This is a genomic window from Pseudoxanthomonas wuyuanensis, assembly GCF_900215535.1.
GTDB lineage: Bacteria > Pseudomonadota > Gammaproteobacteria > Xanthomonadales > Xanthomonadaceae > Pseudoxanthomonas_A > Pseudoxanthomonas_A wuyuanensis.
In genome coordinates, this window is the sequence record NZ_OCND01000003.1 from 242,751 (window position 1) to 300,421 (window position 57,671).

Here is a 57,671-nt window from a genome sequence, read left to right on the forward strand (position 1 = left end):
GTTGACCGGCACGCTGCCGTAGCCCAGCCACGACCAGGCGTTGGGATCGCTGAGGTCGAACGGGAAGGTCATGCTGGGCAGGTTCCAGTTGTTGCGCAGATCCAGCGCAAACCCGTCCAGGTTGGAGTTGTCGAAGCTGACCAGCGAGAACACCGGACGCTCATAGTCGGACGACGAGTGGCCGACGACCGCATCCAGGCGCACGTCATCGTTGAACTTGTGCTCCAGATTCAGGCTGAACTGCTTGAATTCGGTGGACTCTTCGATCGAGGTCGATTCGGTACGGAAGTCGACATTGTCGAACACGCCATAGACCAACCGGTTCTGATCGTCGACCTGGGCCTCGCGCACGACGATCTGCGTCTTGCCGCCCAAATTGGCGGCGCGGTGCAGGTTGGCGCCCAGCGAATCCTCGCGCTGATTCTTCTCCAGCTTGGAGTACATGCCATCGAAGCTCAGCAGGGTGTCATCGGACACCTTGAACTGCAGTGCGGTAGTCACGCCCAACCGTTCGATCTCATGGTAGGTGCGGATATAGCGCGGATAGCGCGGGATCCAGGCGTTGGTGGCGGTCTCGTAGGCGGCGATATTTTCCGGCGTGGCTTCCGGGCGCGGTAGCCCGGTGCCGCAATTGTTGGCGTCGATGCCGTAGCTGCCCCAGCCGTTGTTGCGGTCTTGGTTGGCCTGGCTTCCGGTGCCAGCCGGCGTCTCGTTCGACAGCGGACTGCGCGGCGTCTGCGGGTTGTAGCCGGCCGGGCTGCAGAAGCCGTAGGTGCCGTTGTTGTTGGCGTTGCTCTGGTTGGAATTGCGGTGGTTGCCGTGTTCCCAGCGTACCGGGTTGTAGCCTTCCTCGAAGATGTTGCGTTTGCTGTAGGACACCGACATCAACGCACCGAAACGGCCGTCGGCCCAGCTGTTGCTGATCAGGCCGGAGACGCGCGGGTCGTTCTTTTCGGAAAGTTCGTTGTAGCCGTACTGGCCGCTCAGCGAGGCCTGGAAACCGTCGAAGTCGAACGGCCGCGAGCCGCGCAGATCGACGGTCGAACCCAGCGAACCCTCGTCCATCTGCGCCGACTGGGTCTTGTTGACCTTGACCCGGCTGAACAGCTCGGAGGCGAAGGTGTTGAAATCGAAACCGCGGCTGCGGTTGACGCCTGCGCTGCCGGAACCGGCAGTGGACAGCGCTTCCAGCCCGTTGATGCGCACGCGGGTGAAGTCCGAACCCAGGCCGCGGATCGAGATGCGCTGGCCTTCGCCGCCCTCGCGGTCGATCGAGACGCCGGCGATGCGTTGCATCGACTCGGCCAGATTCAAGTCCGGGAACTTGCCGATGTCCTCGGCAAAGATGGCGTCAACCTGTTCCACGCTGTAGCGCTTCTCGTCCAGCGACTGCTGCAGGCTTTCGCGGTAGCTGCCCTTGACCTGCACGCGGTCCAGATTGGTGGCCGCCTGTTCGTCGGCGGCAGCCTGCTGCGCGTGTGCCTGCACGCCTATTTGCAGCGCGAATGAAATCGACAAGGCCAGCAAGGTAACCGGTGTCTTTTTTCTGTTGACGCGTGTGTGCATGCTCTCCCCTCCTCAAGGGCAATTGAACGTTGGAGCTCTCTCTCTGCTTATGGAAGCCAAGTGCAGGCGGCGATGCGGAAAAGTCAGGTGCCGCGGCATGGCGATGCGGGTCGCGCATCAGTGGATGAGCGCTGCAACCGGTTCGAAACGGTGCAGCGCAGACAGGTAGCGGATCCGGCGGACGCATCCGCCGGATCCCCTGTCGCTTAGAACTTGTAGCGGAATCCCAACATGTACTGGCGGCCGGTATGGGTATAGGCGATTGATCGGTCCCCGGCGGTATCCATCCACAGGTCGGTCCACTCGTCGGTCAGGTTCAGACCTTCAAGGGAAATCGTCCACCGGTCGGTGAGCTTGTACGAGACCGAGGCGTCGACCGTGGTGAACTCGGACGTTGCCTCAACATCGCTGCCCTCGCGGCCCGGGATCGTATTGACGAATTCGTCACGGTAGGCGGCAGACACGCGTGCCGAGAACTTCTTGTCGTCGTAATAGAGTGTCGCGTTCCAGGCGTTCTCGGACAGGCCCACCATTGGTCCCTTGACTGTTGGCACGCCGGCCGAATTCAGGTACTGGATGTCTGAGTCGACGTAGGTGTAGTTCAGCTGCACGCCGAAGTTCTGCCAGAAGCCAGGCAGGAAAGTGAACGGCTGCTGATAGCTGATCTCATACCCGCGCAGTTCGCCGCCCGGGGTGTTGAGTGGCTGGTTGAAGGTGAAGATGTCTTCCGGCGTGGCGATGGTACCGATCAGCAACTCGTTCGGCAGTCCCGAGGTGTTGTACGGACGGCTTTCCCGCGAATTCTGGATGAAGCTGTCGATGTCCTTGTAGAACAGACCCAATGACAGCAATGCTTCGTTGGTGAAGTACCATTCCAGGTTCAGGTCCAATGTTTTGGCGCGGAATGGTTCGAGCTTCGGATTGCCGGTGGTCACTGTGAACGCGCCACCGGAAGCGCTGACAGTGGCTCCGGGATTCAGGAAGCCTAGGTTGGGCCGGGTCATCACCTTAGCGGCAGCCAGGCGCACCACGAAGTCGGGAGTGATTTCCGCGGCCAGGTTCATCGAAGGCAGCGTATCGCTGTAGTTGTGCGTCACGCGGGTGGGGACCGGCACGCCCGCCAGGAACGACCAGCCATCGCTGGTCAGATCGGTGTCCACGCGTCTCACTCCGACATTACCGCGCAACGGCACATTGCCGATGTCGAAGTTGAAGTCGCCTTGCACGTAATAGCCCAGGCTGCGTTCGTTGATGGTGCGGTTGTTGGCCGCCAGCGTGGACAGATTGTCGAACACCTGATAGATGCCTTCACCGTTGTGGATGCCAAGGGCTTCCTGGAACGCCGCCACATCCGGTACCAGCCACTGGTTCACGCCACCGGCGCCGATCCCGTAAGTGCCGAACTGGCGCAACAGTCCTGCCAGCGTGGCGCTGTCCATTGCCGGAACATTGGTTTCGCTCGGGCGTCGCCACTCCTTCGACTGGAACGTGTAATCCTTGTAATGCGCACCGCCTCTGAGGGTGAAGTACGAGGACGCGATCCAATTGAAGTCGACCTGCGACGCGTCGTACTCGTTGCGTGTCCACTGCGGGCGCAAGCGGATCTCGGCCAGAGTCCAGCCATTGGGATCCAACGGATCCATGTTGCCGTAGTTGAACACCGGGAGGCGGCTGTTGCGGCGGTAATCCCACGAATATCCGTCGACATCGAACTTGTCCATGATGACGGTGGTCTGGATCGGGTTATCGTAGGTTGATTGCACGTTGCCAACCACCGCACTCATCGAGAACGCGTCGGTGAAGCGGTGCTTCAGTTCCCAACTCCACTGCTTGAAGTCAGTGGTCTGTTCGTCGTAGCGCCCTTCCGAACGGATGTCGACATTGTCGAATACGCCATAGACCAGGTTGCCGTTGGCGTCGATCTCGCCATCCATGACCAAGGTGTTCTGCTTGCCGGAGGCATTGGTTCGGCTGAAGGAGACCGCGTTGATGTTGTCCTGGTAGCGGTTGGCATCGAAACGGGCATACAGCGCGTCGAATGACAGCTCGGTATTGGGATTCGGCTTGAACTGCACCGATGCGGTCACGCCCAGGCGTTCCTGCTCGTGCCGATAGACGTTGTAGCGCGGGATACGTGGGTGGAACACATCGGGGCTCAGCGCATCAGTGTACGGCGATGCCGGGTTGAAGAAATTGGTGGTGGCGTTCTGCGCAGTCCACCAGCGCACCGAGTCCGAGCCTTCCTCGACGACCTTGCGGTCGGTGTAGGCCACGGACAGCAGCGCACCGAGCTTGTTGTCGGCGAAGGTATTGCTGACGAGGAAAGTCGCGCGCGGATTGGCTTCCTCCAACAGATCGTTGTAGCTGGCTTGGCCGCCAGCGGCGAGCGTGAAGCCGTCGTAGTCGAATGGACGTGCCGTGCGTAGATCGACAGTTGCACCCAGAGAGCCTTCTTCAACGTCGGCCGACGATGTCTTCCGGACCACCAACTGGCTGAACAGTTCGGAGGCGAAGGTATTGAAGTCGAAGCCACGACCGCGGTTGACGCCGCCAGCGGTATCGGTACCGCCACCGGTGGCCAGCGCTTCAATGCCGTTGATGCGAACGCGGGTGAACTGCGGACCCAGGCCGCGCACGGAAATGTTGCGGCCTTCGCCACCGTCACGGGTGATCGACACGCCCGGGATGCGCTGCAGCGACTCGGCCAAGTTCAGATCAGGAAAATCAGCGATATCCTCGGCGACGATCGCATCCACTACACCCGCTTCGCCACGTTTGATGTCGAGGGCTTTTTCCAGACTGGCTCGATAGCCTGTCACGCTGATAGTGTCCAGGGTCTCTACCGGTTCCTGCCCAGAAGCGGCGGTTGCCTCTTGAGCAGACGCGATGGCACCCGCTTGCAGCGCGAGGCCAATCGCAACGGCAAGCAAGGTAACCGGTGTCTTTCGGCGGATGTCTTGAACTGGCATGTCTTCCCCTCCTCAAGGGACCATGGTCGCTCTATGGCGACTGATTTGGCTGTTTGTGATGCGTGATTCGATGGATAATCGTTGCCAGCCGGCAGAATGACACCGCTGGTCAAATGAAAAGCTAACAGAGTGTGCAGTGCAGCAACAACTATTCTTTCCAGGCTTTTTTGTTGTCCCGGGACAGGAATCTATGCCGCAATGCACAAACTTATTGATTGCGATGAGGGGATGAGTGATGTCGGCAAAGATCGTCTGTTTCGGTGAATTGCTGGTGCGCCTGGGCGCGCCTGGGCGCCAGTTGCTGCTGCAGACGCCGCAGCTGGAAGTGCATGCAGGGGGCGCCGAAGCCAATGTGGCGGTGTCGCTGGCGCGGTTTGGCCACCGCGCGCAGATGGTGGGCGTGGTGGCCGACAACCCGCTGGGCGAAGCGGTTACCGGCGAGCTGCGCCGGCATGGCGTCGACACCGCCGCGGTCCAGCGCGCCGACGGGCGGATGGGGCTGTACTTTCTGACACCGGGAGCCATCCAGCGCCCCAGCGAGGTGCTGTACGACCGTGCCGATTCGGCCTTCGTCCGCGCCGGCGGTGGCCAGCACGACTGGCCGGCGCTGTTGCAGGGTGCCGACTGGCTGCATGTTTCCGGGGTCACCCCGGCGCTGGGCGCGGCGGCTGCCGAGGGTACGTTGAAGGCCATGCGCGCGGCACGGGCCGCCGGCGTCAAGGTTTCCTTCGACGGCAATTTCCGGCCCAAGCTGTGGGAGGCCTGGCACGGCGATGCACCCACGATTCTGCACGCCATCATGGCCGAGGCCGACACGATGTTCGCCAGCCACCGGGATCTGGAAGTGGTGCTGAAGCGACCGTTCGCACAGGCCACCGCACAGGAGCGTTTCGCCGCCGCTGCGCAGGCCGCGTTCGCAGCCTTCCCGCACCTGCAACGGATGACGGCAACGGTGCGCGTGCAGCGCAATGTCGATCATCACGCGCTTTCGGCCAACACCGCGCTGCGTGACGGCACGCTGCACACCACGCCCAGCTACGAAGTGGCCGGCATCGTCGACCGCATCGGCACCGGCGATGCGTTCGCGGCCGGCGTGCTGCATGGCCTCATCAGCGGCATGAGCGATGCCGACGGCCTGCACTTCGGCCTGGCCGCGGCCTGCCTGAAGCATTCGGTGCCCGGCGATTTCAATCTCGTCGGCGTCGATGCAGTGGAAGCCTTCCTCAACCAGGATAGCTTCGATGTGAAGCGCTGAGGCAGGCAAGACTTGGCACGTTTGTATGAGGAACGAGGTGATCGCCATCGCGCGATGCTCTCGCCCCCTCTCCTCCGCTCGCGGGGGAGAGGGTTGGGGTGAGGGGGCCGTTCTCCTGCGTCCCATGTGGCCGCACCGCGAACGCTGCACACGTACATCCTTCGCACCACTGCTGTCTCCGTTCGCCCCCTCACCTGCCTTCGGCATCCTCTCCCCCACGAGTGGGGGAGAGGAGAAGGGAGTAGGGGAAGCTGGCCACTACGACACGAAAAGCTGGCTTGCACCACCGGCAGTCATAACGAAAAGTATCGTCTGAAGATGTCTTCACGCGCTTTTCTTTGGGTTCGATTCGCTCACACTGCGCGCCATGATGAGCATGGCCCATGCGTAGCAAGTTGTTCGTGCCCGGTGTGCGTCCGGAACTCTTCGCCAAGGCCCTGGCCAGCGAAGCCGATGCGCTTTCCTTCGATCTGGAGGACTCGGTGCCGGAGGATCGCAAGGCGCAGGCGCGTGCGAACGTCGTCTCGTTCCTGGCGACGCCGGCGGTGCGCGCAACCGCCAAGACGATTGTGGTGCGCACCAACGCATTGGCGACGCCGCATTGCATCGCCGATATCGAAGCGCTGGCCAGTGCCGGCGTGGGTCTGTTCAACCTGCCCAAGGTGGAAAGCCGCGACGAAGCGCTGGCGGCGGTCGAGCTGCTGCAACGAAGCGAAGCGCAATCGGGCACCGCCGCCACGACGCGGCTGCTGCTGACCATCGAAACCCCGGGCGGATTGCGCAATGCCGCCGGCATTGCCGCGGCACACCCACGGGTGGCGGGCCTGCAGTTGGGGCTGGGCGATCTGTTCGAGCCGTTCGGCATCGACCGCCGGGACCGCGCCAACGTCCACGCGGTCATGCACGCCGTGCGCATGGCGGCCGCCGAGGCCGGCATCTTCGCCTGCGATGGCGCTTTCGGCGATCTCGAGGACGCAGACGGTTTCGTTGCCGAAGCGCGGATGGCGCGCCGCCTGGGCTACGCCGGCAAGAGCTGCATCCATCCGCGCCAGCTCGGGTTGGCCAACCAGGTGTTCCAGCCGACCGACGAGGAAGTCGCAACCGCCCGGCGCATCGTGGCCGCGGCACGAACGGCGGCGGCCGATGGCCGCGGCGCGTTCGTGGTGGACGGCCGGATGATCGACGCGCCGTTCCTGAAACGTGCCGAAGCCATTATCGCGGCGGCGGCAAGATGACCTGCTGCGCAACCGAAACGGAGAGCCCGCATCATCGCAGTGCCAATGGCCATATGGCACTTGCCCGGACTTCCTACTCGGGCATGATTGCCCTCCGCAGCCGGCCACGCATCGACGCATGACGATTCCACCCCAAGCGATCATGCGCAAACCGGCATCGATTGCGCTGCACCTGAGCCGGTGTCTTTGGGTGCTACTGCTGCTGCTTTGCGCGGCGATACCGGCCGCGTATGCGGAGAGTCTGGTATCGGTCAAGCACACCGGCTTTCCGCCATTGGCCTCCGACGCTCCCCTGATTGGCCTGGCGGCCATCGACGCGCGTCCGGTTGCGGTGACCGCCGACGGCGCCTGGTTGCTGGCCGAGGATCAACACTCCTGGCGGCGCGCGGCGTGGCCGTCGCAACCATCCGACGCGAAGATGGTCGGTCTCGTCGGAACCGGCCGCGATGCCTGGCTGCTGCGACAGGCCAGCGATGGACGTCTGCAGCGGATCGAGCGGCTGAGCCTGGGTTCGGATCAATTGCAGGCGGCGGCGATGGCGCCGCTGCCGGAAATGCTGTCCGATGCACGGCTGGCCGCGCAGGGCGATACGCTTTACCTGGCCGGTTTGGGCAAAGACGGCGCGCCGCAGCTGTACCGCGCCTCCATCTCGCGTCCGGATGCTGCCTGGCAAACGCTGCTGGCCTGGCCTGGCGACGGCGTGCCGGTGGCGTTGGTGGCGCAGACCTCGGCGTTGTATCTGACCGCCACGGCCACCGATGCGGCGCAGCAGCAGCTATGGCGCTGGTCCGCCGAGTCGGGTTGGGAGCAGGCCGCTGCAACGCCCGGTAATATCATCGCCGGGTCAGGCCGTGCCATCGGCCAGGCGCATATCCTCTATCTGATGGAAGCGTTGCCGGGTGCGGCCGCCCGCTTGATGAGTTTCCACACCATCACCGGCGCCTGGGCAGCGTTGCCGGATCCGCATGCCGGCAACGCCGGTCACGTCACCGCATGGCAGGATGGCCTGCTGTGGGCGAAACCGGGTCAGGCGCCGGGCCGCATCGGTTTTGACGCGGTGCAGATCGACGGCGGCCGGCATCTGCTGAAGTGGCTGGACTGGATCGTCATCGTGCTGTACCTGGCGGTGATGGTCGGCATCGGCGGATACTTCTATCTGGCGGAAAAACGCACGTCCACCTCGGACTTCTTCGTCGGCGGGCGCTCGATTCCGTTCTGGGCCGCCGGCGTCAGCCTGTATGCCACCAACACCAGTTCGATCAGTTTCATCGCCATTCCTGCCAAGGCCTTCGAGTCCAACTGGCAATACCTGGCCAACAACCTGATCGCCGTGCTGGGACTGATGTTCGTCGCCGTCTGGATCGTGCCGCTGCTGCGGCGGCTGGATCTGATGTCGGTGTTCACCTATCTGGAAACGCGCTTCCATCCGGCCATCCGCATGCTGGCCAGCGCGCTGTGCATCCTGATGCAGATCGGCAGCCGGATGAGCGTGATCCTGTTCCTGCCGGCGCTGGCCATCGCCACCATCACCGGCATCGACGTGGTGTGGAGCATTCTCATCATGGGAGTCTTCACCATCCTCTACACCACCCTGGGCGGCATGAAGGCGGTGATCTGGACCGATTTCGTGCAGGTGTTCGTGATGTTCGGCGGCGCCATCTTCGCCATCGGCTTCATCGTCTACCAGCTCAATGGCGGCGTGCCGGAATTCGTCGGTACCGCGATGGCGGCCGACAAGATGAAGGTGTTCGACTTCAGTTTCGATCTGACCAAGGCCACGGTGTGGGGCTTCATCTTCCTGGTGGTGTTCGACGTGGTGCTGACCTTCCCCAAGGACCAGGTGCTGATGCAGCGGGTGCTGTCGACCCGTTCGGACAGGGAGGCCGGGCGTTCCATCTGGACATTCGCCGCCATCATGATTCCCGGCGGCTTCCTGTTCTACCTGATCGGCACCGCGCTGTACGTGTACTACCAGTCGCATCCGGAACGGATGAACCCGATGCTGCCGATAGACGCGACTTTCCCGCTGTTCATCGCCGCCGAACTGCCGATGGGCGTGACCGGGCTGATCGTCGCCGGCATCCTGGCCGCGGCCATGTCCACGCTGTCGAGCATCATCAACAGCGTCTCCACGCTGGTGTCGGTGGACTTCTACGAACGGCTGGTGAAGAACCCCACGCCGAAGAAGAGCGTGCTGTTCGCCGAAATCACCGGCGTGCTGGTCGGCCTGACCGGTATCGGCATCGCGTTGCTGCTGTCGCGCCACGACATCCACTCGCTGTTCGACGTGTCGATCGAACTGGCCGGCCTGCTGGGCGGCGGGTTCGCCGGCGCCTATACGCTGGGCATGTTCACCCGCCGCGCCAATGCCAAGGGCGTGGCCATCGGCATCGGTTCCAGCATCGCGCTGACGCTGCTGGCGTGGTCGATGGATCTGGTGCATCCGTACTTCTACCTGGCCATCTCGATCCTGCTGTGCATCGTCATCGGCTACGCGGCCAGCCTGCTGTTCCCGGCGCCGCGGCAGTCGCTGGAGGGGCTGACCATCTACCGGCAGCGCCCGGGTAGGGCTTGAGCGCTTGCTCGCGGCCATAGGCCGTTGGTCCTGTCGCGCGTGGCGGGCGCCTCGTGTAGCCTGCGCCGCAGTTCGAGGGCAATGATGTGGACACGCAGTTCCTGAATACGTTCGTGACGGTGGTGGACCGCGGCTCGATGGCGGCCGCGGCGCGCGAGCTCAATATCACCCCGGCGGCGGTGGCCCAGCAGATACGCACGCTGGAACGGGAACTGGGCGCCGGCCTGATCGCACGGGTCGGGCGCACCGTCAGCGTGACCGAGGAAGGCTCGCGCATTCTCCAGCGTGCCCGCGATCTGCTGCGCGATGTGGCCGACATGCGCAGCGTGGCCAACGACAGCGCGGTGTCCGGCGAACTGCGGCTGGGTGCGTGCCCGACCGCGCTGGCCGGCATGCTGCCGGACATCCTGGCGCGGATGGTGGACAAGTTTCCGCAGATCAACGTCTTCATCAAGCCCGGCTACTCGGCCGATCTGTATCGCGCGGTGGAAGCCGGCGATCTGGATGCGGCCATCGTGCTGCAGGCGCCGTTCTCGCTGCCCAAGACCTGCAACTGGCAGCTGCTGCGCGAGGAGCCGCTGGTGGTGCTGGCGCCGGAAAGCATGGCCGGCCGGGATCCGCACGAACTGCTCGCCAGCCAGCCGCTGATCCGCTACGACCGCCATCAATGGGGCGGCCGCCAGGCCGACGAGTACCTGCGCGCGGCCGGCATCGTTCCGCATGAGCGGTTCGAGTTGAACGCGCTCAATGCCATCGCGGTGATGGTCGACCGCGGCCTGGGCGTTTCGCTGGTGCCGGACTGGGCGCAGCCATGGCCCGAAGGCTTGCGGCTGGTGCGCATCCCGTTGCCGAACGAATGCGTGCCGCGCCGCATCGGCATCGTCTGGTCGCGTTCCACGGTCCGGATCCGGCTGGTGACGGTGTTGTTGCGCGAAGCGCAGAGCGCGGTCGGATACGAGCCGGCATAGGGGAAGGCAGCCGCATTACAGCGGACTGTTGCAATGCAGCAGCGAACGCACCGCCTCACACAATAAAAACTAAGCTCTGAACATAGGTAGCGGGGGTTCTTCGATTGCCGGGCCGCGCCTAGTCTCTCTGGCACTGGGGGCATGCAAGCGAGCCCCGGAGGAGAGTGCCTCGCGGTGGCCCGCGGCGACAGCCGCGCGCCTGTAGAGCGCACATGTATGTCAGGCCTTTTCTCCCTGGGAGGGGTGGGCGGCCAACTATCGATGAGACGCCATGATCAAACCTTTGTCTGCAGCCATCAGTTGCATCCTGCTGGCCGCCGCCAGCGCCCATGTCCACGCGCAGAGCGCACCCGATGCCGTGCAGAACGACGAAGACCGGAGTGAAGCGCCGGTCGATCTGGATCGCATGATCGTCACCGGCACCCGTGTGGCCACGTCCATCGACAAGATTCCCGGCGCCATCAGCCTGGTGTCCCGCGAGCAGGTGGAACACACGCTGGCGTTGACCGAGGACGCCACGGCGGTGCTGGCGCGCACGGTTCCCGGTTACGCCGAGTCGTCGCAGGCGATGAGCAACAGCGGCGAAACCCTGCGCGGGCGCATCGCGCTGCGCCTGTTCGACGGCATTCCGCAAGGGTCGCCGCTGCGCGAAGGCAACCGCAACGGCACTTTCACCGACATGGGCCTGGTAGGCCGCATCGAGGTCATCAACGGTCCTTCGGCCTCCGAAGGCATCGGCGCCGCCGGCGGCATCATCAACTACATCTCCAAGGTGCCGACCGAACCGGGTCACGAAACCACGGTAGTCTCGCGCTATTCCAGCCAGTTCGGCACCGACAGCGCCGGCTGGAAACTCGGCCTCAATCACGCCTACCTGGGCGACGATTTCGACCTGCTGTTCAGCACCTCGTACATAGACCGCGGCATTTCCTACGACGGCGACGGCCGCCGCATCGGCATGAACACCAGCGGATCGGTGTCCGACTCCGAAGCCCGCAACCTCTACCTGAAGGCCGGCTACAACTTCGGCGAGAGCGGCGAACAGCGCCTGCAGGCCAGCGTCAGCAACTTCAAGATCGAAGGCAAGGGCAACTACATCCAGGTCGAAGGCTGCCGCTACGACCCGGTCGAGTGCCCGGTGCCGACCACCAACACTTCCGAGCGCGGATCGATCTACGGCTCCAAGGCCGAGATCAACGACTTCCAGCAGGTCGCGGTCAACTACAGCCATGGCGATCTGTTCGGCGGCACCTTCACCGCCGATCTGTACTGGGCCGACCAGGCGATGCGCTACCTGCCCGAGGACGGCGATGACCGCCAACTGGTCAAGGTGGACGAGAACTTCAACGAGGACGACCGCATCTTCGACCAGTCCGAGATCACCTCGAAGAAGCAGGGCCTGCGCACTTCGTGGACGCGGGGCGACATCTTCGCCGTGGAAGGGCTGCAGCTGCGTACCGGTATCGACCTGGTCCAGGACGAGGCCGCCCAGCGGCTGGCACTGACCAACCGGCTGTGGGTGCCGCCGATGGAGTACACCAGCCTGGCGCCGTACGCGCAGCTGACCTGGGATGTCGGCCCGGTCACCCTGAGCGGGGGTATCCGCCACGAGGATGGCGAACTGAAGGTGGACAGCTACACCACCACGCCCTACCGCGACGAAGTGTTCGTGCAGGGCGGCAAGATGGAATACAGCGAGAACATGACCAACTTCGGCGCGATCTGGCGGATCAGCGACGAATGGTCGGTATTCGCTTCCTACGGCGAAGGCTTCGGCCTGGCCAATATCGGCATCCCGCTGCGCAATATCAACAACAACAGCCCGTGCAAGCGGGTGGACTGCATCGCAGATCTCGAGCCGATCATCGTCACCAACAAGGAGGTCGGCTTCAACTGGCGCGGCGACAGCGCCGCCTTCGGCGCGTCGTACTACGACTCCAAGTCGCCGTTCGGTTCCTCGCTGTCGGTGGATCCGGTCACCAACGACTTTGTGATGACCCGCGCACCGGTCCGCATCAAGGGCTTCGAGGCCAATGGCGAATTCCGCTTCAACGAGCGGTGGAAGATGTCGGGCATCTACTCGCGCATCCGCGGCAAGACCTCGTACTGGTCGTCGGCGCCGGATGGCAGCTATGGCGCTGGCGGGTTGAACAAACCGTTGGGCGTGCTGGACGTCAATCCGGACAAGCTGTCGCTGTCGGTGAACTGGAAGTTCGTCGCCAACGGCGACATCACCCTGGGCGCGACCCGGCTGTTCGACCGCCACCTGTCCGGTTCGGACGTGCGCGAGTACGATGGCAGGACCTTCAGTTCTGAAGAGAATACCGAGGGCTACACGCTGGTGGATCTTGGCGTCAATTACCAGACCGCGCGCTTTGGCAAGTTCACGCTTGGCATCGAGAACCTGCTCGACAAGCAGTACATCCTGAGCTGGTCGCAGGTACCGGGCTGGCAGAACTACTGGGCCGGGCGCGGCCGCATGGTTTCCCTCAGCCATACCATCACCTTTTGATTCCAGACTCTCCCCCAACTCGGTTGCCGCGTGGAAGGGCGGGCATGCAGCGGCTTCGGCCGCTGCTGCTCGCCGTCGCGTTGGCGCTGGCTGTGCCGCGGGCCAATGCGGTTGCCGCGGAAGGGGCGGCTGCGGCTTCTCCCGCGCAGGCAGGCGTTTCCGCACAGCGCCTGCAACGGCTGGACGAGTTCCTGCGCAAAGCGACGGACCAGGATGGCTACCTGGGCGGGGTCAGCCTGGTCATGCGCGATGGCCGGTTGGCCGGGCTCCGCGCCTACGGCCATCGCGATCTCGCGCGTAGCCAGCCGATGCGGGTGGATACCATTTTCCGTCTCTATTCGATGACCAAGCCGATCACCTCGGTGGCGGTGCTGCAACTGATGGAACGCGGCCTGCTGGGCCTGGACGATCCGGTTTCGCACTACCTGCCCGAATTCGCCGATATGCAGTTGTTTATTGGCGGAACCGCCGATGCACCGCAGCTGCGGGAAGCAAACTCGCCGATCACCATCCGCCAGCTGCTGACCCATACCGGCGGCTTCGCCACCGGCGGCGAGGGCTACGAGCAGCCGACGCGATTGCTGCAGCGGGCCGATCTGCATGGCTCGGCAACGCTGGAAGAATTTTCGCAACGGTTGGGCCAGGTGCCGTTGGCCGCCGAGCCGGGCAGCCGTTTCAAATACGACGGCACCGGCATCGAGGTGCTGGCGCGGCTGGTCGAAGTGGTCAGCGGCGAATCGTTCGAGGCCTACCTGCAACGGCATATCCTGCAGCCGCTGGGCATGCGCGATACCGGATTCTCGGTGCCGCAGCGCGAGCGCCACCGCATCGCCGATATCACGGTGATGGGAGCCGATGGCAGGCTGCGGCTGGACGACGGCCCCAGCGCACGCGAACCCGGCGCCAGGCTCAATCCCTACCCAAGCGGCGCCGGCGGGTTGTACTCGACCGCCAGCGACTACGCGCGTTTCTGCCAGATGCTGCTGGACGGCGGCAGGCGGGAAGACACCCGGCTGTTGTCGCGCAAGACGGTGGAGCTGATGATGATGAATCATCTGACCCAGTTGGACCCGCCGGTCACCGAGTTCAGCGATGCCGAAGGGTTCGGCCTGGGCGGTTACGTCGTGCTGGATGTGGCCGGCCGAGGCCGGCCGGGTTCGGTCGGCGCGTTCGGCTGGTCCGGCGCGGCATCGACCACGTTCACCATCGACCGCCAGGAGAAACTGGTGGCGATCCTGCTGCTGCAGCATCTTCCCGACGACAGCGACCGCGATCTGCCGCGCGTCGGCACCCGTTTCTACACCCTTGTCTATCAGGCGCTGGAACCATGACTGCAGGCGGCGGAAAACACATCCTGGTGGCCGGTTCGGCCAATCTGGATTTCGTCGTCCGCGCCAGCCATGTGCCGGCGCCGGGCGAAACCGTGCTGGGACGCGATATGGCCACTTTTCCCGGCGGCAAGGGCGCCAACCAGGCGGTGGCCTGCGCCCGCGCAGGCGGCATGCCGACCCGGATGCTGCTGGCGCTGGGCGAGGATGCCTTCGCCGACCCTGTGGAAAGTTCGTTGCGCGAAGCGGGCGTGGCATTGACCGTGGTCAGGCGCAATGATGCGGCTACCGGCACCGCCTTCATCTGCCTGTCCGATGATGCCGACAACGCCATCACCGTGGCGCCAGGGGCCAACGCCAGCCTGCGCGCGGCCGACCTTCCGCCGCTGGCCAAGGTCAGCCACCTGCTGCTGCAGCTGGAAACGCCGGTGGAGATCGTCTGCACGTATGCGCTGGCCGCACGCGCGGCCGGCGTGCAGGTGCTGTTGAACGCGGCGCCTGCACGCGAACTGCCGCGGCAGCTGCTGGATGCGGTGGACGTGCTGGTGGTCAACGAGGGCGAACTGGCGACGCTGGCCGGACATCCGGGCAGCCTGGTCGCGGCCCTGGCCGGCCTGGAGGTTCCCTGCGTCGTGGTGACGCTGGGCGCGCGCGGCAGCCTGGCGCGCACGAATGGCGAGGTGCACCTGCAACCGGCGTTTGCGGTCAAGGCCATCGATACCACCGCCGCCGGCGACACATTCTGCGGCGCATTGGCGGCCCGGTTGGGGCAGGGCGATGGCATCCGCGATGCACTACGCTACGCCAGCGCGGCCTCCGCCCTGGCCTGCACCCGCCTGGGCGCCCAGGCCAGCATCCCGGCGCGTGCCGAGGTCGAGGCGCTGCTGCGCAAATCGCCTGCGGCCTGCGCATCCACCTACGAAGCGCTGGCCGCCTATTGCGGCCTGCGCTAGCGACCTCTCCCCCAGCGACGATCCGATGACTTCCGCCACCGACAATCCATTGCCCGAACCTGCAGGCGGCACGCCGCGGCGCTTGCCGAAGACCGAGTACAAGTTCTCGCACGTCACTACCCAGCGTTACCTGCCCACGCCGGGCAAGGCGCCGGGCTGGCCGTTCGCCGAGATCGGTCACTGGAAGATCGACGTCAACGCCACCTCCGCCGACTGGATCAGCGAACTGCGCGACTGGCGCCGCGAGCACCTGACCCGGATCGGCTACGACGACGCCAACTACCGGCGCCCGGAGCTGCAATGGGCGCAGCGCAACTTCGTGCATGCGCAGATGATGGTGGAGGACCGCTACTTCTACGACCCGGAGGAAGGCCGCTACACCGTTGACCGCTACCTGGACGATCTGGAGCGGCGCTTCGGCGGCCTGGACAGCGTGCTGATCTGGTATGTCTACCCCAACATCGGCATCGACGACCGCAACCAGTTCGACATGGCGCGCGATCTGCCCGGCGGCCTCGAAGGCCTGCGCGGCGCGGTGGCCGATTTCCACCGCCGCGGCGTCAAGGTGTTCCTGCCGACCATGCCGTGGGACAACGGCACCCGCGAGCAGGGCGAGGCCGACTGGCACGCGGTTGCCAAGCTGGTCAAGGAGGTCGGCGCCGACGGCATCAATGGCGATACCTACAATGGCGTGCCGCGCGCGTTCTTCGATGCCTGCGATGCGCTGGGCCGGCCGGTGGTGGTGCAGCCGGAGTCGACCATCAGCGCCGAAGAACAGCTGATCTGGAACGTGCAAAGCTGGGGCAAGAAGGCGCCCAACGAGGTCATCCCGCCGGTGGCCAAGTTCAAGTGGCTGGAACCGCGCCACATGATCAACTACGAAAACCGCTGGGGCCGCGACCGCAACCACGATCTGCAATACATCTTCTTCAACGGCATCGGCTACAACGCCTGGGAGAACATCTGGGGCATCTGGAACCAGTTCACCCCGCGCGATGCCGAGGCGCTGCGCCGCATCGCCACCATCGAGCGCAAATTCGCGCCGCTGCTGGTCAGCATGGACTGGACGCCGTATTTCCCGACCCTGCAGGCCGGCGTTTTCGCCAGCCGCTTTCCCGGTGACGGGCAGGTGCTGTGGACGCTGGTCAACCGCAACGAATACGACCTGGAAGGCGAGCAGATTGCGGTACCGCACCAGCCGGGCAATCGCTACTTCGACCTCTGGCAGGGCGCGGAGCTGCGGCCGCAGGTGATCGATGGCCATGCCGTTGTCGCATTCGCGATGGAGGCGCGCGGCTTCGGCGCGCTGCTGGTCGCCGACGCGCGGCAGGACCTTGCCGATCTGCCGGGCTTCCTTGCGCTGATGGCCGGATTCGCAAAGACGCCGCTGTCGTCGCTGTCGCGGCAATGGCGCGCCATCCCGCAACAGCTCACTCCCATCGCGGCCACGCAGCGGCACGCCCGGGCTCCGGAAGGCATGGTGACGGTGCCGGCCGGCGAGTTCGTGTTCGCGGTCGGTGGGGTGGAGATCGAAGGCCAGACCTGGGAAGGCTTGGACGTGCAGTACCCGTGGGAGAGCAGCCCGCGCCGCCATCATCGCCGGCGGATGGCGATGCAGGCGTTCCATATCGACCGCCACCCGGTCACCCACGCGCAGTTCAAACGGTTTGTCGACGACAGCGGCTATGCGCCGCGCGATGCGCACAACTTCCTGCGCGACTGGCAGGACGGCGCGCCGCGCCCGGGCTGGGAAAACCGACCGGTGACCTGGGTGTCGCTGGAAGACGCGCGCGCCTATGCGCAATGGGCCGGCAAGCGGCTGCCGCACGAATGGGAATGGCAGTACGCCGCGCAGGGCAACGACGGCCGCCTGTATCCGTGGGGCGATCAGTGGCGCGACGACGCGGTGCCGCCGGTCAACCGCGGCCGCCGCGTGTTGCCGCCGGCCGAGGTCGGCGCCTATCCGCAGGGCGCCAGTCCGTTCGGGGTCGAAGACCTGGTCGGCGGCATCTGGCAATGGACCGACGAATACGCCGACGAACATACCCGCGCGGCGGTACTGCGCGGCGGCAGCGCCTACCAGCCGCAGACCTCGCACTGGTATTTCCCGCAGGCCTACCGGCTGGACCAGCATGGCAAATACCTGTTGATGGCGCCGTGCAAGGATCGCTCGGCGATGGTCGGTTTCCGTTGCGTCGTCGACGCGGAGTAGGCCAATGCGAGACAGGGCCGAGGGACGACAAAGCGTGAAGCCATACCTGCAGTTGGCTTCGCCGCAACAGGTGAAAATGGAAGGGCTGCTGGGCCAAGCGCTGGAAGCCAGCCGCGGTGGCCGGCTCAGCCATTTCATCGTCGACGAGCACAGCCCGGCCATTGCGGTGTTCCATCCCGAGCACACGCAGCAGAACAGCGAAGGCGACTGGTATGGCGAGCATGCCGGCAAGTGGTTGTATGCGGCCGCACGCGCGGCCCTGCGCAGCGATGACCCGCCGCTGCGCGCCAGCGTGCGCCGGGTGGCCGACTATCTGATCGCGCGCCAGGACGCCGACGGCTATCTGGGCAACTACGCGCCCGAGCGCCGTTTCATGCGCAAACAGCCGCCCAAGCCGGTTAGCTGGGATGGCGCGCCGGCGCTGCGCACCTGGGACATCTGGACCCACAGCTACCTGATCCTCGGCCTGCTGGAAGCCCACCGGCTATTGGACGAACCGGGCTATCTGCAGGCCGCTTGCCGTATCGGCGATCTCTGCTGGCAGACGCTGACCGAGGGCGGTATCGACATCACCACGCTGGGCAACCACCACGGCATGTCGGCCACGGTGCTGATGGACCCGGCGACGGAACTTTATTTCGTCACCGGCGAAAGGCGCTATCTGCAACTGGCCGAACGGGTTGCCGAGCAGGCCAATGGCGAACCGATGCTGGCGCTGCTGGACCGCGCACTCGCCGGAGCCGATGCCTCGGAAATCGCCACCGGCAAGGCCTACCAGCTCTGCTGGAACCTGGTAGGCCTGGCCAAGCTGTACCGCGCCACCGGCGATGCCCGCTACCGGCAGGCGGTGGACCATCTATGGCAGAACATCGGCCAGCATCACCTGAGCCTGGGCGGCGGCCCCTGGGGCGGGGTGGCGCATCGCTCGCGCGAGGTGTTCAATCCCGCCGGCACGTTCCATCCGCAGGCCTATGTGGAAACCTGCTCGGTGCTGGCCTGGATCCAGCTCAACCGCGAGCTGCTGCGCATCACCGGCCAGGCGCGCTACGCCGACGAAATCGAACGCAGCGCCTACAACGATCTACTGGGCGCGCTGGCGCCCGATGGCCAGGACTGGTGCTACTACTCGTTCCCCAATGGCCAGCGCGTGCACACCACCTATTGGCGCTGCTGCAAGTCCAGCGGCGCGATGGCGCTGGAGGAACTGCCGGCCATCGCCTACGCGCTGACCGCAGACGGCGGCGTGCAGGTCAATCTCTACGGCGAGAGTTCGGCCACGTTGCCGCTGGCCAGTGCGGGACAGGTGCGCTTGCGCCAGCGCACGGGCTACCCGTTCGCCGGCAGGATCCATATCGAGGTTGAGCCTGAGCGTCCGGCGCGCTTTCCGCTGCGCCTGCGCATTCCGTCATGGGCGCATCAGGCGACTATCGCGATCAACGGCGTGGCGATGGAGCCGGCGGCCGGCGAAGACGGATGGGTCCAGTTGACCCGCGACTGGCAGGCGGGCGATGCCGTCGAGCTGGCGTTGCCGATGCAACCGCAGCTGCATCGCCGCCTCAACCGCAACGTGCAGGAGTCGCGGGCGCCGGACGGTTCGCCGGTCGCGCAGCAGGTGTTGCGTTACGAATACGCCGCCGTGACCTGCGGTCCGCTGGTCTATTCGACCGGGTTGATAGACGGCTTCAAGTTCGACGAAACGTTGAAGCTTCCCGAGCGGCCCTTGCAGGACTGGCTGCAGTTGTTGCCGGCGGCGGCGGACGAGCAGGGCGCTGCCATTCGAATGGATCTCGGCTATCGTGCGCCGTTGCTGTTCAGCCCCTACTATCGGACCGGTGGCCGCCATCATGGCGCCTGGCGCCTGACCTGGCTGTCGCTGGCGCCGGAACCGGCGGCGCAGCCTTGACCGGCATTGCGATGACGGCAGGACATTGGCCCATCAAGCAAGAAATTGTGGGCGCAGAAAGTATCAGACCCGGCTGTTTCCCGATTCTGGCGTGGAACAGACTTCCAGCGCACCCGGCACTTGGACACGACCCGCATGGCTAAACCGTCCCCTTTCGAACTGATGCGCCGCGAGGGACCGCAAGGACCGCTGAGCGGCGTCAAGGTGCTGGATCTCAGCGCCTATATCGCCGGTCCGTACGGATGCTCGCTGCTGGCCGATCAGGGCGCCGACGTCATCAAGGTGGAGCCGCCCGATGGCGACAACCTGCGCAAGTACCCGTCCACCTTGCAAGCCGAAAGCCGCGCCTTCATGGGCGTCAACCGCAGCAAGATCGGCATCTGCCTGGACCTGAAGCAGCCGCAGGGGCTGGCGGCGCTGATGCGGTTGGTGCGCGAGGCCGACGTGCTGGTGCACAACTTCCGTCCGTCGGTGCCCAAGCGGCTGGGCATCGACTACGAACAGCTCAGCGCGATCAATCCGCGCCTGATCTATTGCGCGGTGACCGGCTACGGCGAGAGCGGGCCGATGAAGGACAAGGCCGGCTACGATCAGGTGCTGCAGACCATGACCGGCATGTGCGCATTGCAGGGCAAGCGCGGCGGACCGCCGGAAATCATCTACGGTTCGGTGGTCGATTACTACGCCGCCGCGCTGCTGGCGGGCGGGGTATCGTCGGCACTGTACGAGCGCGAGCGCAGCGGCCTGGGCCAGTTCGTCGGCGTGTCGCTGCTGCGCAGCGCGCTGACCATGCAGTCGGCGCGGCTGATCTGGGCCGAAGGCGAAGCGCTGGATATCGGCCGCGACATGCGCTCGGGCGGCGTTACCGGCATCCACCCGGCCCGCGAGGGCCATCTGTACATTTCGGCCAATACGCCGCGCTTCTGGAAAGCGCTGTGCGAAAAGACCGGCCTGGCCGCGCTGGCCGCCGACCCGCGCTACGACAGCGTGCGCAAGCGCGCCGAACACGCCGCCGAAATCGTGCCGCAACTGCATCGGGCGCTGCTGGCGCACACCGCGATGGAATGGGAAGCGCTGTTCGGCGATGAGGTTCCGTGCGCGGCCGCGCGCCGGGTCGAGGACATGTTCGATCATCCACAGGTGCTGGCCGAAGGCATCATCGACAGCATCGAACACCCGGTGGTCGGCCGTTACCGCGGCGTCACCCAACCGATCAAGTTCGGGCGCACACCGGGGCCGGCATCGTTCGCCGCTCCGGTATTCGATCAGGACACCGATGCGGTATTGGCGGCGGCCGGAGAGACCGGAGCCATTCGGCGCTGAGTTTTTACGCTGAATTTACGCCGTTGCCGGTTCAGGCGGATGGCGGCTTTACGCCGCCCGGGTAGAGACTGAGCACTCGCAAATTGTCTGGAGTGTTGCGTCATGCCCGACTGGCTGGCCCTGGTCTGCGCGCTGTCGGCGATCCTTGCCGCGGCGTATCTGCTGTACGTGATTCTGCGTCCCGAAGAATTCTGAGGACGTACTGATGATCGAATCCTTTCTCGTTTTCGGCGTTGCCATTGCCCTGGCCTGGCCACTGGGCCGCTACCTGGCGGCGGTGATGCGCGGCGCGCCGATGCGCGTGGACAGCCTGTTCGGCTGGATCGAGCGGCCGATCTACCGCCTGCTCGGCACCGATCCCCGCCGTGGCATGAGCTGGCGCGGCTACGCCGGCGCTTTCCTGCTCAGCAACCTGGTGGTAGGTCTGCTGGTGTGGCTGCTGTTGATGACCCAGGCGTGGCTGCCGTTGAATCCAAACGCCGCGCCCAACATGCGCTGGGACCTGGCGCTGCACACCATGGTGTCGTTTGTCACCAACACCAACCAGCAGCACTATTCCGGTCAGGCGCAACTGTCCTACCTGTCGCACATGGTCGGCATCGTCGGCCTGCAGGTGGCCACGCCGATGATGGGGCTGGCCATGGTCGTGGCGACCTTGCGGGCGTTGTTCGGTGGGCGAACGGTCGCGCGCCAGGCCGATGCGCCATTGGCATCGGCTGCGGCCGCGCTGGACGATCCGCAAGTGGTGATGTCGCGCCAGGGAAAGCAGCCGGATGGCGCCGCGAAGACCTCCGGCGAAGCCGACATCGGCAACTACTGGGCCGATGTGACTCGCGCCGGCGTGCGCTTCATGCTGCCGTTGGCGCTGGTCTGGACGCTGCTGCTGACCAGCCAGGGCGTACCCGCCACGCTGCAGGGCGGGCCGGTGGCCGCACTGGTCGACGCCAGCGCCGGCATCGCCGAGCAGAAGATCCCATTGGGTCCGGTGGCGCCGATGGTGGCCATCAAGCAACTCGGCACCAATGGCGGCGGCTGGTACGGGCCCAACAGCTCGGTGCCGCTGGAGAACCCGACGCCGTTCTCCAATCTGCTGGAGACCTTGGCGCTGGTCCTTGTCCCGATGGCGCTGATCTTCATGATCGGACCGTTTACCGGGCGCCGCAGACTCTCTGCGCTGGTGTTCGGCAGCATGCTGCTGATGTCGATGGCATCGTCGGGTCTGGCGATCTGGTCCGAAGGCCATTCGCTCACCGCCGCCGACCCGGCGTTGATGGAAGGCAAGGAAGTGCGCTTGGGCGCGGATGCTTCGGCGCTGTGGGCCAGCCTGACCACGCAGACCTCCAATGGCTCGGTCAACGCCATGCACGATTCGCTGGCGCCGCTGACCGGCGCGGTGGCCATCACCGACATGCTGATCAATGCGATCTGGGGCGGCATCGGTTCCGGCCTGCAGCAGTTCATCGTCTATCTGCTGCTGGGCGTGTTCCTGGCCGGGCTGATGACCGGGCGTACGCCTGAACTGTTCGGCCGCAAGATCGAAGCGCCGGAGGTGCGCCTGCTGGCCTTGCTGGTTCTGCTGCAGCCGCTGGTATTGCTGGGCTTCACCGCTTTGGCGCTGGCGCTGCCGCAGTTCACCGGCAATTCCAATCCCGGCTTCCATGGCATCAGTCAGGTGTTCTACGAGTACACCTCGGCATTCGCCAACAACGGCTCGGGTTTCGAGGGACTGGGCGACAACAGCTACTGGTGGAACCTGACCTGTGTGCTGCTGCTGGTACTGGGCCGCTATCCGGCATTGATCCTGCCGTTGATGGTGGCGGCCAGCCTGGCCCGCAAGCGCCGGTCGCCCGAATCGGCCGGCAGCCTGCAAATCGAAACTCCCACTTTCGCGCTGACCCTGGTGGCCGTGACCGTCGTCCTGACCGTGCTGCAGTTCTTGCCCGCACTGGTGCTGGGGCCGGTCGCCGAGCACCTGTCGCTGGCCGCGCACTGAGAACCCCCCAATGAGCTCTGTTCCCTATCAAGAAAAAACGCGCCGCGATCATCCGGCGCTGATCGACGCGGCCGCGCTGCGCGCTGCCGTTCGCGATGCCTTCCTGAAACTGGCGCCGCAGCATCTGCTCAGAAGCCCGGTGATGGCGGTGGTGATGGTCGGCACGCTGCTGGCGGCGGCGATCGCCCTTGCCGGCCTCGCGCCGGCCGGTCTGGGCTGGGCGGTGACGATCATCCTGTTGCTGACCGTGCTGTTCGGCAACTTCGCCGAAGCGGTGGCCGAGGCGCGCGGGCGCGGGCAGGCGGCATCGCTGCGCCGCGCCCGCAAGGATCTGGTCGCGCGCAGGATCGACACTGCGTCGGGTGGCGCGGAAACGCAAATCGCCGCCGCGGATCTGCGTCCTGGCGATCTGGTCATCGTTTCCGAAGGCCAGCAGATCCCGGCCGACGGCGAAATCGTCAAGGGCCTGGCGACGATCAACGAATCCGCGGTCACCGGCGAATCGGCACCGGTCCTGCGCGAAGCCGGCACCGATCGTTCCGGCGTGATTGGCGGTACCCGGGTGCTGTCGGACGAAATCGTGATCAGGATCACCGCCGAGCCAGGCCACAGCTTTCTCGACCGCATGATCGCGCTGGTGGAAGGCGCCAACCGGCAGAAGACCCCCAACGAGATCGCGCTGACCCTGCTGCTGGCGGCGATGACGCTGACCTTCCTGATCGTCGTCGCCACCTTGCCGGCCATTGCCGGGTTCGTTGGTGTGGCCATCGACCCGCTGCTGCTGATCGCGCTGCTGGTCTGCCTGATTCCGACCACCATCGGCGGCTTGTTGCCGGCCATCGGCATCGCCGGCATGAACCGCGCGCTGTCGGCCAATGTGCTGGCCAAGTCCGGCAAGGCGGTGGAAGTGGCCGGCGATGTCGACGTACTGCTGCTGGACAAGACCGGCACGATTACCCATGGCGACCGCCAGGCCACCGCCTTTCATCCGCTGGCCGGCGTCGACAGGGCCCAGTTGCGCGATGCGGCGCTGCTGGCGTCGCTGGCCGACCCCACCCCGGAAGGCAAGTCCATCGTGCGGCTGGCACGGGAACAGGGCAGCACCGCCGCCGAACCGGTGCAGGCGCACTATCTGCAGTTCACCGCGCAGACCCGCATGTCCGGCGTCGACATCGGGGAGCGCGCGATCCGCAAGGGCGCAGGCGATGCCATCGGCCGGCATGTGCAGTCGCTGGACGGAGTGGCGCCCAACGAACTGGCCGCACGCATCGCGCAGGTGGCCCGCGAAGGCGCGACGCCGCTGGTGGTGTCGGAAGGCCGGCATGTGCTGGGGGTGGTGGAGCTGTCGGACGTGGTCAAGCACGGGGTCAAGGAAAAATTCGCCCGGCTGCGCGCGATGGGCGTCAAGACGGTGATGATTACCGGCGACAATCCGCTGACCGCGGCCGCCATCGCCGCAGAGGCCGGCGTTGACGACTACATCGCCGAGGCGCGTCCGGAGGACAAGCTGGCCCGCATCCGCCAAGAGCAGGCGGCCGGTCGCCTGGTGGCGATGGTCGGCGATGGCACCAACGATGCGCCGGCGCTGGCGCAGGCCGACGTGGGCCTGGCGATGAATTCCGGCACCCAGGCCGCCAAGGAGGCCGGCAACATGGTCGATCTCGATTCGGATCCGGCCAAGCTGCTGGCGGTGGTGGAAGTGGGCAAGCAGCAGCTGATCACCCGCGGCGCGCTGACCACGTTCTCGCTGGCCAACGATGTGTCCAAGTACTTCGCCATCCTGCCGGCGCTGTTTGCCGCCGCAATTCCGCAGATGGCGGCGTTGAACGTGATGCGGCTGTCCAGCCCTCACAACGCGGTGCTGGCGGCGCTGATCTTCAATGCGCTGATCATCCCGGCACTGATCCCGCTGGCCTTGCGCGGCGTGCGCTTCAGGCCCGCCTCCGCCACCGCGCTGCTGCGTCGGAACATGCTGGTCTACGGCGTCGGCGGCGTACTGTTGCCGTTCGCCGCCATCAAGCTGATCGACATGGCGCTGGCCGCGGTTTTCGGCGCCTAGCAGGTTCCCGGCGAATCAACCGCTTGTGCGCTTGCTTCGTAGACAGCATCCACTGGAGATTCGTTTCATGAACGCTCAAACCACCATCCATGACGGCGGCGCGTTGCGCGCTTCGCTGGTCTTTGCCGTCGTCATCCTGCTTGGCATGGGCCTGTCGTATTCGCTTGCCGGCACCGGACTGGGCCGGCTGTTGTTCGCGCAGCAGGCCACCGGCAGCATGATCGAACGCGAGGGCCGCATCGTCGGTTCGGCGCTGGTTGCGCAGGACTTCGCCGACCCGCGCTATTTCCGCTCCCGCCCTTCGGCGGCCGGCTACGATCCGATGGCAGTGGCCGGCAGCAACCAGGCGCGCAGCAATCCCGAACTGCGCGCGCGCATCGCTGAAGCGACGGCGGCAGTGGCGCGGCGCGAAGGCATCGCGCCCTCTGCTGTGCCCGCCGACCTGGTGACGCAGTCCGGCGGCGGCCTGGATCCGCACATCAGCCCGCGCGGGGCGCAGGTTCAGGCCGCGCGCGTGGCCAAGGCACGCGGTGTGGACGTTGCACAGGTCGAGCGAATGATCGTGCAGCACACGGAAGGCCCCCAGCTTGGCCTGCTGGGCCAGCCGCGCGTCAATGTGCTGGAATTGAATCTGGCGCTGGATGCGCTCTGACATACAGGGCTGCCTGATTGTGGGAGCGACGTCAGTCGCGACGAACAGATTGGATGTTCCGTCGCGACTGGCGTCGCTCCCACAGGATGGATTCCATTCTCTTCCGATGGATACAGGCACAATATTCCCATGACCGACGCGCGTAGCCGCCAAGCCGATGCCCTGATGGAAGGCCTTCAGCGCGAAGCCGGTGGGCGCCTGACCATCTTTCTGGGCGCTGCGCCGGGTGTCGGCAAGACCTATACGATGCTGTCGCGCGCCCGCGAGCTGGCCAAGCAGGGCGTGGATGTGGTGGTCGGCATTGTCGAGACGCATGGGCGCAGCGAGACCGCCGTGCTGGCCGAGGGCCTGGAGCGTGTTCCGCGCAAACGCGTGGCTTACCAGGACCGCTGGCTGGAGGAGATGGATCTGGATGCGCTGCTGGCGCGCAAGCCCAAGGTCGCGTTGGTGGACGAACTGGCCCACCGCAACGCGCCCGGCAGCCGCCATGAGCGGCGCTGGCAGGACGCGATCGAACTGCTCAATGCCGGCATCGATGTCTACACCACCATCAACATCCAGCATCTGGAGAGCCTCAACGATGTCGTGCACAGGATCACCGGCGTGCGCGTCAGCGAGACGGTGCCCGATGCCGTGTTCGACCGCCTGCGCGACATCGTGCTGGTGGATTTGCCGCCGCGCGAACTGATTGAACGGCTCAACCAGGGCAAGGTCTATGTGCCGGAGCAGGCCGCGCAGGCGCTGCAGGCGTTCTTCTCGCCGTCCAATCTGACCGCCCTGCGCGAACTGGCCATGCAGACCGCCGCCGACCGCGTCGACAGCGACCTGCGCGAAGTGCAGACCGCGCGCGGTCTGCCCGGGGTATCGCTGCGCCGCGGGGTGCTGGTGGCCATCGACGGCTACGGCCAATCCGAGTACCTGGTGCGCATGGGCCGGCGGCTGGCCGAACGCCGCGGCGCGCCGTGGAGCGTGGTGACGGTACAGGCGACCCGCAGTTCCGGCGGCCAGCCGCAGGAACTGGACCGCGCGTTCGCGCTGGCGCGCCGCCTTGGCGGCGATACCGCGGTGCTGCACGGCGACAGCATCGTCGATGCGCTGCTGGATCACGCGCAGCGCAGCGGCATTTCCGCCATCGTCATCGGTCGCACCCGCGAACGCCCATTGGCGCGCATGTTCAACCGCACCCTGACCCAGCAACTGCTGCAACGCGGCGCCCACTACGAACTGACCATCATCAGCACGCCCGAGGCGAGGGCCCGCTCGCGCCGCGGCCTGCGCGCCATTCCCGCGCTCATCAGCCGCAGCGACGCATGGCTGGCGGCGGCGTCGGCAGCCATCGCCACCGGTCTTGGTTCGCTGGCCGAGCGCTGGGCCGGGCTGCAGGATCTTTCGCTGATCTTCATCGTCGCGGTGGTGCTGGTCGCCGCGCGCGCGCGGACGGCGGCGGCGGTGCTGGCGGCGGTGCTGAGCTTCCTGGCCTACAACTTCTTCTTCATCGACCCGCGCTACACGTTCTACATCGGCGCCTGGCAGGGCGTTGCCACCGTGATGCTGTTCCTGGTTGCGGCGCTGGTCGCCGGGCGGCTGGCGTCCAAGCTGCGCATGCAGGTGGTGGCGCTGCGGGCGGCCAATGCGCACGCCACCGCCATGCAGGGGCTGGGCCGGCGGCTCGCGGTTGCGGCCGATGAGGGCCAGGTGGTGCGGGCCGGGCAAGAAGCGGCCAAGGCGATGCTGGCGGCCGAAGCGTGGATGCGCATTGGCGACAAGCAATACGCGCATGACGCGGCGCCCGTGCTGGACGAGCGGGACCTTGCGGCCGCCGACTGGGCGCAGAAGCACGGCGAACCTGCCGGCAGGTATACCGACACGCTGACGCTGTCGAGCTGGTGGTTCCTGCCCATCAGGGCCGAACGAGGCGCGCTTGGCGTGCTGGGCCTGCGCGTTGCCGACGGCGTGGCCAGTCCCGGTGCGGAACAGCGCCGGCTGGCCGAGGCCATGGTCGATGACATCGCCCAGGCCATCGTGCGCACGCGGCTGGTGTCGGATCTGGAAACCGCGCGTATCGGCGGCGAAACCGAACGCCTGCGCTCGGCGCTGCTGTCATCGGTCTCGCACGATCTGCGTTCGCCGCTGGCGGCCATCATCGGCGCGGCCAGCAGCCTGGACAACTACGGCGCGGCCATGGGCGAGGACGACCGCCACAGCCTGCTGGAAACGATTCGGCTGGAAGGCGAGCGCCTGGACCGCTACATCCAGAATCTGCTGGACATGACCCGGCTTGGCCACACCGGCCTGACCTTGAACCGCGACTGGATAGGCGTGGACGAACTGATCGGGTCTGCGGTCGCGCGCTTGCAGCGATACCAGTCCGGGGCCAAGCTGCGGCTGGCCATCGCCCCGGGACTGGAGCCGATCTGGGTGCATCCGGCGTTGCTGGAGCAAGCCATTTTCAACGTGCTGGAGAACGCGGCGAAGTTTTCCCCCGCCGGCGAAGCGGTGGAGGTGGAGGCCGGCCTGGTGGATGGGCAGTTGCGCATCGACGTGCGCGATCGCGGCCCGGGCATTCCGGAAGACGAACGCGGCCGCATCTTCGACATGTTCTACAGCGTCGAGCGCGGCGACCGCGGCCGCCAGGGCACCGGCCTGGGCCTGACCATCTGCCAGGGCATGGTCGGCGCGCACGGCGGCAGCGTCGAGGCCTTGCCGGGAGGGGATGGCCGCGGCACCACCATCAGGATTACCCTGCCGCTGATCCAACCGTAGGACCGCAAGTGCAATCTTGAACTCCACCGATCCCTCCACCCCGTCGTCCGTCCCGCCCGCGCGGGTGCTGGTCATCGACGACGAACCGCAGATCCGCAAGTTCCTGGACATCAGCCTGCGCGCGCAGGGCTACCAGGTGACGCTGGCGGCCGATGGCGAAAGCGGGCTGGTCGCGCTGGCTTCGCAGGGCGCGGATCTGGTCGTGCTGGACATCGGCTTGCCGGACAAGGACGGGCATGAAGTGCTGCACGAAATCCGGCAGTGGTCGCAGGTGCCGGTGATCATGCTGACCGTGCGCGCCGGCGAGGGCGAAAAGGTCGCCGCGCTGGATGCAGGCGTCAACGACTACGTCACCAAGCCGTTCGGCGTGCAGGAGCTGATGGCGCGCATCCGCAATCTGTTGCGCAATCATGGCGGCGCGCCGGAGCAGGCGCTGCCGGCGTTCGACGACGGCCATCTGCGCATCGACCTGGTCCGCCGCGCGGTAATCCGCGACGGCGAACCGCTGGCGTTGAGCCGCAAGGAATTCGCATTGCTGTCGCTGCTGCTGCGCCATGCCGGGCGCGTGGTCACCCAGCCGCAACTGTTGCGCGAGCTGTGGGGGCCCACCCATCAGCACGACACCCATTACCTGCGCATCCTGGTCGGCAAGCTGCGGCAGAAGCTGGGCGACGACGCTACCGCGCCGCGCTATATCGCCACCGAGCCTGGTGTCGGCCTGAGGTTTATCCCGCAGCCCTGATCCGCCGTCACGGCGAACCGGAAGCAACGGGCGGTGTTGCGCCCTGCACCGCGCCCGATGCCGCCGCCAGCCGGCGCGCGGTCAGATCGCCCTTGCGCTCGCTGTAGCGGTCGGTCAGGTAGTCGCTGCGGTCGCGCACCAGCAGCGTGAACTTGACCAGTTCCTCCATCACGTCGACCACGCGGTCGTAGAACGGCGATGGTTTCATCCGGCCGGCGTCGTCGAATTCCTGCCAGGCCTTGGCCACCGAGGACTGGTTGGGGATGGTGATCATGCGCATCCAGCGCCCCAGCACGCGCAGCGCGTTGACCACGTTGAACGATTGCGAGCCGCCGCTGACCTGCATCACCGCCAGCGTGCGGCCCTGGGTCGGGCGTACGCCGCCGCTTTCCAGCGGCAACCAGTCGATCTGGTTCTTGAACACGCCGGTGAGGGTGCCGTGCCGCTCCGGGCTGACCCAGACCTGGCCTTCGGACCACTGCGACCATTCGCGCAACTGCAGCACCTTGGGGTGGTCGGCCGGCACGCTGTCGAGCATCGGCAGATCGTGCGGGTCGAACACGCGGGTCTCGGCGCCGAAGTGGCGCAGGATGCGTTCGGCCTCCAGGGCCAGTTTGCGGCTGTAGGACTGCGGCCGCAGCGAGCCGTACAGCAGCAGGATGCGCGGCGGATGCGCCGAGCCCTGCTGCTGCAGCTTGGCGTGATCGGGCCGGTCCAACGCTTCCAGCGTGATGTGATCTGGCAATGAAACTGTCATCAGGGATTGTTAGCCTTGGATAGTTCCACTATTCTAGAAACATGGAAATATCAAATGCAACCGTTGCCCTGGCCGCGCTCGGCCAGGCCACCCGGCTGGCGGTGTTCCGCCTGCTGGTGGAAGCCGGCCCTGACGGGCTTATGGCCGGCGAGATCGCCGAGGCGCTGGCATTGCCTGGCGCTACCTTGTCGTTCCATCTGAAGGAACTGTCGGCCGCCGGTCTGGTGCAGGGCGAACCGCGCGGGCGGCATGTCTGCTACCGCGCCGATTTCGAGGCGATGAACGGGCTGATCGAATTCCTGACCCGCAACTGCTGCGGCGGCGACAAGACGCAATGCACGCCGCGCGGCCGCCGCAAGGGAGCCGCGTGAACGCCACGGCACCGCCGGCCGCTGCACCGCTGTCGCGGCGGATCGGCGGGTTCGAGCGCCATCTGAGCTGGTGGGTGCTGGCCTGCATCATCGCCGGCACTGCGTTGGGCTATGGATTGCCGGGAGTGTTCGCCGCCTTGGGCGGTGCCGAGATTGCCCAGGTCAACCTGCCGGTGGCCGGGCTGATCTGGCTGATGATCATTCCGATGCTGCTGAAGATCGACTTCGGTGCGATGGCGCAGGTGCGCCGGCACTGGCGCGGCATCGGCGTGACCGTGTTCATCAACTGGGCAGTCAAGCCGTTCTCGATGGCGCTGCTGGCCTGGCTGTTCCTGCGCCATGTCTTCGCGCCGTACCTGCCGGCCGCGCAGATCGATTCCTATGTGGCCGGCCTGATCCTGCTGGCCGCAGCGCCGTGCACGGCAATGGTGTTCGTCTGGAGCCATCTGTGCGACGGCGATCCGGAGTTCACCCTGACCCAGGTGGCGTTGAACGATGCGATCATGGTGTTCGCGTTCGCGCCGATCGTCGCGCTGCTGCTGGGCATTTCCTCGATAACGGTGCCGTGGCCGACGCTGCTGCTGTCGGTCGGGTTGTACATCGTGGTACCGGTGCTGATGGCGGCCGCGCTGCGGCGCTGGCTGCTGGCGCGCGGCGGCCAGCCGGCGTTGCAGGCGGTACTGGCGAAGCTGGGACCGCTGTCGATGGCGGCGCTGCTGCTGACGCTGGTGCTGCTGTTCGGCTTCCAGGGAAGGCAGATCGTCGCCCAGCCGCTGATTATCGCGATGCTGGCGGTGCCTATCCTGATCCAGGTCTATTTCAACTCCGGCCTGTCCTACCTGATCAACCGCAAGCTGGGCGTGGCCCATTGCGTGGCCGGGCCATCGGCGCTGATCGGCGCCAGCAACTTCTTCGAACTGGCCGTGGCCACGGCGGTGGGCGTGTTTGGCGTGCACTCCGGTGCGGCGCTGGCCACGGTGGTCGGCGTGCTGGTGGAAGTGCCGGTGATGCTGTCGGTGGTGCGCATCGTCAATCGCAGCAAGGGCTGGTACGAGGCGCGCGGCTAGTTTTTTTCCTTCTCTCTTTTTTGGGAATCGCCATGAAAGGTCACTACAACGTGTTGTTCCTGTGCACCGGCAATTCGGCGCGCAGCATCATGGCCGAGGTGCTGGCCAATCAACTGGGCCATGGCCGCTTCACCGCCTACAGCGCCGGCAGCAGTCCGCGCGGACAGGTCAATCCGATGGCGTTGCAGGTATTGCAGGACGCCGGTTTTTCCACCGAAGGCCTGCGCAGCAAGCCCTGGGACGAGTTCGCCCAGCCCGGCGCGCCGGAGATGGACCTGGTCATTACCGTCTGCGACCGCGCCGCCGGCGAATCCTGCCCGGTCTGGCCCGGCCACCCGGTCACTGCGCATTGGGGCGTGCCGGATCCGGCCGCGGCAACCGGCAGCGCCGAGGAAATCCACAAGGCCTTCACCCAGACCCTGATGGTGCTGCAACAGCGCATCCACCTGCTGGCGGCGCTGAAGATCGAAGCGCTGGACCGGCTGGTGCTGGAGAGCAAGGTCCGCGAGATCGGCCGCGGCTGATAGCGGTCTTCATATCATCAACTTCTTCCACCCACCTGAGAATCCATGAGCATTCGTATCGGTATCAACGGCTTCGGCCGGATGGGGCGGCTGACCCTGCGCGCGGCCTGGGGCAGTCCCGACTTCTCCTTCGTCCACATCAACGACCCGGCCGGCGACCCGGCGACGTTGGCGCATCTGATGCTGTTCGATTCGGTGCATGGGCGCTGGGACCGTGACGTGCGCGCCGAGGACGACGCACTGATCATCGACGGCGTGCGTATCCCGGTCACCCGCAACCAGGACATCACCGCCACCGACTGGTCCGCTTGCGATGTGGCGATCGAGGCTTCGGGAAAGTTCCGCAAGCCCGATGTGCTGCAGCCGTATCTGGACCAGGGCGTGAAGCGGGTGGTGGTGACCGCGCCGATCAAGGCGGCCGGCACGCTGGATGTCGTCATGGGCGTCAACCATCACCGCTTCGATCCGGCGCAGCACCGCATCGTTTCGGCGGCGTCGTGCACGACCAACTGCTTCGCGCCGGTGGTCAAGGTGATTCACGAAGGCATCGGCATCCGCCACGGCAGCCTGACCACCATCCACAGCCTGACCAACACCCAGGTCATCGTCGATGCGCCGCACAAGGACCTGCGCCGCGCGCGCGCCTGCGGCAGCAGCCTGATTCCGACCTCGACCGGATCGGCCACCGCCATCGCCGAAATCTTCCCCGAACTGCGCGGGCGGCTGGACGGCCACGCGGTGCGGGTGCCGCTGACCAATGCCTCGCTGACCGACTGCGTGTTCGAGGTCGAGCGCGCCACCACCGCGGAAGAGGTCAACGCGCTTCTCAAGACCGCCGCCGAAGGCGAGCTGGCCGGTGTTCTGGGTTATGAGGAACGTCCGCTGGTGTCTATCGACTACCAAACCGATCCGCGTTCGAGCATCGTCGATGCGCTTTCCACGCGCGTCATCAACGGCACCCAGGTCAAGATCTACGCGTGGTACGACAACGAATGGGGCTATGTAAACCGTACCGCCGGACTGGTGCGGCTGGTCGGCCAGGCGGATCGCTGAGATATGCTGCAGCGGCTTTCGCCACCGGTGCGTCAGTACCTGCTGATCACCGGCAACTACTGGGCATTCACATTGACCGACGGCGCGCTGCGCATGCTGGTGGTGCTGCATTTCCACCAGTTGGGCTACAGCCCGCTGCAAGTGGCACTGCTGTTCCTGTTCTACGAAATCTTCGGCGTCGTCACCAATCTGGTTGGCGGCTGGCTGGGCGCGCGCATCGGCCTGAACCGCACGATGAACATCGGCCTGGGGCTGCAGGTCGTTGCGCTGGCGATGCTGCTGGTGCCGGCGGCGTGGTTGACCGTGATCTGGGTGATGGCGGCGCAGGCGCTGTCGGGCATCGCCAAGGATCTGAACAAGATGAGCGCCAAGAGCAGCATCAAGCTGCTGGTGCCGGCCGGCCAGCAGGGCGCGCTGTTCCGCTGGGTGGCGCTGCTGACCGGATCGAAGAACGCGTTGAAGGGCGTGGGTTTCTTCCTGGGCGGTCTGCTGCTGACGTTGCTCGGGTTCGCCAATGCGGTGCTGTGCATGGCGGTGGCGCTGGCGCTGGTGTGGTTGCTGAGCCTGTTGCTGCTCAAGCGCGATCTGGGCAAGGCCAAGGCCAAGCCGAAGTTCCGCGACATATTTTCCAAGAGCCGCGCCATCAATCTGCTGTCGGCGGCGCGGTTGTTCCTGTTCGGCGCGCGCGATGTCTGGTTCGTGGTCGCGTTGCCGGTGTTCCTTTCCGAGGTGCTGGGCTGGGACTTCTGGCAGGTGGGCGGTTTCCTGGCCGCATGGGTGATCGGTTACGGCATCGTGCAGTCGCTGGCGCCGTACTTCACCGGCAAGCGTCGCGGCCATGTGCCGGATGGGCGCAGCGCTTTGTTCTGGGCGCTGCCGCTGGCCGGCGTGCCGGCGCTGATGGCCGCGTTGTTGTACCACGGCCAATCCGCACAGGCGGTCGTCATCGTCGGACTGGCGATTTTCGGCGTTCTGTTTGCGATCAACTCATCGCTGCACAGCTTTCTGATCGTCAGCTACGCGGCTGAAGACGGCGTATCGCTGGACGTGGGTTTCTACTACATGGCCAACGCGCTGGGCCGGCTGCTGGGCACGGTGCTGTCCGGCTGGATCTACCAGGTGGCGGGGCTGCAAGCATGCCTGGCGGTTTCGGCGCTGTTGGTGGCGCTGGCCGCGGCGGTATCGGTGGCGCTGCCGCGGCATGCGGATGCCGCCTGACCGCAATCAGGTAGCAAACTTCAGCGTGCTGATGGTGCCGCTGCCCGGAGCGGATCGTATATGCAGTTGCCAGCCCAGGTGTTCGCATAGCCGGCCAAGCAGCTCCATGCCGATGCCGCCGCCTTCGCGCCCGCGTCCGCCGCCGCGGGCGATCTGCGCGTAGATGCGGCTGATTTCGTCCGGCGTCATGCCGTGGCCGGGATCGGTGATGGTCACGGTGGCGTCGGCGGACAGGCTGATGCGGATTTCGCCCTGGTCGCTGTTTTCGATGGCGTTGCGCAGCAGGTTGCCGATGGCGGCCTGGACGATGGCCAGTGGCGCCGCGACCACGCAAGGGGGCAGGGCATCGGCGACCAGGGTCAGCTGCTTGCCTTTGGTCAGGTAGCGGTGGTCTTCGATGATTTCGGGCAGCAGTTCGTCCAGCGCCACGTCATCGGCATTGCGCGACAGCCGGGCGGGATCGCGGGCAAGCACCAGCAGCAACGAAATCAGCTGTTCCACGTCGCGGGCGGTGCGGTGGACACGCTGGATCTGGCCGCGCGTGCTGGCAGTCAGATCCGGCTGCTCCAATGCCAGTTCGGCGGCGCCTGCAATCACCGCGATGGGGGTCCGCAGCTCGTGGCTGGCGCTGTCGATGAAGATGCGTTCGCGTTCGACAAAGCGGTCGTGGCGCGCCAGGTAGTCGTTGAGTGCGCCGGCGATCACGGTGAGTTCGGAACCGGCTTTTTCTTCGATGGCGATGCGTTGCTGGCCGCGATCGGGCTTCAGTCTTGCGATATCCGTGGCCATGGCCGAGAGCGGCTTCAACGCCCGGCCCAATCCCCACGCAGCCACCGCGCCCATCGCGATGACCAGCAGCAGCGTGGATGCAAGGATGAACGCGGACAGTCGCCGTTCCTCCTGTTCCATTTCGGTGATGTCCAGGCTGAGGACGTATCGTTTGTCGCCGACCTGGCGAACCAGGACCACCTGCTCGCGTCCCTGCACCACGATTTCATCGACCAGCCCAGGCGGCAGCGCGGCCAGCTCGGCCGGGATGGCCGGCTCCTCGCCGGGACCGTACAGCTTCAGGTTGTCGGTATCGTTCCAGCGATAGGAGGGATCCTCTGCGCTGCGCTCCAGCACATGGTCCATTTCGCTGCGCAGCAGCGATTTCCATACCAGGCGTTCGGCGTATTCGTTGACCAGTAGGCCATGCAGGAATACCGCCCCCGACAACAGCAAGGCATAGCCGCCAAGCCAGTACAGGATTCGGGTGCGCAGGCTAGGGCGTTTCATCACTGGGCCGCGACGGCATCGGTTTTCTCGGCGTGGCTGACGCCCAGGCGGTAGCCCACGCGCGGTATGGTCTGGATCAGCTTGACGTCGAAAGGACCGTCGACGCTGCGCCTGAGTTCGTAGATATGCGAGCGCAGCATGTCGCCGTCTGGCGGGTTGTCGCCCCACAGCGCGCGTTCCAGCTGTTCGCGGGTCACCGCCGCCGGGCTGGCCTGCATCAGCGTTTCCAGCAGCTTGCGGCAGGCCGGATACAGGTGCAGCGGCTGCCCGCCGCGGCTGGCTTCCAGCGTGTTCAGATCCAGCCGCAGATCCAGTACCTCCAGCGTTTTCTTGCGGCTGCGGCCATGCGCCCGCGCCAGCAGCGCTTCCAGCCGGACTTCCAGCTCGGGCAGGGCGAAAGGCTTGGTCAGGTAGTCGTCGGCGCCGGCACGGAAACCGGCAATCTTGTCGGGCAGTTCGTCGCGCGCGGTCAGCATGATCACCGGGATGCCGGAGTCGTGCTCTTCGCGCAGTTTGCGCAACACTTCCGGGCCGTCCATCCGCGGCAGCATCCAGTCCAGCACGATGGCATCGTACTGGTGGCTGGTGGCCAGGTGCAGGCCGGTCGCGCCATCGGGAGCGGCGTCGAGGATGTGCCCCCTGGATTCGAAATAGTCGAACAGGTTGGCGACCAGACTTCGGTTGTCTTCGATGACCAGCAGCCGCATGCGTGTGTCCGGGTAGGTGCTGCCGCCGTGGCATGTCGCAGCTTGCCGGCAAGTGTGGCAGGCCTTTCGTCAAAAAGCTGTCGGAGGCCGGGCGTCCCGAGCCCCGCCTCCCGAGCCCACCCCGACAATTCTCCAACGCCAGCCACAGCAATATGTCTGCCTCTCCACGTTGCGGTGCGCCGGCTTGTCGCAGCTTCCATTCCGTACTCCGGGCCGGCAGAGGGCCGGATTCCTGTTGCTGATGCTGCTGGCCGCGCTGGCGCTGCTGGCCGGGCTGGGCATGCGCGAACCGGTGCCGCCGGATGAGCCACGCTTCGTGCTGGCGGCGCGGCAGATGGTCGAATCCGGACAATGGCTGTTCCCGCACCGCGGCAGCGAACTCTATGCCGAGAAGCCGCCGATGTTCATGTGGCTGCAGGCGCTTGCGTACCAGGCAGTCGGCGATTGGAAGGCGGCGTTCCTGCTGCCGTCGCTGCTGGCTGCGTTGCTGACGCTGTGGCTGACCCACGATCTGGCCCGGCGGCTGTGGGGGCGGCGGGCCGCGCGCCATGCGGCGCTGGCGTTGTTCGTCTGTCTGCAGTTCGGCCTGCAGGCCAAGCGCGGCCAGATCGACGTGGTGCTGGTGGCGATGACCACCGCCTCGCTGTGGGCGCTGTTGCGCTATCTGCTGGAGAAGCCGGATTGGCGTCTGCTGGCCACCGGGGCGTTCATGGCCGGGCTGGGTACGGTGACCAAGGGGGTGGGGTTTTTGCCGTTGCTGGTGCTGGTGCCGGCGCTGGCGTTGCGGTTCGCATATCGTGCCGGTCCGCCGCCCACGGTGCGCTCGGGCTGGCATGCGCTGGCGGCATTGGCCGGGTTTGCGGCCGGGGCCGGCGTATGGCTGGCACCGATGCTGTGGGCGGTGCAGGCCAGCCAGGATCCGGCGCTGCAAGCCTACGCCGGCGAAATGCTGTGGAAACAGACAGGCACCCGCTATGCCAACGCCTGGCATCACGTAAAGCCGGCCTGGTACTACCTGCAGGTCATCGCGACGTTATGGCTGCCCGGCGCGCTGTTGTTGCCCTGGCTGCTGCCGGCGTGGTGGCGGCGCCTGCGCCGCGGCGACAGCCGGATCATCCTGCTGCTGGGCTGGAGTGCGCTGGTGCTGCTGTTCTTCAGCGCCAGCCCGGGCAAGCGCGAGGTCTATATCTTCCCGATGCTGCCGGCCCTGTGCGTCGCCGCTGCGCCGCTGCTGCCGGGTTTGCTGCGGCGGTCGGCGGTCCGGTGGGCGCTGGCGACGTACCTGGCCGTGCTGGCGGCGGTTGCCGTGCTGGTCGCTGCGCTGTTGCTGCTGGATGGTTCCGGCGCCCTGCAACGGCAGGCGTTGCAGCGGGGCATGGATGCGGCTTCGATGCGGCATTTTTCCGTGTGGCTGCTGGGTTTCGGTGCGCTGGCGTTGGCGTTGCTGGGCTGGGCCCGCTTGCGCCGCGTTGGCATTGCCGTCGTGCTGGCCACGGCTGCGCTGTGGGCCAGTTATGGACTGGGCCTGGCGCCGGCCATCAATGCCGACAGTTCCGGCCAGGCGCTGATGCGGCGGGTGGGGCAGCGGATCGGCCCGGATGCGCAACTGGGCCTGTTGGGCTGGCGCGAGCAACTGCTGTTGCAGGCGGACCGGCCGGCGCTGGATTTCGGTTTCAAGCGCGGCTGGCAGCAGCAATGGCAACAGGCCGGTCCATGGCTGCAGGCCGAGCCGCAGCGGCGTTGGCTGCTGGTGCTTGAGCAGGCCATGGCGCCGTGCGTGGAGCAGCGGCTGGCGATAGCGATGGGCACTTCCAGCCGACGCCAGTGGTGGCTGGTACCGGGTACTGCGGTGAGCGGCGATTGCGCGGTCGGGCTTTCGCCTGGCGAGTCCGAAAACGACTGAATGCCGACAAACCGGCATGCCCGCGCGGGCATGCCATGGCGGGTTCTTAACGGCTTTCCGACAGCGCTCCGACCGCTCTACGACAGCGCCGGCACGACGATGCACGGGTCCCGGACACACAAACCGCTGCATGCAATCCGCCGAACCCAATCTCTCCCCGGCTGCATCCAACCTGCCATGCAACCCTGCACCGACTGCGCTTGCAACGCACGTCGGCCGCGTATCGGTGCCCGGCTGCCCGGCAATGGTTTCTCGGCCGGCTCATGGCTCCCTGCGCCTTCTGCTGCTGCCGATGCTGGGCTTTGCGCTGGCCTGGGTCGTGCTGGTACCGATGCGCGGCGATCAGTGGTGGGCCGACCGCTTGCTGGCATGGGAAGGAGGACAGTGGAAGCTCGGCCACTCGCTGCTGCTGGAGACGGTAATCCACCGCGGCGGCAAGCGCCTGAGCGTACTGACGTGGTTGGCCGCGGTGGGCATAACCGTGTGGATGTGGCAGCGCCCTGACCTGCGTCATTGGCGGCGCCCCGCGGTGGCGCTGCTGTTGTCGGTGCTGCTGTCCACGTTGACGGTATCGATGCTCAAGTCGATCACCCATATGGATTGTCCGTGGGATCTGCTGGGCTATGGCGGGCAGCGGCCGTTCATCGATCTGTTCGCCGCGCGTCCGGCGGAATTGCCGGCGGCCGCGTGCTTTCCGGCTGGCCATGCCAGCGCCGGGTACGCGTGGGTGGCGCTGTATTTTTTTGCCGGCGCGGTGCGCCCGCAGTGGCGCGGCGCCGGGCTGTGGACCGGTCTGGCGGCCGGCCTGGTGTTCGGCCTGGCCCAGCAACTGCGCGGGGCGCATTTCCTTTCGCACGATCTGGCCAGCCTGATGGTGTGCTGGCTGGTGGCGCTGGCCGTCTACCGGCTCGTGGCCGCTGATGGCCGGTCCGTTGCGCAGGGAGCGGCGGCATGAACGCGAAGGTGCTGCCGGCCCGTACGCCATGGTTCTGGCTGCAACGCTGGCCCGCCTGGATGCGGCTGCGCCCGGAAATCAGCAGCGAGGCGCTGATTCTTTCCTGCAGCATGTTCTTCACCCTGTTCTACAACGCCGCGTTCTGGCATGGCGCGGTGTCGCAGCCGCTGCAGCAATGGAAATGGGTGCTGTCGCTGGGTTTGATCGTCACTGCGGCGCATTCGCTGCTGCTCGGGTTGATGGTCTGGCGCTGGTCGGCCAAGCCGCTGCTGTCGGTGCTGCTGTTGCTGTCGGCGCTGGCCGGCCACTACATGAATGCCTATGGCGTGTACCTGGATGCGGACATGGTCCGCAACGTGCTGCATACCGACCTGAAGGAATCGCGCGAAATCCTGTCCTTCGACCTGCTGCCCCCCGTGCTGTGGGCGCTGGTGCCGGTGACGCTGCTGTGGCGCGTGCGGCTGCGCGCAAGGACGCTATCGCGCGCGTTGCTGGTCCGTACCGGATTTCTGGCTGTCGTGGTCCTGACCGGTCTGGCAGGCGTGTTGCTGTCGACCCAGGAACTGTCTTCGTTCCTGCGCAACCACCGCGAAGTGCGCTATCTGGTCACCCCGGCCAATGTGCTGGTATCGCTGACCAAGGTGATGACCGAGCAGCCGCCGGGAACCAGGACGGCGCTGCTGCCGGTGGGGTTGGACGCAACCGGCCGGACGCTGCCGGCCGGCACCAAGCCCCGGCTGCTGGTCATGGTGATCGGCGAAACCGCGCGCGCGCAGAACTGGGGTTTGAACGGTTATGCGCGGCAGACCACGCCGGAGCTGTCGCAGCTGCCGGTGGTCAACTTTCCGCAGGTTGCCGCCTGCGGCAGCAGCACCGAAGTTTCGTTGCCATGCATGTTCTCCTCGCTGGGCCGCGAGAACTACGACGAGAAGCGCATCCGCAGCCAGCAATCCTTGCTGCACGTGCTCGATCATGCCGGCGTGGCCACGCTGTGGCGCGACAACCAGTCCGGCTGCAAGGGCGTCTGCGACGGCCTGGCCTACGAGGCGATGGACGACAGCGGCGATCCGCAGCTCTGCAAAGGCGGCCGCTGCCTGGACGAGGTGCTGTTGCGCGGGTTGCCGTCGCGGCTGGTGGCGGCCAGCGGCGATACCGTGGTGGTGCTGCACCAACTGGGTAATCACGGCCCCAACTACTTCGAGCGCTATCCGCCGGCGTTCCGGCGCTTTGCGCCGGTCTGCGAAACCGCCGAGCTCGGCAAGTGCCAATCGCCGCAGATCGTCAACGCCTACGACAACGCGCTGCTGTACACCGATCACTTCCTGGCCCGCACCATCGCCGCGCTCAAAGAACAGCAATCCTTTGATGCCGCGCTGATCTACGTTTCCGACCATGGCGAATCGCTGGGCGAGAAAGGCCTTTATCTGCACGGTATGCCGTACAGCATCGCGCCGCGGGAGCAGACCAGGGTGCCGATGACGATGTGGTTCTCGCCGGGTTTCCAGCGCCAGACCGGGCTGGACACCCGCTGCCTGCGGCAACACGCCGATGCCGAGGTCAGCCACGATTACCTGTTCCATTCGGTGCTGGGCGCGATGGACGTAGCCACGGCGCTGTACCGGCCCGAACGGGATCTGTTCGCACCGTGCCGCGGGCCTGGCGCGAAGTTGTCCATGACGGCAGGAGCGGCGCCATGAAGACGCTGTCGGTGGTGATTCCAGTGTTCAACGAGAGCGGCAACATAGGCCCGCTGCTGGAAGAGGTGAGCGCACAGTTGCGCGGGAAAATCGCCTTCGAGGCGATCTGCGTCGATGACTGCTCGCAGGACGACACCGTGGCCGCTTTGTGCGCGCTGCAAGCGGCCATGCCGGAGCTGCGGATACTGCGGCACCGGACCCGCAGCGGCCAGAGCGCGGCCATCCGCAACGGCGTCAAGGCGGCCTGCGCGCCGTGGATAGCGACGCTGGACGGCGACGGCCAGAACGATCCGGCCGATATCCCGCGGCTGCTGGCCGCACGCGATTCGGCGGGCGAAGGCGTCCGGCTGCTGGCCGGCTGGCGCGTGCAGCGGCAGGACTCGGGCAGCAAGCGCTGGGCCTCGCGCTGGGCCAACCGCATCCGCAGCCGATTGCTGCACGACGACACCCCCGACACCGGCTGCGGCATCAAGCTGTTCCAGCGCGAGGCCTTCCTGGACCTTCCCTATTTCGATCACATGCACCGCTACCTGCCGGCGCTGATGCAGCGTGCCGGCTGGAAGACGCTCAGCGTGCCGGTCCATCACCGGCCCCGGCGCGCCGGGCAGTCCAAGTACAACAACCTGCAGCGTGCGCTGGTCGGCATCCGCGACCTGTTCGGCGTGATTTGGCTGATACGCCGCAGTAGCGTCACCCGGGTCGACGAGATAAGGCGGCATGCGGCCATTGCCGGGGCCGATGCCGCGTTGCCGGCGCCGGTGAGCGGCGCAGACCGGTCCGATATCGCTATCGAAATGGAGGCAGGCCCATGTCGCCGATGAATCAGGAAATCCTGTGGCTGGGCTGGACCGGCCTGCATCTGACCCCGTGGAAACTGATCGGCCTGACCGGTGCCTCGATGTTCGCCGGCCGCTGGCTGGTCCAGTTCCTGGCCTCGCGCAAGGCCAGGCGGCCGGTGATTCCGCGATTGTTCTGGTACATGAGCCTGGCCGGCAGCGCGATGGCGCTGAGCTACTTCCTGTTCTCGTCCAAGCAGGACGCGGTCGGCGTGCTGCAGAACCTGTTTCCGGCGTTCACCGCCGCCTACAGCCTGTATCTGGATATCCGCAACGGCGATGGCCAGCGCCAGCGCATCCGGCGGGGTTCTGTGTCTCCGCTTCGTTCCTCCCGCTGAAAAAAGGATGCCCCTGCGGTGAGGGGCATCCGATGCAACACACGATGCCTGCGAGGCTCAATCGCCGCGCATCTCCAGATTCAGCGCACGGGCAATGGCTTCCCACGGCACGTACTTGTAGTTCTGGTTCTCCACCGGCATCACGTTGCGCCCGTCCTGCGCAATCATGGCGCCGTGCTCGAAACCAGGCCCGAGGTTGCGGCTGGTGACGTCAAGGCCGTCGGTCTCGGAGATGCCGTCGATGCCGCGCACCGGGTCGGCGACCACCGAGAAGGAACCCAGGTATTCCTGCTTGCCTTCGCGCCGGTACACCGCGTAGCTGTCGTTGCCCTGGCTGGAGACCACAAGGTAGCCGCGGCCATCGCCCAGGTCGTAGAGGCCCATGCCTTCCAGATCGTCCTTGATGGCGGTATTGGCGTCGACGCGGTCGACCGTCTCCTTCAGATCGCCGCCGCCGGGTTCGGCGGACAGCCGCCACAGCGCGACATCTTCCTCGCCCACATACAGCGCCGCGGTCTCGTCGTCGGCCACGCAACCTTCGGTCTGCGAGTCGAATGTCATGTCGCGTACCAGTTCCGCGCGCACGCGGCCGTTGCCGGCATCGACCAGTTCCCATTGCCGCTTGCGGGTGTCGTCGCCGTTGATGAAGACGTAGGTGCGCCCGCCGTCCTTGTGGCGGTACATGCAAAGGCCATAAGGGTCGCCAAGGCCTGTGGGCTGCGGGCCGTCGGCCACGTTCACCAGCAGACGCTTGCCGATGTCCAGGCGGTAGATGGCGATGGTTTGGTCGGTACGGTTACTGGCGGTCACCAGGGTGACTTTTTCGCCGCCGAGCATGAAGTCATCGCGCAGGTCGACGTTGTTCATCTTGCCATCGGCGAGGAACTGCACGACCTTGCCCTGCATGTCGTAGACGTAAAGCCCGGCCTTCTTGTCGGTGGCGATCACCAGGCTCTTGGCGGGATCGGAAGGATGGGCCCAAATCGCCGGATCGTCCGCGGCATCGCCATAGCTTCCGACCGGCGTGGTTTCCACCAGCGCCGTCACCGCGGCGGGCCGGTCGGCCGCCGCGCCGGAAGCGGCCGGGCCGGGTCCGGCCGCCAGCTTCAACTGCTTTGCGATGTCGGCGAACGACAGCATCTTGTAGTTGGCGCCGTCTTCATCCGTCACCAGCAGCAATCCGGAAGGGAAGGCTCCGCCTAGCGCCGCGCCGGCGGCGAACAAGGGCCCCGGTTCGCCGATGGCCTGCTTTTGTGCGGGGGCGGCGACCCGGAAAGCACCGATGAAGGCGTCTTCGCGGTTGCGGTCGTAGACGTTCACGCGGCCGGCCGACACGTCCGAGGCGAGCAGCCAGCGCGCTCCATCGGTGCCGTCGTACAGCGCCAGGCCGCCGACTTCCTCATCGATGTGACCAAGCCGCGGCGCATCGACCAGCGTGGCGGCGACATCGGCTTCCGGATCGGCGCTGAAGCGCCAGATGCCCACGGTTTCCTCCGACGCATAGACGTTGCCGAGCGCGTCGGCGACGCATTGCTTCAACGGCGAGGGCAGGTTGATGCGGCGTACCTGGCGGGCATCCAGCTTTCCGTCCGCGGTGGCATAGATGATCTGCTGATCGATCTCGCCGCCGTCGCCCACCACGAAGGCATACAGCGCGCTGTCCAGCGGGTTGCGGAACAGGCAGACGCCTTCGGCGGCGAATCCTAGCGGCAACGGCCGCGCACCGGCTTCCATCAGCGAAGCGTCATCGACCGTGAACAGGCGCAGGTGATTATGAGTGGTGTCGATGGCCGCGACGACGTCGACCTGGCCACCGGCCAGCGCGATGCCATAGCTGATATCCAATGCCGCCACTTCGCCGGCCGGGACCGAACCGATCCGCTTGCCGGCCAGGTCGTACAACTCCAATCCACCCAGCGCCGCGGTGGCGACGATGCGGCTGCGTGCGGCGTCGGAAGGGTGGCGCACGACGACCGCCGCATTGGCCTCGCCGGTGGCGGTGGCGTCGGTCTGGGCTACGGCTGCGATCAGCGGCGCGTCGTCTGGATCGCCATTGCCGGCATTCGATGCGCAACCGGCAGTTGCGAGCGCTGCCGATACCAGCAGATTGAATAAGAGCCAGGATTTCATTTTTCCTCCCTAATGCATTGGCGGTTGCACCTGCCGTATGGCGACGCTTCGGTCCGCGGCGCCAAGATCACACAGCGAAACCCGCTTTGCAAGAGAAATTCCAAATGTGTTGCAATTTGGAATGTTTGTTCGTAATCTCCCGATCGAGCCACCCACGGCAGGCAGGACTGCCTGCCCGGCGGCCTACGTCCTCGGGAGGGACTAGACAATGCGGAAGATCCACAGAAATGCGCTGACGGCAGTCATTTTGAGCAACCTTGCGATCGTTCCTGGCTATGCGTTGGCCCAGGACGCCACCGTTCCGCCGGTCGAGAGCGGCGATATCACCCAGTTGGAAACCGTGGAAGTGACTGGACGCCGCGCCGCCGAACGTGCGGCGGTGGACGACAAGCGCTACGCGGACGGTCAGGTGGACGCGATCCGATCCGACGATGTCGGCCGGCTACCTGACCAGAACGTGGCCGAAGCCGTCCGCCGCCTGCCCGGCGTCACCAGCGTCAACGACCAGGGCGAAGGCCGCTACCTGACCGTGCGCGGCATTTCCCCGGAACTGTTGAACGTGACCTTGAACGGGCAGACTGCCGCGGCGCCGGAGCCCGATGGCCGTCAGGTCAAGCTGGACGATATTCCTTCCTCGCTGATCGGCGCGGTGACGGTATCTAAGACGCTGACCCCCGACATGGACGCCAATGCCATCGCCGGCCAGGTCAACATCGAGACACTGAGCGCCTTCGATCGCAAACGGACTTTCGGCACGGCACGGGCCGCCTACGGCTACAACGACATCAACAGCGAGCATCCGTTCGAATACGACGGTTCGTTCGGTACCCTGTTCGGCACCGACAAGCAGTTCGGCATGGTACTGGCGATCAATCACTCGGACCGCAAGCTCGGCACCCAGAACGTGCAGAATACCGGCGACTGGATCGAGGTCGACGGGCAGATGGTTCCCGAAGGCATCGATCTGCGCCAGTACAACACCCATCGGCAGCGCAGCGGTGCGGTGGCCAACTTCGAATGGCGTCCGAACGACCACACCAAGGCGTTCCTGCGGCTGCTGTACTCGAAATACGAGGATTCGGAAACCCGCGATCGCTTCGGCATCGAGTTCGACGAGGACGGCATCTCGCCGGAGTCGGCCACCGCCGGCACCTTCACCGACGGTGAAGCGTTCCGCGCCCTGCGCACCCGTGCCGAGAACACCAGCACGTTCACCGCTTCCACCGGAGCCGAGTTCCGTTTCGACGACAGCAAGCTGACCCTGGAAGCGACCTACTCGCGAGCCGACAAGCGCGATCCTCACCGCGATGAGTGGGGTTTCGTGCAGGAGGACATTTCCGGCAGCTACCTGCTGGGCGGTGATCTATACACGGTGACGCCGGACGGGGAGGCGGCGTACGACGCCTCCCTGTACGAACCGGACTTCTACGAGCCCGAATCGCGCAAGGCGGTGGAGGACCTGTTCCAGCTGCGTGCCGACTATCTGCTGCCGCTGGAGATTGGCGATGGCTCGGACCTGCAGTTCGGCATGAAATATACGCACCGCAAGAAGACCAACGATGCCAACGGAGAGGTGTGGGAATACGACGATGGCGACCTGGTGCTGGCCGATGTAAGCGGTTCGCCGCTGCGCAGCATATTCGGCGGACGCTATCGCTTCGGACCCACCATCGACGGCGGTGCCGCGAACGCCTACTTCAACGCCAACACCGGAGAGTTCGAGGAAGATGAGGACGGCACGCTAAGCACTTCTCTGGCCGCCGATTATTTGATCAAGGAGAAAATCACCGCCGCTTACGTGATGGGAAGACTCCGCTTCGGCGATCTGACCATCATCCCAGGCGTGCGCGTGGAGCGGACCGAGGGCGACTACGCGGCCAACAGCTTCGAACTTGGCGAGGCTTCGCTGGACCAGGATTTCAATACCTTCGGCAAGCGCAGTTATACCGACTGGTTCCCGGGAGTGAATTTCCGCTACGACGTCGGCGAAAACCTGGTCTTCCGCGCCGCCGCCACGCGCGCCATCGGCCGACCCAACTACGAGTCGCTGGCGCCGTTCGTGGAGATCGAAGACGCGCAGGGCAGCGAACCGGAAGTCACGATGGGCAACCCGGCGCTGGAGCCGCTATATTCGACCAATCTGGACATGTCGGCCGAATACTATGTCGGCAACCGCGGCGTGCTGGCGGCGGCGGTCTTCTACAAGAAGATCAAGAACCCGATCTACGAAGTGACCCTCAGCGGCCAGGACGGCAACTTCGGCGGCGTGGACCTGATCAATGCGGAAGTGGGGACCTGGACCAATGCCGACGAGGCCACGGTCAAAGGCCTGGAGCTCAATGCGCAGTACGAGCTGAGTTTCCTGCCTTCGCCGTTCGACGGTTTCAACATAAGCGGCAACATCACCTTCGTCGATTCCGAGGCCAGCGGGCTGCCCAGCCGTACCGACGCGGTGCCCTTGATCAACCAGGCCGATCGGGTGGCTTCGGCGCAGCTGAGCTATGAGAAGTACGGTTTCTCGGCGCGGCTTGCCTATACCTACCGTTCCTCGGCACTGGACGAAGCCAACGAAGAGGATCCGGAGGGCGATATCTACCTAGACGATTTCAAGCAATGGGATCTTAAGTTCAGCTACGCCTTCAGCCCAAGATTCACCGTTTTCCTGGAGGGCTCTAACCTCAACGATGCGGCGATGCGCACCTATGTCGGACATCGCAATCGCCTGGGAGAGAAAGAGATCTACGGCTGGTCCGCACGGATGGGCGTGCAGCTCACGTTCTGAGAGCGAAGCGGTTCTGATTGCGCTGAGCCGAGACTGAAGGCGTCATCACTGGAGAAGCGGCGATCCTGGCAGATCGCCGCTTTTCCGGTTCTTTTCCCAAGCGAGGGAACGTCTGTGCGGAAGCCGGCGGCCATGGTGTTGCAGGACAGGCCGTACTTGCACGCTCGCTTTGGCGGCATTCGGGAAAACATCCGAAGTCGCGAGTTTCTGTAGGAGAAGCGCTGGCGTGCCGGCACCGGTAAGTCGCGATGAAGCTCTACCGGTAAAGCTTCATCGCGACTTACGTCGCTCCTACACGGGAAAGGTCTACTCCCCCGGACGCTCGCCAAAGGCGGCGACCGGCCGCTCCCGCCTGCGCGGGAGCGGTCGATAGCAGTGGCCTGTGAGAACCTGACTTGACAATGCCGCAGGGCCTCACAGCCTTACCGGTTGTCCGCTGAGCACCGATTCGGCCGCGGCTTCGGCCAATGCCAGTGCGGCTACGCCGTCGGCATAGCCGACCGAAGCCGCCGCGCCCTCCAGCATGTCGGCGAAATGATCCATCTCGCGCCGGTAGGCCTCCGCGTAGCGGTCCAGGAAGAAGTTCTGGAACCGGTCGGCGGTGGCGCCGGCTTCGCTCCAGACCTGCACGGTGCTTTCGGTGACGTTGTCGGCACGGACCATGCCGGCCGACGCATAGGCTTCGATGCGCTGGTCGTAGCCGAAGCCGGAGCGGCGGCTGTTGGCGATCACGCAGATTCGGCCCGATGCGGTCTTCAGCACGGTGCGCGCGGTATCGATGTCGCCCAATTTGCCGATTTCCGCATCCACCAGGCAACTGCCGACCGCATAGACCTGTTCCGGTTCCTCGCCCAGCAGCCAGCGCGCCATGTCGAAATCATGGATGGCCATGTCCTTGAACAGGCCGCCGGATATGGCGATGTAGGCGGGCGGCGGCGGGCCGGGGTCGTTGGAGGTGATCTGCAGGCTTTCCAGTACGCCGATGGCGCCGCTGTCCAGCCGCGCCTTCAGTGCCTGGAAATTGGGATCGAAGCGGCGGTTGAAGGCGAGCAGCAGCCTGGCGCCGGCGAGTTGGCCGGCGGCCGCGCGCGCGCGCGCCAGATCCTGGTCGATGGGCTTCTCGCAGAACACGGCCTTGCCAGCGGCGGCTGCGCGCAGGCTGTAGTCCAGGTGGGTGTCGGTGGAACTGGCGATGATGATCCCCGCGATGGTGTCATCGCCGAGCGCCTGCTCCAGGCTGAGCACGGGGACCTGCCATTCCTGCGCCAGCGTGCGCGCCGAGGCTTCGACCGCATCGACGACGCCGGCCAGTTCGATGCGCGGGTGCAGTGCGGCGTTCCTGGCGTGGATGCGGCCGATGCGGCCCGCGCCGATAAGGGCGACTTTATGCATATGTCTTCTCTCGTGGAATGGCGCTCGAACGATTCGGGCACCTTCATGTTGCCGTTGTTTCCGATCAGTGCAGCCCGATGGCGGTGCCGGCATCCAGCGAAGCCTGGCACGCCTCGGCCAGGACCAGTGCCGCGATGCCATCGTCATAGCCGATCAGCGGAGTGGCATGCCGGCCGACGACATCGGCGAAATGATCGATCTGAGCGCGATAGGCTTCGCCGTAGCGCTCAGCGAAGCCGGGGTGGATGGGAGCGGCGAAGGTGCCGCCTTCGGTCAGCGTCTGCACGGTATCCGGCCGCGCGTTGGCGGCGGTGAGCATGCCGGTCGAGCCGAAGGCTTCGATGCGTTGGTCGTAGCCGTAGCCGCTGCGCCGGGTGTTGGAAATGACGCACAGGCGGCCGGACGCGGTCTTGAGCACGGTACGCGCGGTGTCGACGTCGCCTTGGCGGCCGATGTCAGGATCCACCAGACAGCTGGCGGAAGTGAACACCTGCACCGGTTCCTCGCCCAGCAGCCAGCGCGCCAGGTCCAGGTCATGGATGGTGAAGTCCTTGAACAGGCCGCCGCTGGTCGGCACGAAACCCGCAGGTGGCGCGGCCGGATCGTGGTTGATCAGGTGCAGCGTTTCCAGCCGCCCGATCTCGCCCGCATCCAGGCGCCGTTTCAACGTCAGGAAGTGCGGGTCGAAGCGGCGATTGAAGCCCAGCAGGAAGGGGGCACCCGCCAGGCGCGGGCGCGCTTGCCGCGCCTTGCGCAGATCCAGGTCGATGGGCTTCTCGCAGAACACCGCCTTGCCTGCCGCCGCCGCGGCCAGCGTGTGCCCCAGATGCTGGTCGGTGGAACTGCAGATCAGCACGCCGGCGACCGCGGGATCGGCCAGCGCCTGTTCCAGTGGGGCGGTTTCGGCAGCCAGGCGGCAGGCCAATGCCTGCGCCGCATCCGGTCGCGGGTCGACCACGTATTTCAGCCGCAGCGCAGGGTGCCCGGCGGCGTTGGGGCCATGGATCTGGCCCATCCGTCCGGCACCGATCAGGGCCACGCAGATTCGTTCCACAATAGGCTCCGATGGCAGGGTAGGCTGCCAGATTGGAATTTATGTTCTTTTTTATATTGCAATAGAATTTCTAAAGCAATACCTTCCCATTCCATCGACCCGAACGCCGGCCCCGCCGGCCGGGCACAACCAAGGAGCGGCTGCATGGCCGAATCGAGTACTCCCCCCGCCTCCGCAGAGGAACTGCGGGCGGCGATCCTCCAGCGCTACGAATCGCTGAGCAAACGCCTGCAGCAGATCGCGCGCTACGTGCTGGACGAGCCCAACGCGGTGGCGCTGGAAACGCTGGCCGTGCTGTCCGAACGCACCGGCGTACAGCCTTCGGCGATCGTGCGGTTCGCCAAGTCGTTCGGTTTCGACGGTGCTACCCAGATGCAGCGCCTGTTCCGCGACGGTCTGCTCTCCGGCAATGCCTCGCTGGCCTACGGCGAGCGGGTGCGCGAATTCAGCGAAGCCGTCGACGGCAAGGCGGTGGGCGATCCGGGCCAGGTGCTGGCCGAGTTCGTCGAGGGCAATGTGCTGGCGCTGCAGAACCTGGGCAAGATCGTGGCCAGGGACGATCTGGCCCGCGCGGTGAAGCTGATCGCACGGGCCGATACGGTCTATGTGGCCGGCGTCCGCCGTTCGTTCCCGGTGGCGGCATACCTGGCGTACTCGCTGCAGCAGGTCGACAAGAAAACCGTGTTCATAGACAGCGTCGGCGGGATGTCGTTGCAGCAGGCGCACGCGATCACTGCCGATGACCTGCTGATCGCGGTCAGCTACCACCCCTATGCCGCGGAAACGGTGCAACTGGTCGACGCCGCGGTGGAACGGCGCTGCAAGGTGCTGTCGATCAGCGACAGCCTGGTCAGTCCGGTCGCCAAGCCGGCCACGCAGGTGCTGCAGGTACGCGAGGCCGAGATCCGCAAGTTCCGGTCGCTGTCCGCGTCGATGTGCCTGGCCCAGGTGCTGGTGATCGCCTACGCGTTCGCGGTGACCCCGGTGGCGGCCACGAAGCGCAGAAAAAAATGAAATGAATGTTGCTTTTATGAAGAATATAGAATATATGTTACATCAATAGAGGACGATAGGCGTCCGCGAAAGGTGAAGGACGGCCTGAATGGCGGCAACGGCATACCCACTCGATCTGATCACCATCGGCCGCTCCTGCATCGACCTGTACGGCGAGCAGATCGGCGGTCGGCTGGAGGACATGGCCTCCTTCGCCAAGTACATCGGCGGCAGTCCGACCAACACCGCAGTCGGCGGCGCCAGGCTGGGCCTGCGCACCGGCCTGCTGACCCGGGTGGGGGCGGATCATTTCGGCCGCTTCATCCGTGAGCAGTTGAACCGCGAAGGCGTGTCGACGATCGGCGTCAAGGAGGACCCGGAGCGGCTGACCGCGCTGGTGTTCCTGGGCATCCGCGATCCCGACACCTTTCCGCTGATCTTCTATCGCGAGAACTGCGCGGACATGGCGCTGGAGGCGACCGACGTCGATCCGGCCTTCATCCGTTCGGCCGCAGCCGTGCTGATCAACGGCACCCATCTTTCGCAGGACAATGTGTTCGATGCGTCCGTCGGCGCCTGCCGCATCGCGCGCGCGGCGGGGGCGCGGGTGATCTTCGACATCGACTACCGGCCGGTGCTGTGGGGATTGACCGGCAAGGATGCGGGCGAGAACCGTTTTGTCGCCCACGACGGCGTGACCGCGCGGTTGCAGCAAGTGCTGCCGCTGTGCGATCTGATCGTCGGCACTGAAGAGGAAGTGCATATCCTCGGCGGCAGCACCGACACCATTGCCGCGCTGCGCGTCATCCGCGAAAGGACGACGGCACTGCTGGTCTGCAAGCGCGGTGCGCAGGGATGTTCGGCGTTTCCAGGGGCAATCCCCGACAGTCTCGATGAGGGCGTGGTCGGGCAGGGTTTCAGCGTCGAGGTCTTCAATGTACTGGGAGCGGGCGATGCGTTCATGGCCGGTTTCCTGCGTGGCTGGCTGCGTGACGAGCCGCTGGAAACGGCCTGCGGATACGCCAACGCCTGCGGCGCCATTGTGGTATCGCGGCACGGTTGCTCGCCGGCCATGCCGACCTGGGAGGAACTGCAGGAGTTTCTGGACGGCAGCGCGCGGCCGTTCCGCCTGCGCGACGATGCCGGCCTGGAGCACCTGCACTGGGCTAGCACGCGCGATGGCCAGTGGGACGAGCTGACCGTGCTGGCGATGGACCACCGCAGCCAGTTCGAAGCGCTGTGCCAACAGGTCGGCGCCGACCCCGCGCGCATTCCGGCATTCAAGGCGCTGGCGCTGAAGGCGGTGGACCGGCTGGCGCAGGGCGATTCCCGTTTTGGCGTGCTGCTGGACGGCCGCTTCGGCATGCGCGGGTTGGAGGCGGCGGCGGATCATCCCTATTGGATCGGGCGGCCGATCGAACTGCCGGGCTCCTGTCCGCTGGCATTCGAGAGCGCCGCCGACGTGGCCACCGAGTTGGCGACCTGGCCGGCCAATCATGTGGTCAAGTGTCTGGTCTTCTACCATCCGGACGATGCGCAGGACCTGCGCGAGCGCCAGGAACGCCAACTGCTTCGATTGCAGGATGCCGCCCGCAAGACCCGCCACGAACTGCTGGTTGAAATCATCGCATCGCGCAACGGGGCCGTGACCGATACCACCGTGGCCCGGGCCATCCAGCGCCTGTACGACCTGGGCATGAAACCGGACTGGTGGAAGCTGGAACCCAGCGACAGCGCGGCTGCATGGGCCAACATCGAACGCAGCATTACCGACAACGATCCGCATTGCCGGGGCGTGGTGCTGCTGGGATTGTCGGCACCGGAGGACGAGCTGATCGCTTCGTTCCAGGTCGTGGCCGCGAATCCCATCGTCAAGGGATTCGCAGTGGGGCGTACCATCTTTGCCGATGCCGCCGAGCAATGGCTGGCCGGGCGCATCGATGACGAGGCCGCCATTGCCGACCTGTCGAGCCGCTTCGCGGTGCTGGTGCAAGCGTGGCGGGCCGCCAAGGCCGGCACGGCCGCAACCAGCGAGGCGCTCTGAATGGCAACGATTCGACTGACCGCCGCCCAGGCCATGGTGCGCTGGCTATGCCGGCAGCACGTGCTTGTGGATGAGCGGGAAGTGCCGTATTTCGCCGGCGTATGGGCGATCTTCGGCCATGGCAACGTGGCCGGGCTGGGCGAGGCGCTGCATGCCGCGCGCGAAGTATTGCCGACCTGGCGCGCGCACAACGAGCAGGGCATGGCGCATGCCGCCATCGCCTACGCCAAGCAGATGCGCCGGCAGCGCGCCATGGTCTGCACCACATCGATAGGCCCGGGCGCGACCAACATGGTCACCGCCGCGGCGTTGGCGCACGTCAACCGCTTGCCGGTGCTGCTGGTGCCCGGCGACATCTACGCCAGCCACCGCCCGGACCCGGTGCTGCAGCAGATCGAGGATTTTGGCGACGCCACCGTTTCGGCCAACGACTGCTTCCGTCCGGTGTCGCGCTATTTCGACCGCATTGCCCGTCCGGAACAGCTTATCGATGCGTTGCCGAAGGCATTGGCGACGATGCTGGACCCCGCCAGCTGCGGACCGGCGACGCTGGCGTTCTGCCAGGACGTGCAGGCGGAAGCCTTCGACTACCCGGAAACTTTTTTCGCACACAGGGTGTGGCATCAACGTCGCCAGCCCGCCGATGCGCAGGAACTGGCCGCGCTGGCGGAGGCGATCAAGGCATCGCGGCGTCCGCTGATCGTCGCCGGCGGCGGCGTGCGCTACAGCCTGGCTGAAGCGGCGCTCGGCGCGCTGGCCGAAGCCACCGGCATCCCGGTTGCTGAAACCCAGGCCGGCAAGGGCTCGCTATCGTGGCAGCACCCGCGTGCGCTGGGTTCCATCGGCGTCACCGGCTCGGCCGCCGCCAACGCGGCCGCGCAGGAAGCCGACCTCATCATCGGCATCGGCACGCGGCTGCAGGATTTCACCACCGGCTCGCGCAGCCTGTTCCCCGACCGCAAGCTGTTCCAGGTCAACGTGCAGGCCTTCGACGCGCACAAGCATGGCGCGCAGCCGGTACTGGGCGATGCGCGCGCGGTAATCGAAACGCTGCATGCGCAACTGCAGGACTGGCGCGTGCCCGACGACGGCATGCTGCGCCACCGCACCGTCATCGCCGATTGGAACAGGGTGGTCGATGCGGCGACCGCGGGCGAAGCGGGCCAGGCCTTGCCCAGCGATGCGCAAGTCATCGGCGCGGTACAGCGGGGTGTTTCCGAAGACGCCGTGGTGGTCTGCGCGGCGGGCGGGCTGCCCGGTGAGTTGCACAAGCTATGGCGCACGTCCCGGCCGGGCGGTTACCACGTCGAGTACGGCTACTCGTGCATGGGCTACGAAATCGCCGGCGGCCTGGGCGTGAAGATGGCCGAACCGCAGCGCGAGGTCGTGGTGATGGTCGGCGACGGCAGCTACCTGATGATGAATTCCGAACTGGCCACCTCGGTGATGCTGGACCGCAAGCTGATCGTGGTGCTGTTGGACAACCGCGGCTTCGGCTGCATCGACCGCCTGCAGCGGGCCACCGGCGGCGCGGGCTTCAACAACCTGTTGGCCGACGCGCGCCATGAAGTGCTGCCCGATATCGATTTCGCTGCGCATGCGCGCAGCCTGGGTGCGCTGTCCGAGCATGTCGCCACCTTGGGCCAGCTGGCCGACGCGCTGGGCCGTGCGCGCGCTGCCGATCGCAGCTATGTGGTGGTCATCGATACCGATCCATCCAGAACCACCGAAGCCGGCGGCTGGTGGTGGGACGTTGCCGTACCCGAAGTTTCCGACCGCACCGAAGTCAACGCCGCACGCCGCGCCTACGAGGCCGGCGTGCGCATGAAACGAGACCTGTCATGACCACTATCAGATTCGGCGTCAGCCCGATCGCCTGGGCCAACGACGACATGCCCGAACTGGGCGGGGACACCCCGCTGGACAGCATCCTGCGCGATATCCAGGTGCTGGGATTCGAAGGCGTCGAACTGGGCGGCAAGTTCCCGCGCGATGCGGCCACGCTCAAGCCGCTGCTGGAAGGCTATGGCCTTGACCTGATCGGCGGCTGGTACAGCGGATCGCTGCTGTCGCAGGACGCCGATGCCGAAATCGCCGCGTTGCAGCCGCACCTGGCCTTGCTGAAAGCGATGGGCAGCCAGGTATTCGTGTTCGCCGAAACCAGCAATGCCGTGCATGGCGACCGCGCCGTTGCGCTGACCGCCACGCCGCGCCTGTCCGCCAGCGACTGGGTGCTATTCGGCGCGCGCATGACCGCCGTGGCCGACTACATCCAGTCGCAGGGTCTGAAATTCGCCTACCACCACCATCTGGGCACGGTGGTGGAACGTGCCCATGATCTGCAGGCATTCATCGACAACACCGGCGCTTCGGTAGGACTGACGCTGGACACTGGACATGCGGCGCTCGGCGGCATCGATCCGCTGGACGTCATCGGCCATCATCCTGCGCGGGTGGCGCACGTGCACTGCAAGGACGTGCGCTGGCAAACCTTCGCCAGCGCCAGGGATGGCGGATCCAGTTTCCTCGACGGCGTGCTGGCCGGCATGTTCACCGTGCCCGGCGACGGCGGCCTGGACTATGCCCGGATCATGCGCGCATTGAAGGCGATCGATTACTCGGGCTGGATCGTGATCGAGGCCGAGCAGGATCCCAAGCTGGCCGACCCACGGACCTATGCCGCGCTCGGGCTGAAGACGCTGAAAGACGAAGCGGCGAAGGCGGGATTGCAGTAATGCCGCAGCTACGCGTTCGCCCGCATGCGCCGGACCATACCGGTACCGTACTGGAAGTGACGCCGGCCAGCGCGGGCTGGCGGCACGTCGGTTTCAAGGTGCTGCGCCTGCAACCCGGCGAAAGCCACGCGGACACGCTCGCAGGCCGCGAAGCCTGCCTGGTGCTGGTTGCCGGCACCGCGGACATCAAGGTGGGCGAGGATACGTTCGCCGGTCTGGGCGGGCGCGCCACGCCGTTCGAAGATCGGGCGCCGGGCGCGGTCTATGTGCCGGCCGGAGTCGCTTTCGAAGTCACCGCCAGGACCGCGCTTGAGCTGGCCGTGTGCAGCGCGCCTGGCACGGGCGCGGGACACGCACGCGCGATCGACGCCGCGCGGATGTCGCGCGAAGTGCGCGGCAGCGATACCAATACCCGCTACGTGCGCAACATCCTGCCGGAGACCGAACCGGCCGAAGGCCTGTTGGTGGTGGAAGTCATCACGCCCGGCGGCCACTGGTCCAGCTATCCGCCGCACAAGCACGACACCGCCACGGCCGGGCAGGAAACGCTGCTGGAGGAAACCTACTACCACCGCATCCAGCCGCCGCAGGGCTTCGCCATCCAACGCGTCTATACCGACGACCGCTCGCTGGACGAAACCATCGCGGTGGAGGATGGCGACGTGGTGATGGTGCCGTGCGGCTACCACCCGGTCGGCGCGCCGCACGGCTACGACCTGTACTACCTCAACGTGATGGCCGGGCCCGAGCGGCGCTGGATCTTCCGCAACGATCCGGCCCACGACTGGATCGTGCGCCAGCAGCGCTGACCCATCTTCAGGAAACTATCCATGCGCACTATCGAACATTTCATCGGCGGCCAAGCGGTGGCCGGGACTTCCGGCCGTCACGGCGAGGTTTTCGACCCCAACATCGGCCAGGTGCAGGCGCGCGTTGCGCTGGCCTGCTGCGAAGAACTCGAACGCGCCGTCGCCAATGCGGCCGAAGCGCAGCAAGCCTGGGCGCAGACCAATCCGCAGCGCCGTGCGCGGGTCATGTTCGAGTTCAAGCGCCTGCTGGAAGCGCATATGGACGAACTGGCCCGGTTGCTGTCCAGCGAGCACGGCAAGGTCATCGCCGATTCCAGGGGCGACATCCAGCGCGGCCTGGAAGTCATCGAATTTTCCTGCGGCATTCCGCACCTGCTCAAGGGCGAATACACCCAGGGCGCCGGTCCCGGCATCGACGTGTATTCGGCGCGCCAGCCGCTGGGCGTGGTCGCCGGCGTCACTCCGTTCAATTTCCCGGCGATGATTCCGATGTGGATGTTCGGCCCTGCGATCGCCTGCGGCAATGCGTTCATCCTCAAGCCTTCCGAACGCGATCCATCGGTGCCGGTGCGGCTGGCCGAACTGATGATCGAAGCCGGCCTGCCGCCGGGCGTGCTCAACGTCGTGCATGGCGACAAGGACATCGTCGAAGCCATCCTGAGGCATCCGGGTATCAAGGCGGTCAGTTTCGTCGGGTCCTCGGACATCGCGCAGTCGGTGTATGCGCTGGGCGCGCAGCACGGCAAGCGCGTGCAGGCGATGGGTGGGGCGAAGAACCACGGCATCGTGCTGCCCGATGCGGATCTGGACCAGACCGTCGCCGATCTGATCGGCGCCGCCTACGGCTCGGCGGGCGAACGCTGCATGGCGTTGCCGGTGGTCGTCCCGGTCGGCGAGGAAATCGCCGATGCGTTGCGGGAAAAGCTGGTCGCGGCGGTGAAAGGCCTGCGCATAGGCGTTTCCACCGATGCGCAGGCGCACTACGGACCGGTGGTCACCGCGGCGCACCGTTCGAAGATCGAGTCCTACCTGCAGATGGGCGTCGACGAGGGCGCCGAACTGGTCGTCGACGGGCGTGGATTTTCGCTGCCCGGGCACGAAGGCGGCTTCTTCCTCGGTCCCAGCCTGTTCGACCGCGTCACTGCGGATATGAAGACCTATCGCGAGGAGATCTTCGGTCCGGTGCTGCAGATCGTGCGTGCGGCCACCTTCGAGGAAGCGCTGGCGCTTGCGTCCAGGCACCAGTACGGCAACGGCGTGGCCATCTTCACCCGCAACGGCGACGCCGCGCGCGAATTCGCCGACCGCGTCGAGGTCGGCATGGTCGGCATCAACGTGCCGATCCCGGTGCCGGTGGCCTACCACAGCTTCGGCGGCTGGAAGCGTTCGGGCTTCGGCGACCTCAACCAGTATGGGCAGGACGGCGTCCGCTTCTTCACTCGCACCAAGACCGTCACCCAGCGCTGGCCGAAAGGCGGGGCGGTCACCGATCAGAGCTTCGTCATTCCGACCATGCGGTAAATAGAATATTTCTTCCATTTTCTATGGAAATGAAATAGGCTGTCCGGGCAGGCAGGCCAGCGGCAAATGGGTCGGCCGGATCCAAGCATTCCTGGGAGGGAATCGTGACGGGTGGAATCCTGAAGTTCTTCGCAACGGGCACCAATGTTCCGCCGCTGGGCGATCGCGCGCAGATCGACATCCTGTTCAAGAAATACCGTTTGCGGGTGATGCTGGCCATCACCCTGGGTTACGGGTTGATCTACACCTGCCGGCTGGCGCTGGGGGTGGTCAAGAAGCCGTTGATCGACTCGGGCGTGTATTCGCCCAGCGATCTTGGCCTGATCGGTTCGGCGCTGTTTTACACCTACGCCATCGGCAAGCTGACCAACGGCTTCCTGGCCGATCACGCCAACATGAAGCGCTTTCTGGCCTTCGCGTTTCTGGCCACGGCGTTGTGCAACCTGGCGATGGGCTTCACCACCGCGTTGTGGGCGGCGGTGCTGTTATGGGGCTTGAA

41 protein-coding genes and 1 pseudogene (2 of these 42 cut by a window edge) are annotated in these 57,671 nt (G+C 65.9%); 34 read left to right on the plus strand and 8 right to left on the minus strand.

What is annotated here, in order from left to right; translation table 11 throughout:
• Together CRO39_RS08670 and CRO39_RS08675 are read right to left on the minus strand one after the other, a co-directional pair.
• On the minus strand, positions 1-1,566 hold the beginning of the coding sequence (locus CRO39_RS08670) for a TonB-dependent receptor (protein ID WP_097121494.1). The gene continues 1,614 nt to the left of window position 1, outside the view; the window shows 1,566 of its 3,180 coding nt (coding positions 1-1,566); it begins with the start codon at positions 1,564-1,566; its stop codon lies beyond the left edge, outside the window.
• 206 nt (positions 1,567-1,772) lie between these two features.
• Positions 1,773-4,535, minus strand: a complete 2,763-nt coding sequence (locus tag CRO39_RS08675; protein WP_097121495.1) for a TonB-dependent receptor — start codon at positions 4,533-4,535, stop codon at positions 1,773-1,775.
• Between the two features lie 232 nt (positions 4,536-4,767).
• Between CRO39_RS08675 and CRO39_RS08680 the strand changes: the two genes are divergently transcribed.
• The 16 genes from CRO39_RS08680 (at position 4,768) to CRO39_RS08755 (ending at position 29,008) form a co-directional block, all read left to right on the plus strand.
• A complete protein-coding gene (locus tag CRO39_RS08680; protein WP_162125743.1) occupies positions 4,768-5,790 on the plus strand; it encodes a sugar kinase in 1,023 nt (340 codons plus the stop codon).
• A gap of 383 nt (positions 5,791-6,173) precedes the next feature.
• Positions 6,174-7,025 (plus strand): HpcH/HpaI aldolase/citrate lyase family protein, encoded by an 852-nt coding sequence (locus CRO39_RS08685; protein WP_097121497.1) that lies wholly within the window; start codon positions 6,174-6,176, stop codon positions 7,023-7,025.
• A gap of 118 nt (positions 7,026-7,143) precedes the next feature.
• Positions 7,144-9,600 (plus strand): sodium:solute symporter family protein, encoded by a 2,457-nt coding sequence (locus tag CRO39_RS08690; protein WP_238394572.1) that lies wholly within the window; start codon positions 7,144-7,146, stop codon positions 9,598-9,600.
• A gap of 86 nt (positions 9,601-9,686) precedes the next feature.
• Positions 9,687-10,568 carry a LysR family transcriptional regulator gene (locus tag CRO39_RS08695; protein WP_097121499.1) on the plus strand — a complete coding sequence of 294 codons (882 nt, stop codon included), beginning with the start codon at positions 9,687-9,689 and terminating at the stop codon, positions 10,566-10,568.
• A gap of 271 nt (positions 10,569-10,839) precedes the next feature.
• Entirely contained in the window at positions 10,840-13,080 is a 2,241-nt protein-coding gene (locus CRO39_RS08700; RefSeq protein ID WP_097121500.1) for a TonB-dependent receptor, read from the plus strand.
• Between the two features lie 44 nt (positions 13,081-13,124).
• Positions 13,125-14,411, plus strand: a complete 1,287-nt coding sequence (locus CRO39_RS08705) for a serine hydrolase domain-containing protein (RefSeq protein WP_097121501.1) — start codon at positions 13,125-13,127, stop codon at positions 14,409-14,411.
• Positions 14,408-15,361, plus strand: coding sequence for a ribokinase (locus CRO39_RS08710; RefSeq protein ID WP_097121502.1), 954 nt, complete (start codon positions 14,408-14,410; stop codon positions 15,359-15,361). The genes CRO39_RS08705 and CRO39_RS08710 overlap by 4 nt, the downstream gene beginning before the upstream one ends.
• A 25-nt stretch (positions 15,362-15,386) precedes the next feature.
• Positions 15,387-17,573: a formylglycine-generating enzyme family protein gene (locus CRO39_RS08715; RefSeq protein ID WP_097121503.1), complete on the plus strand. Its 2,187-nt coding sequence runs from the start codon at positions 15,387-15,389 to the stop codon at positions 17,571-17,573.
• A 34-nt stretch (positions 17,574-17,607) separates the two neighbouring features.
• Positions 17,608-19,476, plus strand: coding sequence for a glycoside hydrolase family 127 protein (locus CRO39_RS08720; protein WP_238394571.1), 1,869 nt, complete (start codon positions 17,608-17,610; stop codon positions 19,474-19,476).
• 135 nt (positions 19,477-19,611) lie between these two features.
• Complete coding sequence (locus tag CRO39_RS08725; protein ID WP_097121504.1) at positions 19,612-20,799, plus strand: CaiB/BaiF CoA transferase family protein; 1,188 nt, start codon at positions 19,612-19,614, stop codon at positions 20,797-20,799.
• Between the two features lie 102 nt (positions 20,800-20,901).
• Positions 20,902-20,994, plus strand: coding sequence for a potassium-transporting ATPase subunit F (locus CRO39_RS08730; protein WP_097121505.1), 93 nt, complete (start codon positions 20,902-20,904; stop codon positions 20,992-20,994).
• Between the two features lie 10 nt (positions 20,995-21,004).
• Positions 21,005-22,792, plus strand: a complete 1,788-nt coding sequence (gene kdpA, locus CRO39_RS08735) for a potassium-transporting ATPase subunit KdpA (RefSeq protein WP_097121506.1) — start codon at positions 21,005-21,007, stop codon at positions 22,790-22,792.
• 10 nt (positions 22,793-22,802) lie between these two features.
• Positions 22,803-24,851 (plus strand): potassium-transporting ATPase subunit KdpB, encoded by a 2,049-nt coding sequence (kdpB, locus tag CRO39_RS08740; protein ID WP_097121507.1) that lies wholly within the window; start codon positions 22,803-22,805, stop codon positions 24,849-24,851.
• A 67-nt stretch (positions 24,852-24,918) separates the two neighbouring features.
• Positions 24,919-25,503 (plus strand): potassium-transporting ATPase subunit KdpC, encoded by a 585-nt coding sequence (gene kdpC, locus CRO39_RS08745; protein ID WP_097121508.1) that lies wholly within the window; start codon positions 24,919-24,921, stop codon positions 25,501-25,503.
• A 129-nt stretch (positions 25,504-25,632) separates the two neighbouring features.
• Positions 25,633-28,266: a sensor histidine kinase gene (locus CRO39_RS08750; RefSeq protein WP_097121509.1), complete on the plus strand. Its 2,634-nt coding sequence runs from the start codon at positions 25,633-25,635 to the stop codon at positions 28,264-28,266.
• A gap of 16 nt (positions 28,267-28,282) precedes the next feature.
• On the plus strand, positions 28,283-29,008 hold the full coding sequence (locus tag CRO39_RS08755; RefSeq protein ID WP_097121510.1) for a response regulator: 726 nt from the start codon (positions 28,283-28,285) through the stop codon (positions 29,006-29,008).
• Positions 29,009-29,015: 7 nt separating this feature from the next.
• Here the strand turns inward: CRO39_RS08755 and arsH are convergent, their stop codons facing one another.
• Complete coding sequence (arsH, locus tag CRO39_RS08760; protein ID WP_097121511.1) at positions 29,016-29,765, minus strand: arsenical resistance protein ArsH; 750 nt, start codon at positions 29,763-29,765, stop codon at positions 29,016-29,018.
• Between the two features lie 41 nt (positions 29,766-29,806).
• On the opposite strand from arsH, the gene CRO39_RS08765 reads away from it, so the two are divergent.
• From CRO39_RS08765 to arsJ, 5 genes are read left to right on the plus strand one after another with little or no spacing between them, the layout of a single operon-like run.
• The gene (locus CRO39_RS08765; RefSeq protein ID WP_097121512.1) at positions 29,807-30,136 is read left to right on the plus strand and encodes an ArsR/SmtB family transcription factor; all 330 of its coding nucleotides are present in this window, start codon (positions 29,807-29,809) and stop codon (positions 30,134-30,136) included.
• 41 nt (positions 30,137-30,177) lie between these two features.
• Positions 30,178-31,203, plus strand: a complete 1,026-nt coding sequence (arsB, locus tag CRO39_RS08770) for an ACR3 family arsenite efflux transporter (protein WP_202926287.1) — start codon at positions 30,178-30,180, stop codon at positions 31,201-31,203.
• Positions 31,204-31,235: 32 nt separating this feature from the next.
• Positions 31,236-31,727 (plus strand): arsenate reductase ArsC, encoded by a 492-nt coding sequence (locus tag CRO39_RS08775; protein WP_097121514.1) that lies wholly within the window; start codon positions 31,236-31,238, stop codon positions 31,725-31,727.
• Between the two features lie 45 nt (positions 31,728-31,772).
• Entirely contained in the window at positions 31,773-32,780 is a 1,008-nt protein-coding gene (locus CRO39_RS08780; RefSeq protein WP_097121515.1) for an ArsJ-associated glyceraldehyde-3-phosphate dehydrogenase, read from the plus strand.
• Between the two features lie 3 nt (positions 32,781-32,783).
• Positions 32,784-33,998: an organoarsenical effux MFS transporter ArsJ gene (gene arsJ, locus CRO39_RS08785; protein ID WP_097121516.1), complete on the plus strand. Its 1,215-nt coding sequence runs from the start codon at positions 32,784-32,786 to the stop codon at positions 33,996-33,998.
• 6 nt (positions 33,999-34,004) lie between these two features.
• Here arsJ and CRO39_RS08790 read toward each other — a convergent pair whose 3' ends face one another.
• Positions 34,005-35,276, minus strand: a complete 1,272-nt coding sequence (locus tag CRO39_RS08790; protein WP_097121517.1) for a sensor histidine kinase — start codon at positions 35,274-35,276, stop codon at positions 34,005-34,007.
• On the minus strand, positions 35,276-35,983 hold the full coding sequence (locus CRO39_RS08795) for a response regulator transcription factor (protein ID WP_097121518.1): 708 nt from the start codon (positions 35,981-35,983) through the stop codon (positions 35,276-35,278). The genes CRO39_RS08790 and CRO39_RS08795 overlap by 1 nt, the downstream gene beginning before the upstream one ends.
• Positions 35,984-36,224: 241 nt before the next feature.
• Between CRO39_RS08795 and CRO39_RS08800 the strand changes: the two genes are divergently transcribed.
• The 5 genes and pseudogenes from CRO39_RS08800 (at position 36,225) to CRO39_RS08820 (ending at position 41,712) form a co-directional block, all read left to right on the plus strand.
• The gene (locus tag CRO39_RS08800; RefSeq protein ID WP_097121640.1) at positions 36,225-37,886 is read left to right on the plus strand and encodes an ArnT family glycosyltransferase; all 1,662 of its coding nucleotides are present in this window, start codon (positions 36,225-36,227) and stop codon (positions 37,884-37,886) included.
• Between the two features lie 244 nt (positions 37,887-38,130).
• Positions 38,131-38,841, plus strand: coding sequence for a phosphatase PAP2 family protein (locus CRO39_RS08805; RefSeq protein ID WP_162125741.1), 711 nt, complete (start codon positions 38,131-38,133; stop codon positions 38,839-38,841).
• Complete coding sequence (locus tag CRO39_RS08810) at positions 38,838-40,538, plus strand: phosphoethanolamine transferase (protein ID WP_097121520.1); 1,701 nt, start codon at positions 38,838-38,840, stop codon at positions 40,536-40,538. Before CRO39_RS08805 ends, CRO39_RS08810 begins: the two co-directional genes overlap by 4 nt.
• A pseudogene (locus CRO39_RS08815) lies at positions 40,535-41,245 on the plus strand (glycosyltransferase family 2 protein); the annotation flags it as partial. The gene CRO39_RS08810 and the pseudogene CRO39_RS08815, both read left to right, overlap by 4 nt.
• A gap of 101 nt (positions 41,246-41,346) precedes the next feature.
• A complete protein-coding gene (locus CRO39_RS08820) occupies positions 41,347-41,712 on the plus strand; it encodes a lipid-A-disaccharide synthase N-terminal domain-containing protein (protein WP_097121522.1) in 366 nt (121 codons plus the stop codon).
• Between the two features lie 57 nt (positions 41,713-41,769).
• Here CRO39_RS08820 and CRO39_RS08825 read toward each other — a convergent pair whose 3' ends face one another.
• Positions 41,770-43,842: a phytase gene (locus CRO39_RS08825; protein WP_097121523.1), complete on the minus strand. Its 2,073-nt coding sequence runs from the start codon at positions 43,840-43,842 to the stop codon at positions 41,770-41,772.
• 247 nt (positions 43,843-44,089) lie between these two features.
• Between CRO39_RS08825 and CRO39_RS08830 the strand changes: the two genes are divergently transcribed.
• Positions 44,090-46,624 (plus strand): TonB-dependent receptor, encoded by a 2,535-nt coding sequence (locus tag CRO39_RS08830; protein ID WP_162125740.1) that lies wholly within the window; start codon positions 44,090-44,092, stop codon positions 46,622-46,624.
• A 414-nt stretch (positions 46,625-47,038) separates the two neighbouring features.
• Here CRO39_RS08830 and iolG (CRO39_RS08835) read toward each other — a convergent pair whose 3' ends face one another.
• Together iolG (CRO39_RS08835) and iolG (CRO39_RS08840) are read right to left on the minus strand one after the other, a co-directional pair.
• Positions 47,039-48,016 carry an inositol 2-dehydrogenase gene (gene iolG, locus CRO39_RS08835; RefSeq protein ID WP_097121525.1) on the minus strand — a complete coding sequence of 326 codons (978 nt, stop codon included), beginning with the start codon at positions 48,014-48,016 and terminating at the stop codon, positions 47,039-47,041.
• A gap of 64 nt (positions 48,017-48,080) precedes the next feature.
• Positions 48,081-49,070: an inositol 2-dehydrogenase gene (gene iolG / locus CRO39_RS08840; protein ID WP_202926285.1), complete on the minus strand. Its 990-nt coding sequence runs from the start codon at positions 49,068-49,070 to the stop codon at positions 48,081-48,083.
• A gap of 144 nt (positions 49,071-49,214) precedes the next feature.
• On the opposite strand from iolG (CRO39_RS08840), the gene CRO39_RS08845 reads away from it, so the two are divergent.
• The 7 genes from CRO39_RS08845 to CRO39_RS08875 form a co-directional block, all read left to right on the plus strand.
• Positions 49,215-50,084, plus strand: coding sequence for a MurR/RpiR family transcriptional regulator (locus CRO39_RS08845; RefSeq protein ID WP_097121527.1), 870 nt, complete (start codon positions 49,215-49,217; stop codon positions 50,082-50,084).
• A gap of 88 nt (positions 50,085-50,172) precedes the next feature.
• The gene (locus CRO39_RS08850; RefSeq protein WP_097121528.1) at positions 50,173-52,107 is read left to right on the plus strand and encodes a bifunctional 5-dehydro-2-deoxygluconokinase/5-dehydro-2-deoxyphosphogluconate aldolase; all 1,935 of its coding nucleotides are present in this window, start codon (positions 50,173-50,175) and stop codon (positions 52,105-52,107) included.
• Positions 52,108-53,952, plus strand: coding sequence for a 3D-(3,5/4)-trihydroxycyclohexane-1,2-dione acylhydrolase (decyclizing) (iolD, locus tag CRO39_RS08855; RefSeq protein ID WP_097121529.1), 1,845 nt, complete (start codon positions 52,108-52,110; stop codon positions 53,950-53,952). It begins immediately after the preceding gene.
• Positions 53,949-54,842 carry a myo-inosose-2 dehydratase gene (iolE, locus tag CRO39_RS08860; RefSeq protein WP_097121530.1) on the plus strand — a complete coding sequence of 298 codons (894 nt, stop codon included), beginning with the start codon at positions 53,949-53,951 and terminating at the stop codon, positions 54,840-54,842. The genes iolD and iolE overlap by 4 nt, the downstream gene beginning before the upstream one ends.
• The gene (gene iolB / locus CRO39_RS08865) at positions 54,842-55,651 is read left to right on the plus strand and encodes a 5-deoxy-glucuronate isomerase (RefSeq protein WP_097121531.1); all 810 of its coding nucleotides are present in this window, start codon (positions 54,842-54,844) and stop codon (positions 55,649-55,651) included. The genes iolE and iolB overlap by 1 nt, the downstream gene beginning before the upstream one ends.
• 21 nt (positions 55,652-55,672) lie before the next feature.
• A complete protein-coding gene (locus CRO39_RS08870; RefSeq protein ID WP_097121532.1) occupies positions 55,673-57,172 on the plus strand; it encodes a CoA-acylating methylmalonate-semialdehyde dehydrogenase in 1,500 nt (499 codons plus the stop codon).
• Between the two features lie 104 nt (positions 57,173-57,276).
• Positions 57,277-57,671 carry the start of an MFS transporter gene (locus tag CRO39_RS08875; RefSeq protein ID WP_217991842.1) on the plus strand. It continues 952 nt past the right edge of the window, so only the first 395 of its 1,347 coding nucleotides appear in the window; its start codon is at positions 57,277-57,279; the stop codon falls past the right edge of the window.

Bases quoted from the DNA above. Each gene is read 5' to 3' on its own strand.
- CRO39_RS08675 (WP_097121495.1), bottom strand. From the start codon at position 4,535: ATGCCAGTTCAAGACATCCGCCGAAAGACACCGGTTACCTTGCTTGCC.
- CRO39_RS08685 (WP_097121497.1), top strand. From the start codon at position 6,174: ATGCGTAGCAAGTTGTTCGTGCCCGGTGTGCGTCCGGAACTCTTCGCC.
- CRO39_RS08690 (WP_238394572.1), top strand. From the start codon at position 7,144: ATGACGATTCCACCCCAAGCGATCATGCGCAAACCGGCATCGATTGCG.
- CRO39_RS08700 (WP_097121500.1), top strand. From the start codon at position 10,840: ATGATCAAACCTTTGTCTGCAGCCATCAGTTGCATCCTGCTGGCCGCC.
- CRO39_RS08705 (WP_097121501.1), top strand. From the start codon at position 13,125: ATGCAGCGGCTTCGGCCGCTGCTGCTCGCCGTCGCGTTGGCGCTGGCT.
- CRO39_RS08710 (WP_097121502.1), top strand. From the start codon at position 14,408: ATGACTGCAGGCGGCGGAAAACACATCCTGGTGGCCGGTTCGGCCAAT.
- CRO39_RS08715 (WP_097121503.1), top strand. From the start codon at position 15,387: ATGACTTCCGCCACCGACAATCCATTGCCCGAACCTGCAGGCGGCACG.
- CRO39_RS08725 (WP_097121504.1), top strand. From the start codon at position 19,612: ATGGCTAAACCGTCCCCTTTCGAACTGATGCGCCGCGAGGGACCGCAA.
- CRO39_RS08730 (WP_097121505.1), top strand. From the start codon at position 20,902: ATGCCCGACTGGCTGGCCCTGGTCTGCGCGCTGTCGGCGATCCTTGCC.
- kdpA (WP_097121506.1), top strand. From the start codon at position 21,005: ATGATCGAATCCTTTCTCGTTTTCGGCGTTGCCATTGCCCTGGCCTGG.
- kdpB (WP_097121507.1), top strand. From the start codon at position 22,803: ATGAGCTCTGTTCCCTATCAAGAAAAAACGCGCCGCGATCATCCGGCG.
- kdpC (WP_097121508.1), top strand. From the start codon at position 24,919: ATGAACGCTCAAACCACCATCCATGACGGCGGCGCGTTGCGCGCTTCG.
- CRO39_RS08750 (WP_097121509.1), top strand. From the start codon at position 25,633: ATGACCGACGCGCGTAGCCGCCAAGCCGATGCCCTGATGGAAGGCCTT.
- arsH (WP_097121511.1), bottom strand. From the start codon at position 29,765: ATGACAGTTTCATTGCCAGATCACATCACGCTGGAAGCGTTGGACCGG.
- CRO39_RS08765 (WP_097121512.1), top strand. From the start codon at position 29,807: ATGGAAATATCAAATGCAACCGTTGCCCTGGCCGCGCTCGGCCAGGCC.
- CRO39_RS08775 (WP_097121514.1), top strand. From the start codon at position 31,236: ATGAAAGGTCACTACAACGTGTTGTTCCTGTGCACCGGCAATTCGGCG.
- CRO39_RS08780 (WP_097121515.1), top strand. From the start codon at position 31,773: ATGAGCATTCGTATCGGTATCAACGGCTTCGGCCGGATGGGGCGGCTG.
- arsJ (WP_097121516.1), top strand. From the start codon at position 32,784: ATGCTGCAGCGGCTTTCGCCACCGGTGCGTCAGTACCTGCTGATCACC.
- CRO39_RS08790 (WP_097121517.1), bottom strand. From the start codon at position 35,276: ATGAAACGCCCTAGCCTGCGCACCCGAATCCTGTACTGGCTTGGCGGC.
- CRO39_RS08795 (WP_097121518.1), bottom strand. From the start codon at position 35,983: ATGCGGCTGCTGGTCATCGAAGACAACCGAAGTCTGGTCGCCAACCTG.
- CRO39_RS08800 (WP_097121640.1), top strand. From the start codon at position 36,225: ATGCTGCTGGCCGCGCTGGCGCTGCTGGCCGGGCTGGGCATGCGCGAA.
- CRO39_RS08805 (WP_162125741.1), top strand. From the start codon at position 38,131: ATGGTTTCTCGGCCGGCTCATGGCTCCCTGCGCCTTCTGCTGCTGCCG.
- CRO39_RS08810 (WP_097121520.1), top strand. From the start codon at position 38,838: ATGAACGCGAAGGTGCTGCCGGCCCGTACGCCATGGTTCTGGCTGCAA.
- CRO39_RS08820 (WP_097121522.1), top strand. From the start codon at position 41,347: ATGTCGCCGATGAATCAGGAAATCCTGTGGCTGGGCTGGACCGGCCTG.
- CRO39_RS08825 (WP_097121523.1), bottom strand. From the start codon at position 43,842: ATGAAATCCTGGCTCTTATTCAATCTGCTGGTATCGGCAGCGCTCGCA.
- iolG (WP_097121525.1), bottom strand. From the start codon at position 48,016: ATGCATAAAGTCGCCCTTATCGGCGCGGGCCGCATCGGCCGCATCCAC.
- CRO39_RS08845 (WP_097121527.1), top strand. From the start codon at position 49,215: ATGGCCGAATCGAGTACTCCCCCCGCCTCCGCAGAGGAACTGCGGGCG.
- CRO39_RS08850 (WP_097121528.1), top strand. From the start codon at position 50,173: ATGGCGGCAACGGCATACCCACTCGATCTGATCACCATCGGCCGCTCC.
- iolD (WP_097121529.1), top strand. From the start codon at position 52,108: ATGGCAACGATTCGACTGACCGCCGCCCAGGCCATGGTGCGCTGGCTA.
- iolE (WP_097121530.1), top strand. From the start codon at position 53,949: ATGACCACTATCAGATTCGGCGTCAGCCCGATCGCCTGGGCCAACGAC.
- iolB (WP_097121531.1), top strand. From the start codon at position 54,842: ATGCCGCAGCTACGCGTTCGCCCGCATGCGCCGGACCATACCGGTACC.
- CRO39_RS08870 (WP_097121532.1), top strand. From the start codon at position 55,673: ATGCGCACTATCGAACATTTCATCGGCGGCCAAGCGGTGGCCGGGACT.